Origin of the sequence: Streptomyces sp. NPDC090088, from assembly GCF_044747345.1 — a bacterium.
GTDB lineage: Bacteria > Actinomycetota > Actinomycetes > Streptomycetales > Streptomycetaceae > Streptomyces.
The window spans coordinates 616,179-672,173 of sequence record NZ_JBIVDZ010000002.1; the positions used below are offsets into that span (position 1 = coordinate 616,179).

Here is a 55,995-nt window from a genome sequence, read left to right on the forward strand (position 1 = left end):
GAGCGAGACCGACCCGGCCAAGCAGAACGTGGCCCAGTCCGGCGGCTACACCCCCTCGGAGGTGCTCGGGCTGATCCGCTGGGTACTGCTCGGAGTCCTCGTCGCGGGCGGAGCGGCGGCCCTTTCCGGGCCGGTGATGGTGCGGCTGTCGGTGCGCGGGGCGGCCTCGACGAATATCCCTGGAGGAAAACCCGAGTAACCGTCGGATTCCCGTTCCCGGGGCGTATCCGGGCCCCGGGAACGGGAATCCGCACACCGCCTGGTGAGTTCCCTTGGATTCACCTAGGTAAGAGATTCGTAACCTGAAGACCGGCTGGATTTTGTGGCCGCCGGTTCGAGTCTGCGGAATTGTTCTGCGTGGCCGGCCGACGGGCCGGTGGCGAAAACAGAATCCGGATTTGCTTGCACGTCCATTGCTCGATCCGTTTCAACGGAGGAGAAATCAAGTGAACGTCAAGTCCCGCGTGCGTATCGGTGCCGCCGTCGGTACGGTCGCCCTGGGCCTCGGTGCCCTGGCCGCTCCCGCCGCCTACGCCGACCCGAGCTCGGCCACCGACTACCGTCAGCTGGCCGGTGTCGGTTCCGACACGACCCAGGACGTGATGAACGCTCTGGGCAACGCGATCACGAACAGCAACGGCAAGGTCATCGCCTCGTGGAACGCCACCGGCTCTTCCACGATCACGACCAAGGCGACCGGCAGCTGCACGATCAACCGCCCCGACGGCTCCGGCGCCGGCATCACCGCGCTGAACACCGCTCTGGACGGCAGCACCGGCTGTGTGGACTTCGCCCGCTCCTCGCGTGGCCCGAACAACACCACCACCACGGACCTGACCTTCATCCCGTACGCCAAGGACGCCGTGTCCTGGGTGAAGCAGGACGGCAGCGCGCTGCCCGACAACCTGACGACCGCCCAGCTCCAGGCGATCTACACGTGCAGCCTGACCTCGCTCAACGGTGTCGCGCTCACCCCGATCCTGCCGCAGTCGGCCTCGGGCACCCGCGCCTTCTTCCTCAGCTCCATCGGCGTGACGACCCCCGGCTCCTGCGTCACCACGAACTCCTCCATCCAGGAGAACGACGGCTCGGTCATCGACAGCGCGGGCGACATCTTCCCGTACTCCGTGGCCCAGTACACCGCCCAGGAGACCGCTACCGTCGACGACCGTCGTGGTGACGCCGTGCTCGGCTCGGTGAACGGCGTGGGTCCGCGGAACGAGGACGACCTCTCGCTGAACCTCTCCTTCCCCTACCTCCGGAACGTCTACAACGTCGTCCCGACGGCCAAGCTGTCGGACGCGCTGATCGCGGACACCTTCGTGGGCACCGGCTCCAAGGTCTGCGCGAACACCAGCACCATCACCGACTACGGCTTCGGCACCCTCGGCAGTGACTGCGGCAGCACCACCCTCAAGGGCGAGAGCTGATCACCGTCCCATAGCCGCACAACGGCCGGGCACCCCATGGGTGTCCGGCCCTGTCGGCGTATTCATCCACAACCCGGACCAGACCCCGCGGGGGGACCACCACATGAATCACCGTCTCGCACCACTCAGATCACCGGTGGCGCTGCTCACCGGCATCGCCCTGCTGTGCGCCGCCCTGGCCGGGGTCCTCGCCTTCTCGGGCCGGGCCCATGCCGCCACCCAGCTCGGCAAGTTCACGATCACGCCCACCACGGGCAGCATCTCGACCTACCCCATGATCACGTCGGTGACGACGACCGCCGGCTGCCCGGACGACACCGCGGGCAAGGCGGCCGTCCTCAAGGTGTTCAACCCCACGAGCGACACCACGCAGGCCACCCTCGGCCAGGGCGCCACCAAGATCGTGGCCGGCTCCGGTCCGTTCACGATGGACGTGACCACCCTGGCCGCCGCGAAGAGCCTGGAGACACGGCTGCGCACCTGGATCCCCGACGGATCCCTCGACGGCACCTACACCCTGGGTCTGGGCTGCGGCGGCGGCACCGACGTCCCGGTCTTCCTCGCCAAGATCCGGGTCGCGGGCGACACCTGGACCCTGCTCGAACAGCAGGCCACGACGCTCGCGGTGAGCGCGGCCACCGGCGTCGCCGTGGGCGGCGACCTCAAGCTCACCGCCACGGTGCTGCCCGCCGCGGCGGCCGGCTCCGTGGAGTTCAAGAACGGCGACACCTCGCTCGGCACCGCGCAGGTCGCCGACGGCAAGGCCGAACTCACGGTCAAGGCACCGGCGATCGGCGGCCCGATGCCCTTCACCGCCTCGTTCACGCCCACCGACGCCGACTCCTACTCCAGCGCCGCGGCCAGTGGCACCGCGAACATCGACTACGTCGTCTCCGCCAAGGACGCCGACGGCACCGCCCTCGGCGACAAGCCGACCCTGTCCATCGGGCAGAAGGTGAAGGTCACCGCCAAGGGCTTCACGCCGGGATCCTCCGTGGCGGTGACGCTCAGCCTGGCCACCAACTCCGACCTGGGCAGTGTGACCGCGAACGCCGACGGTGCCGTGGCGGACTACGCGTTCACCGTGCCCAACGCCCTGACCAACGGCGACCACGCCCTGCGGTTCTCCGAGAAGTCGGGCATCTTCGCCGCGTTCGACTTCGTCAGCACCGACGAGGACACCTCCAGCCCCAGCCCCTCCGACAACCCCGACCTCACCGTCACCGACGAGGACGGCAACACCCTCGACACGAACCCGAGCCTCGAACCCGGCCAGAAGGTGAAGATCACCGCCCGCGGCTACACCGCGAGCGCCGCGGTCAAGGTCACCCTCGCCGACAGCGACGCGACGTTCGACGACGCCAAGGCGGACTCCGACGGCACCGTGAAGAACTACGCGTTCACGGTCCCCAAGGACATCGCGGACGGCGACCACACCCTGACCCTCGCCGAGGACAGGACCGACGGGCACAGCGTCGACTTCGCGTTCACCACCGGCTCCGACGACTCCAGCGAGTCCCCCGAGCCCAGCGCCTCCGCCTCGGACAGCGGCGGCACGGACACGGGCGGTACCGGCAGCGGCGGTTCGGACACCGGCGGTTCCACCGGCGGGGACACCGGCGGCTCCGGCGGCGGCGGCTCCATGGCCTCCACCGGCGCCCAGGTCGGCGCGATCGGCCTGGCCTCCCTCGCGTTCCTGTCCGCCGGTGGCGCCCTCGTGCTCCACATGCGCCGCAAGGGCCTGCTGACCTTCGGCGGCGACGCCCCGCAGCACCGCTGACCGGCCGATCGGCCGACGGATCGGCCCGGGGGCACCCGCCGACGTGCCCCCGGGCCCGCCCCGTCCCCGCAGGAACCCGTAGAGAACCCTCCGCTTCGAGGAGCGCACCCCGTGACCACCCTCGCCCCACCCTCGGCCGGCGCGTCGGCGCCCGCCGACGGACCGCCCGACCCGCCGCCCCCGCCGACCACCGAGCCGCGCCGGGAGACCCCGCGACCCCCCGCCCGCCCCGGGCTCGCACTCGCCGGGGCGGCCCTGTGCGTTCTCGCCGCCGTGCTCCTCGGCTTCGCCGCGAACCTCACGATCGTCGGCCACCTCCAGCACGCCCGCGACCAGCAGACCGCCTACGACGAACTCCGCAAGGAACTCGCCCTGGGCACCGCCCCCGTGGGCCAGCGCGACTACGAGGGCAAGCTGCTGAAGCCGGGCGCGCCCGTCGCCCTGCTGCGCATCCCCGCCCTCGGTCTCCAGGAGGTCGTCGCGGAGGGGACCACCTCCGAGGTGCTGATGGCGGGGCCCGGGCACCGCAGGGACACCCCGCTGCCCGGCCAGGCGGGCACCGCGGTGATCATGGGCCGCCAGTGGGGATACGGCAGCCCCTTCCACGACCTGCGCCAGCTGCCCGTCGGCAGCCGTGTCGAGATCACCACCGGGCAGGACAAGTCGGTCTACGAGGTCACCGGCGTCCGCCGGGCCGGCGACGAACTGCCCGCTCCGGTCGCCGAGGGGCAGGGCCGGCTCACCCTCATCACCGCGACCGGGGCGCCGTACACCCCGAGCGGGGTGCTCCGGGTCGACGCCAAACTGGTCACGGCCGTGCAGCCCAACCCGCCGCGGGACCTGCGGGCGGGCTGGATCGCCGATTCCGAACAGGCCCTCGGCACCGACTCCGGTGCCTGGCTCGGCGTCTTCCTGTGGACCCAGGGCCTGCTGCTCGCCTCGCTGCTCGCGGTGGTCGCCTTCCGCGTCTGGGGCCGCTGGCAGACCTGGATCTGCGCGGGCCCGCTGCTGCTCGCGCTGGGCCTCGCCGACTCCCAGTCCCTCACGGCACTGCTGCCCAACCTGCTCTGAACCCGCTCCGAACCACCGGCCACCGCACGGAAGTTGACCAACCCAATGTCCGAGAACACCGATCTCGTCGACACCGTCGTCCAGCCGCCCGTCGAGAGCATCGGCGGCGGACCCCGCTTCGGGGACGGCCCCGCCTCCCTGCGCGCCGACGCCGTCTCCGCCTGGTTCGGCGACCACAAGGTCCTCGACCGGGTCTCGCTCACCATGCCCGCACGCCAGGTCACCGCGCTCATCGGCCCCTCCGGCTGCGGCAAGTCGACCTTCCTGCGCATCCTCAACCGGATGCACGAACTGATCGGCTCGGCCTCGCTGGCCGGGCGGGTCCTCCTCGACGAGGTCGACGTCTACGACCGCGGCCGGCGCATCACCCACGCCCGCCGCGAGATCGGCATGGTCTTCCAGAAGCCGAACCCGTTCCCGGCGATGTCGATCTACGACAACGTCGTCGCCGGACTCAAGCTCAACGCCATCAAGGTCGGCCGCGACGGCAGGGACGACCTGGTCGAGGAGTGCCTCACCAAGGCCGGCCTGTGGAAGGAGGTCCGGGACCGGCTCCGCCAGCCCGGCGGCGCGCTCTCCGGCGGCCAGCAGCAGCGGCTGTGCATCGCCCGCTCGCTCGCCGTACGGCCCCGCGTGCTGCTGATGGACGAGCCGTGCTCGGCGCTCGACCCGACGTCCACCCGCCGGATCGAGGAGACCATCCACGACCTCAAGGACGAGGTGACCATCGTCATCGTCACCCACAACATGCAGCAGGCCGCCCGCGTCTCCGACAACTGCGCCTTCTTCCTCGCCTCGCACGGCACGCCCGGTGTGATCGTCGAGCACGGCGACACCCACGCGATGTTCAACTCGCCCCAGGACGAGAGGACCTCGGACTACGTGAACGGACGCTTCGGGTGACGGGGGCGGGAGGCGGACGGGTCACCGGGGCGCTGGCGGCGGTGCTGCTTCTCGCCGGGTGCGGGGCCGGGGCGGGTACGGGGGCAGGGGAAAGCAACAGGGGTGGGGCCGGGGGTGGGGCCGGGGGCGGGGCGCGGGTCCCGGACACCGCTGCCCGGGTGGCGACTCCCTCGGCGTCGACGACGCCGTCGCGGTCGGCTCCGTCCGTCTCCGCCTCCCTCGCGCCGCCGGTGCGCCGTGCCCCGCGGTCCGGTACGCCTCGTCCGCCGGCCAGCGCGGGAGGCCGGGTGCCCGGCCCGGACCTGTCCAGCCGGGTGCCCGTCACGTCGTCACGCCGTCCGTCCGCCAGCGCGCCGGCCTCGAAGGTGCCGGAGGTGCCGAAGACCCCGGAGGCCGCGACCGGCGCCACCATCCGGATCGGCACCTGGTCCGCGGGCGTGATCCGCGGCGGGCAGGACGAGGTCGACGCCTGCCAGGACGCCGTGCAGTGGGCGGGGCCCAACATCGGCACCGAGGACGGCTACGAGATGCGGACCGTCGTGATCGTCGGTCACGACTACTGCGGGTTCGACCTGTTCGCCACGTTGCGCGTCGGAACCCGGGTCACCATCGGCACCCCGCGCGGCACCTGGAGCTACACCGTCTACGCCCACTACGTCACCCCGGGCCGCGGCGCCCCGGCCGCCGGGCTCTACTGGGGCGACCTCACCCTCCAGTCGTGCGTGGGTCCCGACACCGGGTTCAGCTACCTCGTACGGGACTGACCGCTCACGGTGCGCTCGGCCACACCAGGAGCATGTACGCCCCGCAGTACGCCGAGCCCGCGATCGCCGCCGTCAGGGCGAGTACACGTACCCGCGTCGAGGCGCGGGCCAGATACCCGGCGAGCGGCAGCAGGAGGGGGAAGCCGGGGAGGAGGAAGCGGGCGCGGGGGAAGTAGACGCCGCCGCTGGCCGCCACGATCAGCAGCAGGACCGCGCTGAACACGAGCAGCGGGAGCGGTTGCCGGTCGGCCGCGGCCAGTCCGAACAGGACGACGGAGGCCAGCATGGTCAGGCTCACCACGACCAGGAACAGCTCCGGGCGCGAGACCTGCCCGAACAGGTGCCGCAGCCAGCGCAGCGTCTCCGCACCGCCGTCCAGCTCGTTGTGCCACATCCGCTGCACGGCGAAGTAGCCGTCCCAGCGGTGGAGTCTGACGCCCACCCAGCCCACGTACGCGCACCAGCCGAGGGGGGCCAGCAGGGCCGCCGTCAGGGCGCGGGGCGAGCGGCGGGTACGCAGGGAGAGCAGCGCGGTGACGGTGACCGCGGCGGCCACGGCGATGCCGGTCGGCCGGGTCAGACCGGCCAGGACCGAGCCGGCCGCCGCGTACAGCCAGCGCTCGGTCAGCACCGCGTACAGCGTCCACGCGGCGAACGCCGTGAAGAGGGACTCGGTGTAGCCCATCCACTGGACGAGTCCGACCGGGTACGCCGCCCACAGCACGGTGAGCAGGACACCGACCCGGCGGCCGGCCAGCCGGTCGCCCACCGCGAACACGCCCCAGGCCGCGAAGAGCGAGGCCAGCCAGGAGAGGACCAGTCCGGTACTGGCCCGGGTGCCCGGGGTCAGCGCCGCGACGGCCTTGACCAGGAGCGGGTACAGCGGGAAGAACGCCAGGTTGTTGTGGTCGTACGCGGTGCCGAGTACGTGGACGTACCCGTGGTCGGCGATGCCGAGGTACCAGCGGGAGTCCCACTGCGTCGCCAGCATCGGCCACACCCCGTGGTGCCGCCGGTGCGCCCACACGGTGAGGACCAGCAGCCCCGTGAGGCGTACGGCGAGGTACGCGGCGAGCGCCGGAGCCGCCCGGCGCAGGGCGTGGCGGGGGACGGTCGCGGTGGGGAGGTGGGGTCGTCGGGTGCCCGGGATGTGCCCGTGGGGGGCGGTGTCGGGGGCGGTCGGGGACACGGCGGCGGCTCCAGTACGACGGCTGTTTCGGCGGGGGTTACCCGTTCACCGTTTCCCGGCCGCCGGGGCCGTGCATGGAGCCCGCGTCAACTGCCGCCCGTAAATCACCCGATGGGGTGCTACGGACTCGTACATGGGTCAACGAAAAGGTTTAGTCCAGTCGGTATTCACCGGCCGCTGCCAGCCTCCGGGCCATGACGCCTCCCCTGAACACGCCCCGCATGGGCATCCCCGCCGAACTCGCCGACCGGCTCACCATGCCCGAGCGCCACGAATACCTGCGGCGCGCGCTGTCCCGGCGCGGCCTGCTGCGGTCCGGCGCGGTCGCCGCGGCGGCGAGCGCCGGGCTCGCCGCGGTCGCGGGTACCGCCGGTGCGGCCGGCTCCGCCGGTGCCGCCACACCTGATCTGATCACCCGTTCGGCCACGGAGACAGTGGACGGCGCGTTCGTCGCGCCGTTCGGCAGACATCTGACCTACGGCGCCGACCCGCGGACCCAGATGCGGGTCTCCTGGCAGGTTCCGCTGCCCGTCCGCAACCCCTATCTGCGCGTCGGACTCAGCCCGCTCGACCTCGGCCACCGGGTGCGCGCCGAGGTCCGCGACCTGTTCACGCCGGCCGGGGTCGGCAAGAGCGCCGACATCGACCAGTACTACGTGCACGCGGCGCTGGACGGGCTGCGGGCGGGGACGACGTACTACTACGGCGTCGGGCACGACGGGTTCGACCCCGCCGGTCCGGGGGCCGCGCACAGTGTGTACTCCTTCACGACGGCTCCCGCCGAGCGTGCCGTCCGGCCGTTCACCTTCACCGCGTTCGGCGACCAGAACCCGAGCTACACCTCCATCGGACTCAACGCCCTCGTCCAGGCCCAGGACCCGGCCTTCCACCTGCACGCCGGCGACATCTGCTACGCCGAGGAGACCGGGCACGGCCTGCCCGCCGACAGCAGCAGCTACGACGCCCGGCAGTGGGACCAGTTCCTCGCCCAGATCGAGCCGCTCTCCAGCCGGGTGCCGTGGATGGTCGCGTTCGGCAACCACGACATGGAAGCCTGGTACTCGCCCAACGGGTACGGCGGCAACGAGGCCCGGTTCACCCTGCCCGGCAACGGGTTCGACGCGGCCAACGCGCCGGGCGTCTACTCGTTCGTGCACGGCAACGTCGGGGTCGTCTCGGTGGACGCCAACGACGTGTCGTACGAGATCCCCGCCAACCTCGGCTACAGCGGCGGCCGGCAGGCCGCCTGGCTCGACCAGCGGCTCGGGGAGCTGCGCCGGGATCCCGGTGTCGACTTCATCGTGGTCTTCCACCACCACTGCGCCTACTCGACGACCAGCTCGCACGCCTCCGAGGGCGGGGTGCGGGAGCAGTGGGTGCCGCTGTACGAGAAGCACCAGGTGGATCTTGTCGTCAATGGGCACAACCACGTCTACGAGCGGACCGACCCGGTGGTGCGGGACCAGGCCGTGCGCGCGCTGCCCATCGGCGGGACGCACGAGCCGGTGCGCGGGGGTGTCGTGTACGTGACGGCCGGTGCGGGTGGTGAGAGCGTCTACAGCTTCCCGGTGGCCGACAGCTACGAGGGGAACGAGGACGAGGTCGGGTCCGTGCCGACCTACTACACCGGGTCCGGCGGCAAGGTCACCGAGAACGTCGACTGGTCGCGGGTGCGGTACACCGGGTACTCGTTCATCCGCGTCGACGTGAAGCCCGCGCACCGGGGCGGGACGGCCACGCTGACCGTGCGGGCGCTGGCCGCGACGGGGGCGGAGGTGGACCGGTTCACGGTCGCTCGTCGCGCGTAGGGCGGGCTGAGCATCGGGTGGGGTGCCCCGGGTCGGGGGCACCCCACGGTGCGTCAGATGCCGGCCGCGGCCGACAGGTCGTGCTTGAGCGACGTGAGGAGGGCGGTGGCCTGCTCGCGGGCCTTGGGCAGGGCGTCGTGGCCGGTCACGGGGACGACCACTTCCAGGTAGCACTTCAGCTTGGGCTCGGTGCCGCTGGGGCGGACGATGACCCGGGCGCCGGTGAGGGTGTAGCGGAGGCCGTCGGTGGGGGGCAGGGTGTCGGTGCCCTGGGTGAGATCCTCGGCCTTGGTGACGGGGAGGCCCGCCAGTGCGGTGGGAGGCTGCTCGCGGAGGCGGCGCATGGCGGCCGCGATGAGGGAGAGATCCTGGACGCGGACCGAGAGCTGGTCGGTGGCGTGCAGACCGTGCTCGACGGCGAGGTCGTCGAGGAGGTCGAGGAGGGTGCGCCCCTCCTCCTTGAGGACCGAGGCCAGTTCGGTGATCAGGAGGGCCGCGGTGATGCCGTCCTTGTCGCGGACGCCGTCGGGGTCGACGCAGTAGCCGAGGGCCTCCTCGTAGCCGTAGCGCAGGCCGTCGACGCGGGCGATCCACTTGAAGCCGGTGAGGGTCTCCTCGTAGGGGAGGCCCGCCTTCTCGGCGATACGGCCGAGGAGGGAGGAGGAGACGATCGACTCGGCGAACACGCCGGTCGCGCCGCGGCGGACCAGGTGGGCGGCGAGCAGGGAGCCGACCTCGTCGCCGCGGAGCATGCGCCACTCGCCGTCCTGCTTGACGGCGGCGGCGCAGCGGTCGGCGTCCGGGTCGTTGGCGATGATCAGGTCGGGGTCGCTCTCGCGGGCCTTCGCGAAGGAGAGGTCCATCGCGCCGGGCTCTTCCGGGTTGGGGAAGGCGACGGTGGGGAAGTCCGGGTCCGGGTCGGCCTGTTCGGCGACGAGGGCGGGGGCGGGGAAGCCGGCGCGGGCGAAGGCGGCGAGGAGGGTGTCCTTGCCGACGCCGTGCATGGCCGTGTAGACGGTGCGGGCGGTGCGGGGGGAGCCGGGGGACAGGACGGCGTCCGTGCGGGCCAGGTAGGCCTCCAGGACGGCGTCGTCGAGGGTTTCCCAGCCGGCGTCCGGGCGGGGGACGTCGTGGAGGCTCGCGATCGCCTGGATCTCGGCGGCGATCTCGGCGTCGGCGGGGGGCACGATCTGGGAGCCGTCGCCGAGGTAGACCTTGTAGCCGTTGTCGCGGGGCGGGTTGTGGCTGGCGGTGACCTCCACGCCGGCCACCGCGCCCAGGTGCCGTATGGCGAAGGCCAGGACCGGGGTGGGGAGGGGGCGGGGGAGGACGGCGGCGCGGAGGCCGGCGCCGGTCATGACCGCGGCGGTGTCGCGGGCGAAGTCGGCGGACTTGTGGCGGGCGTCGTAGCCGATCACGACGAGGCCGGTGCCCTGGCCCCGGGTCTTGAGGTAGGCGGCGAGACCGGCCGCGGCGCGGATCACTACGGCGCGGTTCATGCGCATCGGGCCGGCGCCGAGTTCGCCGCGGAGGCCGGCGGTGCCGAACTGGAGGGTGCCGCTGAAGCGGGCCGACAGTTCGGTGAGGTCGGCGGCGTCGATGAGCTTGGCCAGCTCGTCGCGGGTGTCCGGGTCGGGGTCCTCGGCGAGCCAGGTCCTGGCCCGGGCGATGAGATCGTCTTGCACGGTCGGGTCTCCAGGTCTCGTGTGGGTGCCTGCGGCGCCTGTGCGGCTTCGGTGGGGGCGGGCGTAGCGCCTACGGGGGGTGGGGAGTCGGGGCCGGGGCGGGGGGGGGGGGGGGGGGGGGGGGGGGGGGGGGGGGGGGGTGTCCGTCCTCGGGCCGGCGATGACGCATCTCGAATCGTGAACGACGATCGACGCCGACCGCTGCGGGCGGACACCCCCCCACCCCGTCCCCTTCCCGCCGCGTGCGCCCGCGCCGCGTCAGGGGGGACGACAGGGGGGACTTCAGCGCCCCGTCAGGGGCGCGCGACCAGCCACTACGGACCCGCAGACGCCTACGGCCGAACGTGGCACCCCCTACGGCGTCCTTCAGAGCCTGCCGAGTACCTGCGCCAGCAGCGAACCCATCCGCGCTGCGCTGTCCCGGCCCGCCTGGAGGACCTCCTCGTGGTTGAGGGGCTCGCCCGTCATGCCGGCGGCGAGGTTCGTGACGAGGGAGATGCCCAGGACCTCGGCGCCCGCCTCGCGCGCGGCGATCGCCTCGAGGACCGTCGACATGCCCACCAGGTCCGCGCCGATCACGCGGGCCATGCGGATCTCGGCCGGGGTCTCGTAGTGCGGGCCGGGGAACTGGGCGTAGACGCCCTCTTCGAGGGAGGGGTCGATCTCCTTGCACAGGGCGCGCAGGCGGGGGGAGTAGAGATCGGTGAGGTCGACGAAGTTGGCGCCGACGATGGGGGAGGTCGCCGTCAGGTTGATGTGGTCGCTGATCAGGACGGGCTGGCCGGGGCGCATGCCCTCGCGGAGGCCGCCGCAGCCGTTGGTGAGGACGATCGTCTTGCAGCCGGCGGCGACGGCGGTGCGCACGCCGTGTGCGACGGCGGCGACGCCCCGGCCCTCGTAGTAGTGCGTGCGGCCGAGGAAGACCAGCGCGCGCTTGTCACCGATGGCGTACGAGCGGATCGTGCCGCCGTGCCCCTCGACGGCCGGCGGCGGGAAGCCGGGCAGCTCGGTGACCTGGAACTCGGCGTCGGCGGCGCCCAGGGCGTCGACGGCCGGAGCCCAGCCGGAGCCCATCACGAGGGCGACGTCGTGGGTGTCGGCGCCCGTGAGCTCGCGCAGGCGAGCGGCGGCCGCGTCGGCGGCGGCGTGGGGGTCGCCCTGGATGTCGTCCGGAAGAAGAGATGCGTTCACGCGGATGAGAGTAGCCGGTCCGGGCCTACGCGCGTAGATGACGGAGCTCACGGGATGGCGATCGTTGTCTTGTCGTTTCCAACGAGCGGTGTGACGCAGGTGACCTTTGTGTCGGCTGTGGATGGTCTGTGCGGCTTCAGCAGGGGCGCTTGCGGAGTTCCATCACGTAGTCGTGGGGGGCGCCCGCGGACTCGGCCGCGTCGGCGATCTCGCCGAGGTAGCGGGCGGAGGGGAGGCCGCCCTCGTAGCCGTTGAGGACGTAGAGCCAGGCCGTCTCCTCGCCCTCCAGTGTGTGGACGCGTACGCGGGCGCGGCGGTAGATGCCCATGGCCACGCCCTCCCAGCGGTCCATGGACTCCTCGTCCGGCGGGGCGATGTCGTAGAGGCCGACGAAGATCTGGGACATCGGGTCCTCGACGATCGTCGCCAGCGCGCCTTCCCAGCCCATGTGCTCGCCGCCGAAGGTCAGCCGCCAACCGTTCAGCCATCCGGTGGCGCGCAGGGGGGAGTGCGGGGCGCGGCGGGACATCAGCCGCGCGTCGAGATTGCCGGCGTAGGCGGCGTAGAGCGACGACATGGGGAGAGAGTACGGCAGCCGTCCCATGGGTCACTCCCGTCCCAGGGCGCCCCCGGGCAGTAGCACCTTGAAGCGTGCGGGACAATGGAGTACGTGACTCGGATCGTGATCATCGGTGGCGGACCCGGCGGCTATGAAGCGGCGCTGGTGGCCGCGCAGCTCGGCGCGGAGGTGACCGTCGTCGACTGCGACGGTCTGGGCGGAGCGTCGGTGCTGACCGACTGTGTGCCGTCGAAGACCCTTATCGCTACGGCCGAGGTCATGACGACCTTCGATTCGTCGTACGAAGAGCTGGGGATCATCGTCGCCGATGACACTCCGCCGCTGGAGCAGGCCGCTCGGGTGGTGGGGGTCGACCTGGGGAAGGTCAACCGGCGGGTGAAGCGGCTGGCGCTGGCGCAGTCGCATGACATCACCGCCTCGGTGACGCGTGCGGGTGCGCGGGTCATGCGGGGGCGGGGGCGGCTGGAGGGCATGCAGGCCCTGGACGGGTCGCGGAAGATCGTCGTCAGCGCGGCGGACGGGAGCCAGGAGACCCTCGTCGCGGACGCGGTGCTGATCGCCACCGGTGGGCATCCGCGGGAGGTGCCCGACGCGCTGCCCGACGGCGAGCGGATCCTGAACTGGACGCAGGTGTACGACCTGACCGAGCTGCCCGAGGAACTCATCGTGGTCGGGTCCGGTGTGACCGGCGCCGAGTTCGCGGGTGCCTACCAGGCGCTGGGGTCGAAGGTCACGCTGGTGTCGTCGCGGGACCGCGTGCTGCCCGGTGAGGACCCGGACGCGGCCGCGGTGCTGGAGGACGTCTTCCGGCGGCGCGGGATGAACGTGATGGCCCGGTCGCGTGCGGCCGCGGCGAAGAGGGTGGGGGACCGGGTCGAGGTCACGCTCGCGGACGGGCGGGTCATCAGCGGCACGCACTGCCTGATGGCCGTCGGTGCCATTCCGAACAGTGCGGGGCTGGGGCTGGAGGAGGCGGGCGTCAAGCTGCGCGACTCCGGGCACATCTGGACCGACAAGGTGAGCCGGACGAGCGCGCCGGGCGTGTATGCGGCCGGTGACGTGACCGGTGTCTTCGCTCTCGCGTCGGTGGCCGCCATGCAGGGGCGGATCGCCATGTACCACTTCCTGGGTGACGCGGTGGCGCCGCTGAACCTGAAGACCGTCTCGTCGAACGTGTTCACCGACCCGGAGATCGCGACGGTGGGCTACACGCAGGCGGACGTGGACGCCGGGAAGATCGATGCCCGCGTGGTGAAGCTGCCGCTGCTGCGCAACCCGCGCGCGAAGATGCAGGGCATCCGGGACGGCTTCGTGAAGCTGTTCTGCCGGCCGGGGACGGGGATCATCGTGGGCGGTGTGGTCGTGTCGCCCCGGGCTTCGGAGCTGATCCATCCGATCTCGATCGCCGTCGACAACAATCTGACGGTCGAACAGATCGCGAACGCGTTCACCGTGTATCCGTCCCTTTCGGGGTCGATCGCGGAGGTCGCACGTCAGTTGCACACCCGGAAGACCGGCAGCGAACTCTGACGGCCGGAACCGACTCCCCGCTGGTCACGGGGAGTTGTCGAGCATGCGTACGGCATAGTCGGCCGGTCTGGGCTCTATACCACTTCTGACCCTGCTGTGCGAACAACTTCTGCTATTCGGCGCAAACTGCTGAAAGCAGACGGTCGTTGGGGTTACTGTCAGTTTCGTGTTCGCTGCAGAACGTCGCCAATTGATCCTCGAAATGGTGCGAGCGAACGGGGCCGTGTCGCTCCGTGAGCTCGCCCGCGTCGTCCAGACCTCAGAAGTGACCGTACGGCGGGACGTGCGCGCACTGGAGGCAGAAGGACTCCTCGACCGCCGGCACGGCGGTGCGGTACTGCCGGGCGGGTTCACGCGGGAGTCCGGCTTTCCGCAAAAATCTCATCTCGCGACCGCCGAGAAGACGGCCATCGCCGATCTCGCCGCGGGTCTCGTCGAAGAGGGCGAGGCCATCGTGGTCGGAGCGGGGACCACCACACAGGAGCTCGCGCGCCGGCTGGCGAGAGTTCCCGGACTCACCGTCGTCACCAACTCGCTGCTGGTGGCGCAGGCGCTGGCCCATGCCAACCGGGTCGAGGTCGTGATGACCGGCGGAACGCTCCGCGGGTCCAACTACGCCCTCGTGGGCTCCGGCGCGGAGCAGTCCCTGCAGGGGCTGCGCGTGTCGAAGGCCTTCCTGTCGGGCAGCGGCCTGACCGCCGAGCGGGGGCTCTCCACGTCCAACATGCTGTCCGCCTCGGTGGACAGGGCGCTGGTGCAGGCCGCCGCGGAGGTGGTCGTCCTCGCCGACCACACCAAGCTCGGTACGGACACGATGTTCCAGACCGTGCCGACCGATCTCATCACCCGGCTGGTCACGGACGAGCCGCCGGCTCATGACGACCGTGCCGCCACCGAGCTTCAGGCCCTCGCCGACCAGGGGGTGCAGATCGCCGTGGCCGGGGCGTCCGGAAACCCGGGGGGTGATCAGGTCCCGACGCGCCAGCAACAGCATCAACAGCGTCGGGACGTGTCCCTGCCGGGGCCGCGGCGGGGCCAGGTGCCGGGGAACGGGCTGCGCTCGGCCTCGGTGCTCGGAGAGCCGCCTACGGGGGCCGAGCGGGCGCGGGTCGCCGATCTCCGGCGGCGCTGAGGGCGCGCGCCCCTCAGGTCAGTCCTCGCAGCGTCAGCTGTAGCAGTCTGTCCGCCAGATCCGGGTCTCCGGGTGACTCCTCCACTGCCAGGGCGATGGCGTGGGTGAGTCGGAGGAGGTCACCGATCCGCACGTCCGGCCGTACCGTCCCCGCCTCCTGAGCGCGGGTCAGCAGAGCCGTACCCGCCTCCGTCATCGGGGTGCCGCAGCGGGACAGGGCCGAGTCCGAGGACGCCGACATCAGGGCCTTCGACAGGCCCCGGTACTCGGCCGCGTGGACGACCACCTCGTGCAGCCAGGTCAGCAGGGCCTGGCAGGGGTGGGAAGCCGACTCCAACTCCCGCGCCCGGTCCAGAAGTTCGTTCACCGCGCCCTCGAAGACCGCGCTCATCAGGGCGTGCCGGTTGGGGAAGTGGCGGTAGAGGGTGCCGATGCCCACGCCCGCCCGGCGGGCCACGTCCTCCAGCGAGGCGTCGGTGCCGTGTTCGGCGAACACGGTGCGGGCCTCGGCGAGCAGCCGGTCGTGGTTGCGGCGGGCGTCGGCGCGCATGGGCCGTTCCGGAGAACTCGGCGCCCGGCGAACGGTCGGATGCCGTTCGCCGGGCGATGCGGTGCGGGGCGTCGTCAGTCCTTGATCTCGCAGATCACGGCGCCGGAGGTGAGGGAGGCACCGACCTCGGCGGCGAGGCCCTTGACGGTGCCGGCCTTGTGCGCGTTGAGCGGCTGTTCCATCTTCATCGCTTCGAGGACGACGATCAGGTCGCCCTCCTTGACCTCCTGGCCCTCCTCGACGGCGACCTTGACGATCGTGCCCTGCATGGGCGAGGCGAGGGTGTCGCCGGAGGCGACCGGGCCGGACTTCTTCGCGGCCCGGCGCTTCGGCTTGGCGCCGGCGGCCAGGCCGGTGCGGGCCAGGGTCATGCCCAGGGACGCGGGGAGGGAGACCTCCAGGCGCTTGCCGCCGACCTCGACGACGACCGTCTCACGGCCGTTGTCCTCCTCGGCCTCGGCGTCGGCCGGGGCGGCGAAGGGCTTGATCTCGTTGACGAACTCGGTCTCGATCCAGCGGGTGTGGACCGTGAACGGGTCCTCGGAGCCGGTGAGCTCGGGCGCGAACGCCGGGTCGCGGACGACGACGCGGTGGAAGGGGATGGCGGTGGCCATGCCCTCGACCTGGAACTCGTCCAGCGCGCGGGCGGCCCGCTGGAGGGCCTCGGCGCGGGTGCGGCCGGTCACGATCAGCTTGGCGAGGAGGGAGTCCCAGGCCGGGCCGATCACGCTGCCGGCCTCGACGCCCGCGTCCAGGCGGACACCGGGCCCCGAGGGCGCGTCGAAGCGGGTGACGGTGCCGGGGGCGGGGAGGAAGTTGCGGCCGGGGTCCTCGCCGTTGATCCGGAACTCGAAGGAGTGCCCGCGCAGGGCCGGGTCGTCGTAGCCGAGTGGTTCGCCGTCGGCGATCCGGAACATCTCGCGGACCAGGTCGATGCCCGCGACCTCCTCGGTCACCGGGTGCTCGACCTGGAGGCGGGTGTTGACCTCCAGGAAGGAGATCGTGCCGTCCTGCCCGACCAGGAACTCACACGTACCGGCGCCCTCGTAGGCGGCCTCCTTGAGGATGGCCTTGGACGCCCGGTACAGCTCGTCGACCTGCGCCTCGGACAGGAACGGCGCGGGCGCCTCCTCCACCAGCTTCTGGTGACGGCGCTGTAGCGAGCAGTCGCGGGTGGAGACGACGACCACGTTGCCGTGCTTGTCGGCCAGGCACTGGGTCTCCACGTGCCGGGGGCGGTCCAGGTAGCGCTCGACGAAGCACTCGCCACGCCCGAACGCGGCCACCGCCTCACGCACCGCGGACTCGTACAGCTCGGGGACCTCTTCGAGGGTCCGGGCGACCTTCAGGCCGCGCCCGCCGCCGCCGAAGGCCGCCTTGATGGCGATCGGCAGACCGTGCTCGGCGGCGAACGCGACGACCTCGTCGGCGCCGGAGACCGGATCGGGGGTACCGGCCACCAGCGGGGCACCGGCCCGCTGGGCGATATGACGGGCCGCCACCTTGTCACCCAGATCACGGATGGCCTGCGGCGGCGGGCCGATCCACGTCAGACCCGCGTCCAGGACCGCCTGCGCGAACTCGGCGTTCTCCGAGAGGAAGCCGTAGCCCGGGTGAACGGCGTCCGCCCCCGCCTCACGCGCCGCGTTCAGGACCTTGTCGATGTCCAGATAGCTGGTGGCCGGGGTGTCACCGCCCAGGGCGAACGCCTCATCCGCGGCGCGGACATGCAGAGCGTCACGGTCCGGATCCGCATAGACGGCCACGCTCGCGATTCCAGCGTCCCGGCAGGCCCGGGCCACGCGGACAGCGATTTCGCCACGGTTGGCGATGAGCACCTTGCGCACGATTGAGGCTCCCTCCTTGAAACAAGCCGAGTTTAGGGACTGCCGACACGGCACTTCGACCCGTCCCCAATGGTGAGCTTGCCCACACGGAGCGTGATGCGAGGCTCGCCCGACCCGCGAAAGCCCTTGTCGCACCGAGGTACGCAGGACTCCTTCGGAAAACCCTAGCCCCGCGATGTGCTCAAGGTCTCTGTGAGAGCGTGCCGCGCCCCACAGCGTTTCTTTGTTGAGTCCCTACGAATGGCCCAACGAATCTTTGCTGCCGCCCGGACCCTTGTCCCCCGGTTTACCCGTTAGTAGCGTTCGCGATGTCTTGAACGAACTTCAAGTAACACCGGCTCGCAGCGGGTCGGGGACGAAAGTGGGTGGGGACCGGTGGTGCGCAGACCGGTGGCGTGGATCGTGGCGGTCGTACTCCTCGCCGAGGCGCTCGGGATCGCGGCACTCAACTGGTTCATGGGGGTGGTCGTCGACCGGCAGAACATGTCGATGGCCGGCCTCGACCCGGACAAGATGTCGATGTCCGCGAAGATCGGCGGCGTGGTCTTCGGCCTCTACTTCGCGCTGTGCGCGCTGGTGGCCCTGCTGGTCGCCATCCGCAACCGCGCGCCCGCCGGCCTCGGCCGGGTCCTGCTGATCAGCGTGGCGGTCGTCCACGGCCTGCTGGGCGCGGTGGCCTGGGGCCTGGTCGGCTGGAAGGCCTTCCTGTACATGGTCGTCGTCCTCGCGCTCGTCGTGCTGCTGCTGATGACGTACGACCGTGAGAACGGGGCGGTGGCGGCCGCCGGGGGCGACGCGGGCGGGGGCGACACCGGTGAGGGCGCGGACGCCCCGGACTCGGGCTCGGGCTCGGAGGACGGCGGCCCGGCACCGGCACCAGAGCCGGAGCCGGTGCCGAAGGACGCGCCGCCCGCCGCGCCGGTCACTCCGCCGGCGCCCACAACTCCGTGATGCCGATGCCCAGGTCGGCCAGCAGCCGGCGGACCAGGGGCAGGCTGATGCCGATCACGTTGCCGTGGTCGCCGTCGATGCCGTCGATGAACGGCGCGCTGCGGCCGTCCAGGGTGAACGCCCCCGCCACGTAGAGGGGTTCGCCCGAGGCGACGTACGCGGCGATCTCCTCGTCGGAGGGCTCGCCGAACCGGACGACGGTGGACGCGGTCGCCGACACGTACCGCTTGGCCGTCGTGTCCCAGACGCAGTGCCCGGTCTGCAGGGTGCCCGCGCGGCCCCGCATGGCCTTCCAGCGGGCGGTCGCCTCCTCGGCGTCCGCCGGCTTGCCGAGGGCCTGGCCGTCGAGGTCGAGCACGGAGTCGCAGCCGATGACGATCGCGCCCTGGACGTCCGGACGGGCGGCGACGACGGAGGCCTTGGCCTCGGCGAGGGCGAGGGCCAGGTCGGCCGGGGTGGGGGCGGTGACGGCGTCCTCGTCGACACCGCTGACGATCACCTCGGGGGCGAGGCCTGCCTGGCGCAGGAGGTTCAGCCGGGCGGGGGACTGGGAAGCGAGGACGAGTCTGCGCATGGCGCCAGCGTATCGGTGGGGGCCGGCAGGGGGGTTCTCACCTCACGCCGAGCACGATCATCGCCAGCAGCATGGCCAGGGCCAGGAGGACGCCGAGCCGCCGGAGGGTGTTCTGCATGTCTCGCAGTTCCTTCGGCGGCTCGTCATCAGGGTCCGACCACAGCATGTCACCAGCGTGCGGCTCGGCCGGGGGTGGGCGCCTGAGTAGGGGTACTCAAATTGGTGGACGGGGTTCCTCTTCTGTGCGCCCACGCGGCGGAGCCGCACATTGATACAGCCCCGCGCCCCTGGGTGTCTGGCAGCTAGGCCGGCCAGTAGGTGCGGGTCCATGCGCTGGTGCCCGGGCGCGGTACCCGGTGCTGGGCGATGCGGCTCGGGTCGGACCAGGCGTCCCTTGTTGTCGCGGGGCCGGTGGGGGTGGCGGCCATGGCGGCTGCCCGGGCCCTTACGACCGCGAGTGCGGCGGCCAGCTCCTCGGGGGTGGGGTTGCCCCGTATGACTTTGATCGTCACAGCGGCTCCTTACAGGGGGATGTTGCCGTGCTTCTTGGGCGGGAGGGACTCGCGCTTGGTGCGGAGCTGGCGCAGGCCCTTGACGATGTGGCGGCGGGTGTCGGAGGGCATGATGACGGCGTCGACGTAGCCGCGTTCGGCCGCCGTGTAGGGGTTGAGGAGGGTGTCCTCGTACTCCTGGATCAGGCGGGCCCGGACGGCCTCGACGTCCTCGCCGTTCGCCTCCGCCTCGGCGATCGTGCGGCGGTGCAGGATGTTGACGGCGCCCTGGGCGCCCATGACGGCGATCTGGGCGGTGGGCCAGGCGAGGTTGAGGTCGGCGCCCAGGTGCTTGGAGCCCATGACGTCGTAGGCGCCGCCGAAGGCCTTGCGGGTGATGACGGTGATCAGGGGGACGGTGGCCTCGGCGTAGGCGTAGATGAGCTTGGCGCCGCGGCGGATGATGCCGTCGTGCTCCTGGTCGACGCCGGGGAGGAAGCCCGGGACGTCGACGAAGGTGAGGACCGGGACGTTGAAGGCGTCGCAGGTGCGGACGAAGCGGGCCGCCTTCTCGGACGCCTTGATGTCCAGGCAGCCGGCGAACTGCATCGGCTGGTTGGCGACGATGCCCACCGGGTGGCCCTCGACGCGGCCGAAGCCGGTGACGATGTTCGGGGCGAACAGCGACTGCGTCTCGAAGAACTCGGCGTCGTCGAGGACGTGTTCGAGCACCGTGTGGATGTCGTACGGCTGGTTCGCGCTGTCCGGGACCAGGGTGTCCAGCTCCAGGTCCTCGGCGGTGACCGCGAGGTCGGCCTCCTCGGGGAAGACCGGGGCCTCGGAGAGGTTGTTGGACGGCAGGTAGGACAGCAGCTGCTTGATGTACTCGACGGCGTCCTTCTCGTCGCCCGCCATGTGGTGGGCGACGCCGGAGACCGAGTTGTGGGTGCGGGCGCCGCCGAGTTCCTCGAAGCCGACGTCCTCGCCGGTGACGGTCTTGATGACGTCGGGGCCGGTGATGAACATGTGGGACGTCTGGTCGACCATGACCGTGAAGTCGGTGATGGCGGGGGAGTACACCGCACCGCCGGCGCAGGGGCCGACGACCAGGCTGATCTGCGGGATCACGCCGGAGGCGTGGGTGTTGCGGCGGAAGATCTCGCCGTAGGCGCCCAGCGAGGCGACGCCTTCCTGGATGCGGGCGCCGCCGGAGTCGTTGATGCCGATGACCGGGCAGCCGGTCTTCAGGGCGAAGTCCATCACCTTGACGATCTTCTGGCCGTAGACCTCGCCGAGGGCGCCGCCGAAGACGGTGAAGTCCTGGGAGAAGACGGCGACGGGGCGGCCGTCGACGGTGCCGTACCCGGTGACGACGCCGTCGCCGTAGGGGCGGTTCTTGTCCAGGCCGAAGTTGCTGGAGCGGTGCTGGGCGAACTCGTCCAACTCCACGAAGGAGTCCTCGTCGAGGAGCAGCTCGATCCGCTCACGGGCCGTCAGTTTGCCCTTGGCGTGCTGCTTTTCGACGGCGCGCTCCGAACCGGCGTGTGTCGCCTCGTGGACACGACGCTGGAGATCCGCGAGCTTCCCCGCGGTCGTGTGAATGTCGATCTCTTCCGGCTCGGACATCGGGATGCGGCTCCCTGCCTGCTCAAAAGGGGGGACGGTTACTCATTCGTAGAGTAGTGGGGTGCCTACCAAACGGCGGTGCGGCGTACACCACACCTAGGGTGGCTTGCATGACGCCGCGAGATGCAGCAGACGAGAACAACAATCGCTGGTCCGACCTGGACCGTCCACCGCTCAACGGTGCCGGGCTGCGCCGGGCCCTGGTGCGGGACGGCGGGCACGAGGGGCTCTACTGCGACGTCGAGGTCGTGCAGCGCACCGGCTCCACCAACTCCGACCTCGTGGCGCGGGCACTCGCGGGCGGCGCGGACGAGGGGGCGGTGCTGGTCGCCGAGGAGCAGACGGCGGGGCGCGGCCGCCTGGACCGGCAGTGGACGGCGCCGGCCCGCTCGGGCCTGTTCTTCTCGGTGCTGCTCAAGCCGGCCGAGGTGCCGGTGGCCCGGTGGGGGTGGCTGCCGCTGCTGACCGGGGTGGCCGTGGCGACGGGGCTGGCGCGGGCGGCGGGCGTCGACACGGCACTCAAGTGGCCGAACGACCTCCTGGTCACCGTGGGTGACGAGGAACGCAAGACCGGCGGCATCCTCGCGGAGCGGGCCGGCGAGGACGGTGTGGTCGTCGGCGTCGGCATCAACGTCTCGCTCCGCGCCGAGGAACTGCCCGTCCCGCAGGCGGGGTCACTGGCCCTGGCCGACGCGGTCAGCACCGACCGCGAGACCCTGCTGCGAGCCGTCCTGCGCTCCCTGGAGGACTGGTACGGGCGCTGGCGCGCGGCAGGCGGCGACCCGGCCGCCAGCGGCCTCCAGGCGGCCTACGCGGCAGGCTGCGCGACCTTGGGCCGCACGGTCCGGGCCGAGCTGCCCGGCGACCGGTCGGTGGTCGGGGAGGCGGTGGCGATCGACGGCGACGGAAGACTGGTGATCGCGACGGGCACCGGCGTCCGGGAACCGGTGGGGGCGGGCGACATCGTCCACTTGCGGAGTGCCCCGTAAGGGGCGCGGGGCTGTATGCATGTGCGGCTCCGCCGCGTGGGCGCGACCAGCCCCCACCCACCCGCACCCCGAAACTCCACCCCCACCACCCCAATGTCGGCTTACCTCACGAAGTGAGCTACCGCACAGCTGCCGTAGAGTTGAGGCCGGTCGGTATGCGACCGCGGTAGATCGGAAGGGCAGCAGGCGTGACCGTCGACGACACGGGCTCCGGCGAGGGCGCGGACGCCGCCGACTCCGGCGAGGACCCGCTCGCGCTGCGCCTCGAAGGCCTGATCCTCGGGGCCGACCGCCGTTACACCCCTTTCCAGGCCGCCCGCAGCGCCGGCGTCTCCATGGAGCTGGCGTCGAGGTTCTGGCGGGCGATGGGCTTCGCCGACATCGGGCAGGCCAAGGCGCTGACCGAGGCCGACGTACTGGCGCTGCGCCGGCTCGCCGGTCTCGTCGAGGCGGGCCTGCTCAGCGAGGCCATGGCCGTGCAGGTGGCGCGGTCGACCGGGCAGACCACCGCCCGTCTGGCCGAGTGGCAGATGGATTCCTTCCTGGAGGGCCTGACCGAGCCGCCCGAGCCGGGCATGACCCGTACCGAGGTCACGTACCCGATCGTCGAACTGCTCCTGCCCGAGCTGGAGGAGTTCCTCGTCTACGTGTGGCGCCGCCAGCTCGCCGCCTCGGCCGGCCGGGTCGTGCAGGCCACCGACGACGAGGAGATGGTCGACCGCCGGCTGGCCGTCGGCTTCGCCGACCTCGTCGGGTTCACGCGGCTGACCCGCCGGATGGAGGAGGAGGAGCTCGGCGAACTGGTCGAGGCCTTCGAGACCACCGCAGCCGACCTGGTCGCGGCCCGCGGCGGCCGGCTCATCAAGACCCTGGGCGACGAGGTCCTCTACGCCGCCGACGACGCCGGTATCGCCGCCGACATCGCGCTGCGCCTCGTCGAGACCATGGCGCACGACGAGACGATGCCGGAGCTCCGCGTCGGCATGGCCTTCGGCACGGTGACCACCCGAATGGGCGATGTCTTCGGTACGACGGTGAACCTCGCCTCCCGGCTGACCTCCATAGCCCCCCGGGACGCCGTCCTGGTCGACTCCGCCTTCGCCGAGGAACTGATCCGCAGCGGTGAGGCGCCCGCCTCGGAGGCGGAGGCCGCCGAGGCCGCGGCCGCCGCCGAGAAGGAGGGCGAGGAGCCCCCGACGTACCGCTTCGCCCTCCAGCCGATGTGGCAGCGCCCGGTCCGTGGCCTGGGCGTCGTGGAGCCCTGGCTCCTCACCCGCCGCGACGGCGAGCCGTAGCCCTCGTGGGCCGCCCCGGGCCCTAGCCGTGGCCGGCGGACTGCGGCAGCGGGTTCACGCACAGGCCGACGATCGGCAGGCAGACGCCGTCGCCGGGCTGCTGGGTGCTCGGGGCCGGGGCCGGAGTGGGTGTGGCCGGCGGGGTGGTGGTGGCCGGTGCCGACGGTGGGCTCGTCGGGCGGGCCGGGCCCGTCGGGATGGTGGTCGGGACCGTGGTCGCGCCGGGCAGGGCGGTCGGGGAGGCCGTCGGTGACGGTGCGGTGCGGGGCGTGGCCGTCGGGGTGGGGCGCTCGCTGTCCAGGAGGGTGGTCGCCGAGGGCGGGGCCGTGGGGGCCGCGCCGAGGGTCGCCGCCGTGTTCACCGGACGGTCCGTGGCGTGCGCGGTCGGATCGAGCCGGGGTTCGGCCTCCGCGGCGCCGGGCCCCCCGACGACGCCGCCGTCCGGTGTCATCCGTACGAGGCTCAGCACACCGGCGGCCAGCGCCAGCCCGCCGGCGGCGAGCATCACCTTGCGCGGCCGGGGCTTGCGATGACGTCCCCGGCGGCCGACTGCGGACATTCCCGTCATGACGCTTCCCTCCCCGCACCTTCGCTCCCGGCGCGCGCCTCCGACGCGCTGTGGCGAGCGCACGTTATGCGCTGCTGTGGGGCCTGCGCCGGGAGTCTCCCGGGATGTCACCCGAACGAGGGGACGCGAGGGGCACGGGACCGGCCGGTGCCCCTTTCCCCGGGGCCGCCCCGGCTGCGATGATCGGGGAGTTAACAAGCGTTAACTGGTGGATGCGTCGAGCGGAGGGTGACATGAGCGAGGAGCGGTACGGGGAGTTCGTGCTGGTACGGCGGCACGGTCACGTCGCGGAGCTCGTACTGGACCGGCCCAAGGCCATGAACGCGGTGTCGATGGCGATGGCCCGCTCGGTCATCGCCGCGTGCGCCGCGCTCGGCGCCGACCGGGACGCGCGCGTGGTGGTGGTGACGTCCTCGCACGAGCGGGCGTTCTGCGTCGGCGCGGACCTGAAGGAGCGCAACGGGATGACCGACGCGGAGCTGCTCCGGTCCCGGCCGCTGTCGCGCGGGACGTACACCGGCGTCCTGGAGCTGCCCATGCCGACGATCGCCGCCGTGCACGGCTACGCGCTCGGCGGCGGCTTCGAACTGGCCCTGTCCTGCGATGTGATCGTGGCCGACGACACCGCCGTGGTGGGCCTGCCCGAGGTGTCGGTCGGCGTGATCCCGGGCGGCGGCGGCACACAGCTGCTGCCCCGCCGCGTCGGCGCGGCCCGCGCGGCCGAGCTGATCTTCTCCGCCCGCCGGGTGGAGGCCGCCGAGGCACACGAGCTGGGCCTGGTCGACCAGCTGGTGGAGGCGGGCCGCGACCGCGAGGAGGCCCTGGCGCTGGCCGCGCGGATGGCCGCCAACTCCCCGGTCGGCCTCCGCGCGGCGAAGCGGGCCCTGCGCCTCGGCCACGGCCTTGACCTGCGCACCGGCCTGGAGGTCGAGGACGCGGCCTGGCGAGCCGTCGCCTTCTCCGGCGACCGCGCGGAGGGCGTCGCCGCCTTCAACGAGAAGCGGCGCCCGGAGTGGCCGGGTGAGTGAAGCGCCCCGTAAGGGGCGCGGGGAACTGCGCGACCAGCCCCCACCGGCCCGCAGCCGCAACACCTGTTCGCCGCACCCACGCCCCAAATCATCCAAACCATCCCTAACCTGGAGTAATGGGTGATGACAACCGGCTCGCCGCCGTAGTGACGCTGGCGCAGGGCATGGCCGCCGCTCACACCCCACGTGAGTGCTGGCGCGCCGCCGCCGCCGGCGCCTGCCGCGCCCTCGACGGCAGCTTCGCCGCGCTCTCCGTCTGGGAGCGCGAGCTCGGCCGGCTCCGGGTCCTGGTGAACGTCGGCGAGCGCGCCCCGGGCGAGGAGGAGTTCCCGGAGGCCGAGGCCTATCCGGTGCATCAGTTCCCGGAGATCACCGAGTTTCTGCACGAACGCTGGGCGGGCGGCGGCGGTCCCAACGCCTGGGTCGAGACGGCCGAGGGTCCCGCCGCCGGCCGCCCCGGCTACTCGCACCAGCGCGTCGCCGCCCTGCGCCGCAGGGGCCGCGGCTGCTGTCTGGTCGCCCCGATCGTGCTGCACGGCAGGGCCTGGGGCGAGCTGTATGTGGCCCGCGCCGTCCGCGCCCCCGTCTTCGGCCGCGGCGACGCCGACTTCGCCACCGTGCTCGCCTCCGTCGTCGCCGCCGGGATCGCGCAGACCGAGCAGCTGGAGGAGGCCCGCCGGCTCGCGTACACCGACGCGCTGACCGGGCTCGCCAACCGCCGGGCGGTCGACGTCCGTCTCGACGAGGCGGTCGAACGGCACCGCGCCGAAGGGGCCGTGGTCAGTCTCGTGGTCTGTGACCTCAACGGGCTGAAGAGGGTGAACGACAGTCAGGGGCACGCCGTCGGCGACCGTCTGCTGGAGCGGTTCGGCTCGGTGCTGTCCCTGTGCGGGGCGATGCTCCCGGGCGCGCTCGCGGCGCGGCTCGGCGGGGACGAGTTCTGTCTGCTGGCGGTCGGCCCGCCGGCCGACGACGTGGTCAAGGCGGCCGACGAACTCTGCCGCCGGGCCGGGGAGCTGGAGTTCGGCGAGGGGGTCGCCTGCGGGGTCGCCTCGACCGCGGACCCGATCGGGCCGGTGCGCTCCGCCCGCCGTCTGTTCCGGCTCGCGGACGCGGCCCAGTACCGGGCGAAGGCGCTGCGCGCGGACCGGCCGGTGGTGGCGGGCCGGGAGGGCCCGGACGATCCGGTCGTACGGCTGGCCGACGCGCCTCCGCCGGAGCGGGCCGAGCGGCGCAGCTTCCGCGGGCGCCGGGGGCTGTGACGTAGACGTCAGGGAGAAGTAAGGGGCAACCCCGTACCCCACTAGTGACAGCAGCTGCATTCAATGCGTACGCTCCTGAATATGGATATGCACACTGTGGTGGTGGGGACGTCCGGTGTCACCGCGTCCGACGTTCTCGCCGTGGCGCGCGGCGGCGCCCGGATCGAACTGTCCGCGGAGGCGGTCGCGGCGCTCGCGGCGGCCCGCGAGATCGTGGACGCGCTGGCGGCCAAGCCGGAACCGGTCTACGGCGTCAGCACCGGCTTCGGCGCCCTCGCGACCCGGCACATCAGTCCGGAACTGAGGGCCCAGCTGCAGCGCAACATCGTCCGCTCGCACGCCGCCGGCATGGGGCCGCGGGTCGAGCGCGAGGTCGTCCGGGCCCTGATGTTCCTGCGCCTGAAGACCGTCTGCTCCGGCCACACCGGTGTGCGCCCCGAGGTCGCCCGGACCATGGCCGACGTGCTGAACGCCGGGATCACCCCGGTCGTCCACGAGTACGGCTCGCTGGGCTGCTCCGGCGACCTGGCCCCGCTGTCGCACTGTGCGCTGACACTCATGGGCGAGGGGGAGGCCGAGGGCCCGGACGGGGTCGTACGGCCCGCGGGCGAGCTGCTGGCCGAGCACGGGATCGCGCCCGTCGAGCTGCGCGAGAAGGAAGGCCTCGCCCTCCTCAACGGCACCGACGGCATGCTCGGCATGCTGGTGATGGCCCTCGCCGACCTGGACATGCTGTACAAGTCCGCCGACATCACCGCCGCGTTGAGCCTGGAGGCGCTGCTCGGCACGGACAAGGTGCTCGCGCCCGAGCTGCACGCGATCCGCCCGCACCCGGGGCAGGGCGACAGCGCCGCCAACATGCTGGCCGTACTCAAGGGTTCGCAGCTCACCGGGCACCACCAGGACGACGCGCCGCGCGTCCAGGACGCGTACTCGGTGCGGTGTGCTCCGCAGGTCGCCGGGGCCGGGCGGGACACGCTCGCGCACGCCCGGCTGGTCGCCGAGCGGGAGCTGGCCTCCGCCGTCGACAACCCGGTCGTCCTGCCCGACGGGCGGGTCGAGTCCAACGGCAACTTCCATGGCGCGCCGGTCGCCTACGTCCTCGACTTCCTCGCCATCGCGGCGGCCGACCTCGGGTCCATCGCCGAGCGGCGCACGGACCGGCTGCTGGACAAGAACCGCAGCCATGGGCTGCCGCCGTTCCTCGCGGACGACGCGGGTGTCGACTCCGGGCTGATGATCGCCCAGTACACGCAGGCGGCGCTGGTGAGCGAGATGAAGCGGCTCGCCGTTCCGGCGTCGGCCGACTCGATCCCCTCCTCGGCGATGCAGGAGGACCACGTGTCCATGGGGTGGTCGGCGGCGCGCAAGCTGCGGACCACCGTGGGGAATCTGGCGCGGATCGTCGCGGTCGAGCTGTACGCGGCGACCCGCGCGATCGAGCTGCGGGAAGGGCTGACGCCGGCACCGGCGTCCCAGGCGGTGATCGAGGCGGCGCGCTCCGCGGGGGTACGGGGGGCTGGGCCGGACCGGTACCTGGCGCCGGACCTCGCCGCGGCGGAGGAGTTCGTGCGGGGCGGCGACCTCGTGGCGGCGGCGGAGACGGTCACCGGGCCGTTGCGGTAGTTCGTCGGGCGCGGGGGCGCGGGGGCTGGTCGCGCCCACGCGGCGGCAGCCGCATATCGATACAGCCCCGCGCCCCTGCGGGGCGCTCAGCCCAGCTTCGCCGACTGCGCCTTGATCACTGCCGTCGGCACCGTGTAGGTCTTGTCGGCCATCATCGCGCCGATGTTCATCGTGAAGTACGTCGCGAGGGTGTTGCCGTGGCGGACCACCTCGGCGTGGAGCGGGGCCTTGTCGCCGTCCATGTCGGTGATCGCGGTGAAGGCGACCGACTCGTCGCCGGTGCCGGACGGCTTCGTCGCCGTCACCTTCGTGACCTTCTGCTCGTCGTCGGAGGTGCCGCCGGTGAAGCCGGTCGCGCAGGATTCGACCGCTGTGGAGAGGGCCTTGAGGGCCTGTTCGGCGCCGTCTCCGTCGTACGACGAGAGGTCGAGGGACGTGATGTCCAGGTTCATCGAGTCCTTGAGGGAGGACTCGAACGTGCCGTCGGCCAGGTCGTCGAGGGAGGTCGCGTCGTCGGTCGGGTCCTTCTTGTCCTCGCGTACCGTGCGGCCGATCTCCGTGACCGGGGCGGCCGGGGCGAGGCCGGTGAGGACGTAGGCGAGCGGGCGGCACTTCGCGTCGCTGCTCCTGATGCCGTTCCTGCCCGGCGCGGCCTCGCCGACGGCGTTGACCTTGTAGCCGTCCACCTCGTCCTGCGTGAGGATCCGCTGCTTCAGCTGCGCGGTGCTCAGCGCCCGCACCGAGGGGGCGGAGCCCGCGGAGTCCGTGTCCTTCGAACTCCCTTCGGAGCAGCCCGCGATGAGGGCGAGGGACAGCGTGCCGCCGACGGCGAGGGCGCGGATCCGCACGCCCGATGATCTCTTCATGAGAGGACTGTGAGTCCGCGGTCAAAGGAAGGTCAAGTTATTTAAAATTCCAGCCGTTCCCGGCGGACCGAATAGACCACGAAGCCCGCGCCGACGGCGAGGAAAAGGGTGCCGCCGACGACGTACGGGGTGGTGTCCGGGCTGCCGGTGTCGGCGAGCCGGGTGGCGTCCCCGGTCGCCTCGGTGGTGGCCTCGGACAGCGCCTTGGCCTGCTGGGTGACCGTGGCCGCCGTACTCTCCGACGTGCCGGTTCTCGCCGTGGAGTCCTGGGACGCGTTGGCGGACGGGACGAACCACAGCGCGCACAGCAGGGTGCCTGCGGCGGTGGCGGTCAGCAACGAGCGGCGAGCGGATGACACGGAATATCGATCCCCTTGTGACGCTGGCGAATTGGCCGTGTGAGGCGATGTTAGTGAAAGTCGCGGGTCACGGGAAAGTCACGGGAGGTTTCAGTCGTACGCTCCGGGCATGAGCACTCCAGAGACATCACGTTTTGTACGGCTTCGGGTGGAGCTGGTCGTCGAGGTGGAGGACATCGACGCGGTCACCAAGGCGGCGCTGCTGCGGATCGCCGACGACCCCGACCTGCCGGGCGAGGAGCGGGCCCACGCCGAGGCGGCTGTGACGGAAGACACCGCCGAGGCCCTCGCCTATCTCGTCGATCCGTTCGACCTGGTCAGCGAGGTGCCGGGAGTCGATCTCCAGCAGGCCTCCTGGTCCAGCGAGCGGATTTCCTACGATCCGGATTCGCCGGACTGGGATCTCGACGAGGATGATGGCGAGCGCGACGACGAAGAAGAGGTCGGCATCGGCTGAGCGATCCGGGGAACCTGTGGCCCCGGACGGCAACCGCCGTCCGGGGTTTCGTCGTCTCGGAGGACGCGCGGACCGGTCCCTGCCGCACCAGCCGCCCCGGCGGACGTGGTGTGCCCCACAGATCCGAAGAATGTGGAACGGGACGGCACGGTCGTGGCGTTGAAGGTTCTTGACGGGGATTTCCGGTGTGTTCGCGGACTCGGCAACGATGGAGAAGCGTGTGATGACGGACAGTAAGCGGCGCAAGGGCCTGGTGGCCGCGTCCGCACTGCTCGGCGGTGTTCTGGTGCTCACGGCGTGTTCCGGCAGCGACGACAAGGCGTCCGGCAGCGGTGAGACCTCGCAGACCCAGGCGGACGAGGCCGCGGCCAAGAAGTCCTCCCAGGCGCAGATCACCATCACACCCAAGGACGGTTCCAGCGGCGCGTCCATCAACAACTCCGCCGCGGTCACGGTCAGCAAGGGCACCCTCACCGGTGTCACCATGACCGCCGCCGACGGCAAGACGGTCGCCGGCGCGCTGTCCGCCGACAAGACGAGCTGGAAGCCCTCCGCCCAGCTGGAGCGGTCCACCACCTACAAGGTCGCCGCCGAGGCCAAGGACTCCGCCGGCCTGGTCGCCCACGAGAACGCCTCGTTCACCACGGTCTCGCCGTCCAACAGCTTCATAGGCTATTTCACCCCGGACGACGGCTCCACGGTCGGCGTCGGCATGCCCGTGTCGATCAACTTCGACAAGGCGATCACCAACAAGGCCGCCGTCCAGAAGGCCGTCACCGTCACCTCCAGCAGCGGCCAGGAGGTCGCCTGCCACTGGTTCTCCACCCAGCGCATGGACTGCCGCCCCGAGGACTACTGGAAGGCGAACTCCACCGTCACGCTGAAGCTGGCGCTCGACGGTGTCGAGGGCGCCTCCGGTGTCTACGGTGTGCAGCAGAAGACGGTCACCTTCCACATCGGCCGCAACCAGATCTCCTACGTCGACGCCAAGACCAAGCAGATGAAGGTCACCCAGGACGGCAAGGTCGTCAAGACCATCCCGATCTCGGCCGGCTCCCCGGAGAACAAGACCTACCAGGGCATCATGGTGATGTCGGAGAAGTACAAGGAGACGCGCATGAACGGCGCGACCGTGGGCTTCACCGACAGCGACGGCAAGGGCGAGTACGACATCAAGGACGTGCCGCACGCCATCCGCCTCACCAGCTCCGGCACCTTCCTGCACGGCAACTACTGGGGCGCCAAGTCCGTCTTCGGCGCGGTGAACACCAGTCACGGCTGTGTCGGCCTGTCCGACACCAAGGGCGCCAACGACACCAGCACGCCCGCCTACTGGATGTACACCCACTCGATCGTCGGTGACGTCGTGGTCGTCTCCAACACCGGCGACAAGACCGTCTCCCCCGACAACGGTCTCAACGGCTGGAACATGAACTGGGCCGACTGGAAGGCCGGTTCGGCCGTCTGACGCACAGTCGACCCACAGTTCTCCGGTGCCGCCCCCAGGGGCGGCACCGCTGTTTCTGGGGTTCGGCACAGCCTTCTCATGCATCTCTTATTTGGGCCTTATCGAGCCATCACGGTGCGTCCCTAACTTGCGGTCATGTTCTTCACCTACCTGAGGCGCGAACTGCGCCGCCGCAGAAAGGCGGCTCTCGTCGTCGCCTCCGGCCTCGCGCTGGGAATCGCGCTGGTCATCGTGGTCAACTCCGTGTCCAACGGCATGGGGAAGGCACAGGACAAGGTTCTCCAGTCGCTGTACGGCCTGGGTACGGACATGACGGTCACCAAGGCCGCGTCGGCGTCCACGAGTGCGTCCCAGCGGCCCCGCTTCAACTTCGACGCGCAGAACAACGGCTCGTCGAGCACGCAGAGCAGTGACCGCGTCATGGTGCAGGGTTTCACCACCCTCGCCTCCTCCACCGTCACCAAGGTCGGCTCCCAGAAGGGCGTCGCGACCGCGGTCGGCGGGCTGAACCTCAACGTCGTCAAGATCAGCGGCCAGTTCACCCGTGGTCAGTTCCAGCAGAACGGGAACGGGAACTCCGGCGGCGGCCAGGGCGGACCCGAGAGCGGTGGCAACGGCCAGCCGCAGGGTGAGGTCCAGGGCGGCGGCGCCAACTTCGACGTCAACTCGTACTCGGTCTACGGAACCGACGTCACCCAGACCGGAATCGGCCCGCTGACCTCCTCGAAGATCACCAGTGGCCGTACCTTCAAGACCACCGAGACCGACGGCAAGGTGCTGGTGGCCGACTCGGCGTACGCCAAGGAGAAGAAGTACAAGGTCGGTTCGACCGTCACCATCAACAAGGTCAAGTTCAAGATCGTCGGCATCGCGACGGCCGACAGCGGTGACGCGGCGGCCAACCTGTACATGCCGCTGAAGCAGGCGCAGACGCTCGCCGACGAGAAGAACAAGGTCACCACGATCTACGTCAAGGCGACCGACTCCAAGCAGATCTCCTCGGTCAAGAAGACCATCCAGAGCAACGTCTCGGGTACGACGGTCACCACCTCCGCCGACCTCGCGGACACCGTCTCCGGCTCGCTGTCCACGGCGTCCTCGCTCGCCACCAACGTCGGCAAGTGGCTGTCCATCGCGGTGCTCGTGGCCGCGTTCCTGGTCGCCGGTCTGCTGACCTCCTCGGCGGTCTCCCGCCGGGTCCGCGAGTTCGGCACGCTGAAGGCGCTGGGCTGGAAGTCCGGCCGGGTCACCCGGCAGGTCGTCGGCGAGGCCATGGTCAACGGCCTGGTCGGCGGTGCGCTCGGGATCGCGCTCGGCCTGGCGGGCGCGTACGTCGTCACCGAGATCAGCCCCACCCTGGAGGCCTCCCTCGGCAGCGGCGGCGGTGGCGGCAACACGGGCGGCGGCCCGGGTGGCGGTGGCGGCTTCGGTGGCCCCGGCCGGCAGGCCGCCAAGACCCTGGAGGTCGCCCTCACGGCTCCGGTCAGCGTCACCACCATCGGAGTGGCGGTGGGCCTGGCCGTGGCCGGCGGCCTGATCGCCGGCGCCTTCGGCGGCTGGCGTGCGTCCAGGTTGCGGCCGGCGGATGCACTTCGGCGCGTCGAGTAGCCGACGTCCGGTGGGGGCGGGGGTGGGGACGCTTACCGGCGCTGGCCGGGTGCCTCCCCCAGCCTTCGGCCGGGGGACCCCCAGCGCGGGGAACTGCGCGACCAACCCCCGCCCGCCCGCCCGCGGCCGACGACGTAACCGCCCCACCCCCATAACCCTCCAGGAGCCACCATGTACGAACTCAGAAACGTCACCAAGCTCTACTCACGGGGCAAGGACACGATCCGTGCCCTCGACGGAATCGATCTCACCATCGCCGACGGCGACCGTCTGGTCATCCAGGGCCCGACCGGCGGCGGCAAGTCCACCCTCCTGCAGATGCTGGGCGGGCTCGACCGCCCCACCTCCGGCGAAGTCGTGCTCGACGGCACCGACATGGCCAAGCTCTCCGAGGCGAAGCTCACGTCGGTCCGCAGCGAGAACATCGGCTTCGTCTTCCAGTCCTTCAACCTGATCCCGACGCTCACCGCCCAGGAGAACGTCGAGACCGCCCTCGTCCCGCTCGGCGTCAAGACCAAGGAACGCCGGGAACGCGCCGCCGAGGCGCTGACGTCGGTCGGTCTCGGCGAGCGCCTCGGCCACCTCCCCGGCGAGATGTCCGGCGGCCAGCAGCAGCGCGTCGCCATCGCCCGGGCCCTGGTCAAGCAGCCCAAGGTGCTGCTCGCCGACGAGCCCACCGGCAACCTCGACGAGGGCATGCGCGACGAGATCATGGACGTACTGGAGCGCATGTGGAAGGAGCACGGGCTGACCTTCATCATGGTCACCCACGACTCCGCGATCGCGAAGAAGGCCCCGCGTCTGGCGACCATCCGCAAGGGCAAGATCACCGTCAAGGAGAACGCCGGCGCATAGCATCGAACCCCCGCGCACAACCGCGCGGTTGTGTAACGGTGTTCACCCCGGCGCGTAACAGTTCTCACGCACTCTTCTTACCGGCCTCTCATCTATTGAGCCCGCTGATCACCCCCCGGCATACTCCGTATTCCGGGGGGTTGACGCATGCGCGTACGAGACTGCCCCCGGCCGGGTGAACGGGGAATTCGCCCGGCACACCGTCTCCAGGGGGAGTCTTGCGCAGACAAGTGAAAAGGGCTGCCGCGGCCACGGTGGCCACGGCGGCAGCCGTCGCCCTCGCCGCGGGCATGACCAGCCCGGCCTCGGCGAAGCCGGAACAGCGCGCCGCCGCGACCGCCGCGGCCGCCTCTTCGCTCACCGCCAAGCACCACGTCACCCTCATCACCGGCGACCGGGTCGCCCTCGACGCCAAGGGCCGGGTCGTCGGCCTGGACCGGGCCAAGGGGCGCGAGGACATCCCGTTCCGGATCAGCAAGGTCGACGGGCACACCCTCGTCGTCCCCGGTGACGCCGTCCAGCTGGTCGCCTCCGGCAAGCTGGACCAACGCCTCTTCGACGTCACGGAGTTGAACAAGTCCGCGACCCGCAAGGCACAGCAGAACGGCCTGAAGGTCATCGTCGGCTACACCGGCGCCGCCGCGGCCGCCAAGGCCGACGTCCGGGACGCGGGCACCCTGCGGCACAGCCTCAGGACGCTCAACGCCGACGCCGTGCAGACCCCGGTCAAGGACGCGCCCGAGCTGTGGGACGCGGTCACCAACGGGGACAAGGCCGCCTCCGGCATCGCGCACGTCTGGCTCGACGGCGTCCGCAAGGCCAGCCTCGACAAGTCCGTGCCGCAGATCGGCGCGCCCACCGCGTGGGCGGCCGGCTACAACGGCAAGGGCGTGAAGATCGCCGTCCTGGACACCGGTGTGGACGCCACCCACCCGGACCTCAAGGACCAGGTGATCGAGTCCAAGAACTTCACCTCGGCCGCCGACGCCACGGACCACTTCGGCCACGGCACGCACGTCGCGTCCATCGCGGCGGGCACCGGCGCCAAGTCGCACGGCAAGTACACGGGTGTCGCGCCCGGCGCGAAGATCCTCAACGGCAAGGTCCTGGACGACACCGGCTCCGGTGACGACTCCGGGATCCTCGCCGGCATGGAGTGGGCGGCCGCCCAGGGCGCCGACATCGTCAACCTGAGCCTCGGCGGTTACGACACCCCGGAGATCGACCCGCTGGAAGCCGAGGTCAACAAGCTCTCCAAGGACAAGGGCATCCTGTTCGCGATCGCCGCGGGCAACGAGGGCCCCCAGTCGATCGGTTCGCCGGGCAGCGCGGAGTCCGCGCTCACCGTCGGCGCCGTCGACGGCAACGACAAGCTGGCGGACTTCTCCTCCACGGGCCCGGCCGCCGACGGCTCCATCAAGCCGGACGTCACCGCGCCCGGCGTCGACATCACCGCGGCCGCGGCCAAGGGCAGCGTCATCGACCAGGAGGTCGGCGAGAACCCGGACGGCTACCTGACCATCTCCGGTACGTCGATGGCGACCCCGCACGTGGCGGGCGCGGCGGCGATCCTGAAGCAGGAGCACCCGGACTGGGGCTACCAGGAGCTGAAGTCGGCCCTGACGGGCTCCGCGAAGGGCGGCAAGTACACGCCGTTCGAGCAGGGTTCGGGCCGGATCGCCGTCGACAAGGCCATCAAGCAGACCGTGCTCGCCGACCCTTCGTCGGTGAACTTCGGTGTGCAGCAGTGGCCGCACACCGACGACACCCCGGTCACCAAGCAGCTGACCTACCGCAACCTCGGCACCTCCGACGTGACGCTCACCCTGAAGTCGACCGCCACCGACCCCAAGGGCGCGGCGGCCCCGGCCGGCTTCTTCACGCTGGGCGCGAGCACGGTGACGGTCCCGGCGGGCGGCACGGCCTCCGTCGACGTCACCGTCAACACCAAGCTGGGCGGCACCCTCGACGGCGCCTACTCGGCGTACGTGACGGCGACCGGCGGCGGCCAGACCGTCCGCACCGCCGCCGCCGTGCAGCGTGAGGTGCAGTCGTACAGCGTCACCGTCAAGCACATCGGGCGCGACGGCAACCCGACGGGCGTCTACAACACCGCCCTGATGGGGTACTCGGGCATCGGCAACGGACAGGCCATCAACGTCCCGCCGACCGACTCCGGGACCACCACGATCCGGGTGCCGAAGGGCACGTACCTGCTCGACGCCTGGATCGCGAAGGACTTCACCACCTTCGACGGCGGTCTCGACTGGCTGGTCCAGCCGAAGCTGAGCGTCACCAGGGACCTCACGGTCACGATCGACGCCCGCACCACCAAGGCGGCCGACATCACCGTGCCGGACGCCCAGGCGAAGCCGCGCACCGCGGTGATCGACTACATGTACGACCCGGCCGGCATCGGCTTCGGGATCGGCTTCGACTCCTTCGAGAAGATCCGGGTCGCGGGTCTGGGCGGCGAGGTCGCGAGCGGTCTGACCCAGACCTGGAGCGGCCAGTTCACCAAGGGCGACAAGGAGGAGTACGACGTCGCCACCAGCGCCCAGGTCAAGAAGCTCCAGGGCGGCAAGGTCCGGCACTTCAAGACCTCCGAGCTCGCCACGGTGAAGAACACCGTCGGCGCCTCCGCCTCCAACAAGACCGGCGCGGTCAGCCCGTGGGGCATCGTCGGCGAGGACTTCGTCGTGGGCGACGCGGTGGAGCAGAAGCTGCCCGGCACCCGCACCTTCCACGTCTCCACCGTCGACGGCGCCCAGTGGGCCTTCGACGTCGCCCAGTACTCCGGCCACGACGCCCAGGGCTTCCCGGTCGCCGACGCCTTCTACACGCTGGGCGACCCGAAGATATACAAGGCGGGCCAGAGCTACAGGAACACGTTCAACGAGGCGGTCTTCGGCCCGCACCTGTCGTCCGAGTACGGCCTGTTCCGCGACGGCAACCAGATCTACGGTGTGGTCCCGCTGTTCTCCGACAGCGCCAAGCACGCCGGGTCCTCCGACTTCCTGTCGGTGAACACGACCCTGTACCGCAACGGCACCAAGGTGGGCTCCAACAAGGACCCGCTGTTCGGCGGCGAGGCGTTCACCGTGCCGTCCGCCGACGCCGAGTACAAGCTGACCACCTCGGTCATCCGCTCGGTCAAGGTCGCCGCCGCCTCCACCCGGATCGACGCCAGCTGGACCTTCCACTCCAAGAAGGCCGGCGGAGTGATCCCGGCCCAGCTCCCGGCCTCCACCGTCCACTTCGGCGCCAAGACCGGCCTGGACAGCCGCGTCGAGGCGGGCAAGAAGGTCACGTTCCCGGTCACCGTCGAGGGCGCGGCCGCCGGCCGCAACCTGAAGTCCCTCTCGGTGTACGTGTCGTACGACTACGGCAAGACCTGGAAGAAGCTGACCGTCAGCCACGGCAAGATCACCGTCAAGAACCCGGCCAAGGGCAAGGCCATCTCCTTCCACGCCAAGATCGCCGACAAGAAGGGCAACAAGTCGACGATCTCGATCTACAACGCGTACTACGCCAAGTGAGCGCGTCGACCGCTGAGTAGACCCACAGCGAGCGGCCCGTCGGAAGCGCGGCTTCCGGCGGGCCGTTCCCCATGTCCGCGGGTTAGGGGCGTGGTGCGGAGCGTGGCTCAGGGCCTGGAGGCGACCCGGGTCGCGTCCGTGCCCCAGCTGGCCAGCAGCCGCAGCGCGTCCGCCGACGCCGAACCCGGCTCCGCGTGGTACGTGACCAGGGCCTGGTCAGCGTCGTCCGGCATCCGGAACGACTCGAAGTTCAGCGACAGCTCACCCACCAGCGGGTGCCGCATCCGCTTCAGCCCGTGGCTCTTCTCCTTGACGTCGTGCGTCGCCCACAGCCGGCGGAACTCCTCGCTCTTCACGGAGAGCTCGCCGACCAGCGCGGACAGCCGGGGATCGTCGGGATAGCAGCCCGCGTCCATCCGCAGCTGGCAGACGATGTCGATCGCCTTCTGCTCCCAGTCCACGAAGAGCTCCCGGTAGTCGGGGCGCAGGAACGTCAGCCGCGCCCAGTTGCGCTCCGCGGCCGGCAGCTCCCCCCAGTCACCGAAGACCGCCGCCGCCATCGGGTTCCACGCCAGGATCTCCGAGCGGCGCCCCACGATGTACGCCGGTACGCCGTCCATCGCCTCCAGCAGCTGCGCCAGCGAAGGCCGCACCTGCTGCGGCCGCGCCGACCCCTTCTTCTTGTGCTGCTTGCCCTTGGCGAGGTGCATGAGGTGCGCGTGCTCGGCGTCGGTGAGCCGCAGCGCACGGGCGATCGCGTCCAGTACCTCCGCCGACACGTTCCGCCCGTTGCCCTGCTCCAGGCGCGTGTAGTACGCCACCGACACCCCGGCCAGCTGCGCCAGCTCCTCGCGCCGGAGCCCGGGCACCCTGCGGTGCCGCCCGAAGTCCGGCAGCCCCACGTCCGAGGGGAGCAGCCGGGCCCGGCGGGTGCGCAGGAACTCGCTGAGCTCGGCACGCCGGTCCAGGGACGCCGGTTCGGAGGAGGGCAGGGGATGGTCTTCCATACATCCAGTATTCACGGTCGTACGTACAGGTACCTGACCCCGCCAGTGGTAGGAACGGCGGACGTACGCAGAGGCGAGGGCTGGGTGACGGACGTAGCGTGGAGGAGTCTGTAGACGTGCCCGGGGCGGAAGAAGGCGACCGGGCGCGAAGACACCTCTAGGAGAACCCCCCTCATGACCACTGTTGCTGCTTACGCCGCGCCCGCCGCCAAGGCCCCGCTGGAGCGGACCACGATCGAGCGGCGCGCGGTCGGCGAACACGATGTCCTCATCGACATCCAGTTCGCCGGAATCTGCCACTCCGACATCCACCAGGCCCGCGAGGGCTGGGGTACGGCGATCTTCCCGATGGTGCCCGGTCACGAGATCGCGGGCGTCGTCTCCGAGGTCGGCCCGGGTGTCACCCAGTACGCGGTGGGGGACCGGGTGGGCGTCGGCTGCATGGTCGACTCCTGCCGCGAGTGCGACAACTGCAAGGCCGGCCTCCAGCAGTACTGCACCGGCGGCGGCCCCACCTGGACGTACAACGCCGTCGGCAAGGACGGGCAGCCGACCTACGGCGGCTACTCGCAGAAGATCGTCGTCGACGAGGGCTTCGTCGTCCGCATCCCGGACGGCCTCTCCCTCGACGTGGCGGCCCCCCTCCTCTGCGCCGGCATCACCACGTACTCCCCGCTCAAGCACTGGAACGCCGGCCCCGGCAAGAAGGTCGCGGTCGTCGGCCTCGGCGGCCTGGGCCACATGGGCGTGAAGATCGCGGCTGCCCTCGGCGCCGAGGTCACCGTGCTCTCCCAGTCCCTGCGCAAGAAGGACGACGGTCTGAAGCTGGGCGCCACCGACTACCGCGCGACCAGTGACCCGAAGACCTTCGAAGACCTCAAGGGCACGTTCGACATCATCCTCAACACGGTCTCGGCCCCCCTCGACTTCGACGCCTACCTGTCGCTGCTGCGCACCGACGGCGCCATGGTGAACGTCGGCATCCCCGAGGAGCCGGTCCACATCCTCCTGTCCTCCGTGTTCGGCAACCGCCGCACGCTGAGCAGCTCCGGCATCGGCGGTATCCCGGAGACCCAGGAGATGCTCGACTTCTGCGCCGAGCACCAGCTGGGCGCCGAGATCGAGCTCATCGGCGCCGACCAGATCAACGAGGCCTACGAGCGGGTCGTGCACAGCGACGTCCGCTACCGGTTCGTGATCGACACGGCGACCATCTGAGTCACCTCCGTCTGCCCAGCAGATACAGCAGATAGGGACCGCCGACCAGGGAGGTCAGCGCACCCACCGGGATCTCCAGCGGAGGCACCAGGGTGCGGGCCACCAGGTCGGCGGTCACCAGCACGACCGCGCCCGTCAGCGCCGAGCAGACCAGTGGCAGCTGAGGGGTGCGGGTGAGGCGCCGGGCCAGCTGGGGCGCGGTCAGCGCGACGAACCCGATCGGCCCGGCGGCGCCGGTCGCGGTGGCGGCGAGCACCACGCCGAGGGCGGTGAGGCCGAGGCGGACGCGGTCGACGCGGACCCCGAGACCGGCGGCGGTCTCGGGGTCGAGCCCGAGCGGCCGCGCCGCCCGGCCCGCCCACACCAGCCCCGGCAGGGCCAGGACGAGGACGACGGCGAGCGGGCCGGCCTGCGCCCAGCCCCGCCCGTTCAGACTCCCGGTCAGCCACAGCTTGACCTGCTCGGCCGCGTCCAGCTCGCTGTCCGTGAGATACAGCTGGACGACGGCGGACAGCGCGACGCCGATCCCCACCCCCGTGAGCACGAAGCGGGCGGGCCGCATGCCGTGGCGCCACGCGAGGGCGTAGACGAGGGCGGCGGCCGCCAGTCCGCCGCCGACGGAGACGAGGGGCATCGCGGAGGGCGAGGCGACCGCTCCCGTGGCCAGCGCGAGCACGGTCGCGGCGGCGGCGCCGTGCCCGACGCCGATGACGTCCGGGCTGGCGAGCGGGTTCCGGGTGACGGTCTGCACGAGGGCTCCGCCGAGACCGAGACACACACCGACGAGGGCACCCACGGCGATGCGGGGTGCGCGGAGTTCGTTGACGATCAGGGTGTACGGGGTGTCGTCGCCGCGGAGGGTGCGCCAGACGGTGACGGGGGAGAGGGAGGTCTGGCCCAGGCAGGCGGAGGCGGTCATCGCGAGGGCGAGGAGGGCGAGCAGGGCGAGGGCGACGATCATCGACCGCTTGTGGAGGAGGAGCGAAAAGCGGGGGTGGGGCCGTAGTGCCATGGCCGCGGGCCGGTGGGGGCTGGCCGCGCAGTTCCCCGCGCCCCTTACGGGGCACTTCGTCCTAGCTGCGGGCATGCGTGCCTCCCCCAGTGCCTTAAGGGCCTGGGAGGTGCCCCCATGGGGCGGCACGGGTGGGCGCAGCGGCACCCGGCCAGCGCCGGTGAGCGAAACGCCCCTACGCCGGGTACGCCTCACGTCACGGCCCCTTTCCTGCGTACCAGTGCCACCAGCACCGGCACCCCCACCAACGCCGTCATCACGCCTGCCGGCACCTCCGCAGGAGCCCGCACCACCCGTCCCAGGACGTCGGCCGCGAGCAGCAGGCCCGCTCCCAGCAGCGCGGACAGCGGCAGTACCCGGCCGTAGCCGCCGCCCCGCACCACCCGCCGGGCCAGGTGGGGGACGACCAGTCCGACGAAGGCGATCGGCCCGGCGGCCGCCACGGCCGCGGCGGTGAGGAGGGTCGCGCCGAGTGCGGCGCAGGCCCGGACGACATGGACCCGGTGGCCGAGCGCGCGGGCCGTCTCGTCGCCGAGGGCGAGTGCGTCGAGGCCCCGGGCGCAGGACAGGACCAGGACCGCGCCGGCCGCGAGGAACGGCAGCATCCGTACGACCGTCCCGGCGTCGCGCCCGCCGAGCGCACCCACCTGCCAGAACCGGAACTGGTCGAGGGTGGCGGAGCTGGAGGTGAGGACGACGGTCGTGGCGCCCGCGGTCATCGCGGACAGGGCCGTGCCGGCGAGGGCCAGCTTGACGGGGGACGCCCCGCCCCGGCCGCGCGCCGCGATCCCGTAGACGAGGCACGCGGCGAGGACGGCCCCGGTGAAGGCGTACCAGACGTAGGCTCCGAAGCCGTACGCGGAGCCGCCGAGGGCGACGGCGAGGACCACGCCCGCCGCCGCGCCCTGGCTCAGCCCGAGGATGCCGGGGTCGGCGAGCGGGTTGCGGGTGACCGCCTGGAGGGTGGCCCCGGCGAGGCCGAGCGCGGCGCCCGCGGTGAGGCCGATCTCGGTGCGGGGCAGCCGCAGGGACCGTACGACCAGGGCGTCCGGTGACGACCCGCCGTGCAGCAGGGCGTCGAGCACGGTGGCCGGCGGTACGGCACGGGTGCCGACGGCGAGGCTGAGCACGGCGACGACGGCCACCACGAGGGCGGCCGTCGGCCAGACGAGGACGCGGCGCACTTACCGGAGGCGCTCGGCGAGCTGTCGTACGACGAGCCGGGCGGCGGTGGGACCGGCGTTGAGGTACCAGGGGTCGTCGTCGACCTGGACGGCGTGCCCGGCCTCGACCGCCTTCAGGGACTTCCACAGCGGCCCGGCGAGCACGGTCGCCGCGTCCGTCTTCGCCGCGTCGCCCTGCACGGAGTAGAAGATCCAGTCACCGTCGGCGGTGTCCACCTTCTCCGCGCTGATGTCCTGCGAGATGGCATTGAACCGCTGGGACGCGGGGCGGGAGAGGCCCATGTCGACGGCGATCGAGCCGGTGAAGGAGGAGACGCCGAACATCCGCGTCCGGTCGGGGGTGAAGCGGACCATGGACACCGTGGTCCGCCCGTCCAGCGCGGACCCGCTGGCCTCGGCGTTGCCGACGATGCCGTCGAGCAGCTCCTGGGCCTTCTGCCCCTCGCCGACGGCGTCCCCGACCAGCAGCAGGTCACGCTTCCAGTTGATGCCCTGGCCGGCGGTGACCACGGTGGGCGCGATCTTCGACAGCTGGGGATAGAGGTCGCCGAGCGAGTCGTTGACCAGGATCAGGTCGGGCTCGGCGGCGGCCAGCGACTCCAGGTTGGGCGCGGTGCGGGTGCCCGCGTCGGTCATCGCGGCGAGCTTCTTCTTGTCCTTCGGGAAGGCGTCGGCGAGGTAGTCGGGGACGAGCCCGGCGTTCTCGGCGCGGGTGGAGGCGGTCGGGACGATGCCGAGGGTGAGCAGGTCGTCGAGCTGCCCGGTGCTGAGCACGGCGATCCTCTCGGGCCGGGCCTTGATGGTGGTCGTGCCCTCGAAGTGGGTGACCGTGCGCGGGAAGACGCCGTCGGCCGCGGTGTCGGAGCCCATGCCGTCGGCGAGGGCGCTCGGCGCGGCGGAGGGGCCCTCGGAGGCACCGGCGACCTTGTTCACGGTCCCGTCGCCGTGGGTGGCACCGGCATCGTTGTCACCGCCGGACGAGGAGCAGCCGGCCAGCAGACCGCCCGTCACGGACAGGGCGGACACTGCCAGGACGGCCCTCAACCTGAATGCGCGCACGACTAGCTCTCCCGATCGGCAACTAAGGCAAGGCTTACCTTAACCGGTCCCGGGAGTACGTTGGACAGGAGGAGGTCCCACGATGACCGTGAACCTGAACCACACCATCGTCGCCGCCCACGACAAGCACGCGTCGGCCAGGTTCCTCGCCGACGTCCTCGGGCTGCAAGTCGGCGCGGACTACGGCCCGTTCGCCCCGGTCGCACTGCCCAACGGCGTCACCCTCGACTACATGGACACCCCCGGGAACATCCCGCCCCAGCACTACGCCTTCCTCGTCTCCGAGGACGACTTCGACGAGATCTTCACCCGCATCCGCGACTCCGGCCTCGCCTACTGGGCCGACCCGTCCCACAGCCGCCCCGGCGAGATCAACACCAACGACGGCGGCCGCGGCACCTACTTCGACGACCCCGACGGCCACCGCCTGGAGATCCTCACCAGGCCCTACGGCAGCGGCGGCTGACCCAGCGGCACGGACTCGCCGGGCGCGTAGGACCGTACGACCGCACCCGCCGCGCGACCGTCGTGGCCGTCGTCCGACGGTTCGGTGGTCGGTCGTACGACGTGCACCGGCCGTACGAGGTGGACCTGTCCGCGCCCGCCGACCCGGCCCGTCCCGCCGTCCACCTCCAGCACGGTGTTCTCGTCGAGCGCGACCCCGTACGGCACCGAGCCGCGCGACACGGCCGCGACCAGCCGGCCCAGCGTGCCCCACTGCGCCGCGTGCACGTCCACCGCGAAGGGGACGAGCCCGAGCCCCGGCCGTACCTCGACCTCCTCGAGATCCTCGGCGGTGTCCGGCGGGCAGACCGGGACGCCGTCCACCAGCCAGCCGCCCAGCACGGCCCGCCGGGCGGCGAGGGCGGCACCGGCGGAGAAACCGGCGTACGGGATGCCACGTTCGGCGAGCACCTCGGGCAGCCGCTCCAGGCACCCGGCGAACACGTCCTGGTAGGCGGGCGTCAGACCGCCGCACACCAGGATCCCGTCCCAGCCGTCCGTCACGAGGACATCCGCCTCGAACCGCCCGCCCACCGGGACCGGCAACGCCACCGGCTCACACTCCCCGGCCCGCCGCAACGCCCCCGCGTACCGCGCGAACTGCTCCTCCCCGTCGCCCTCGTCGACGAGCACACAGCCGATCCGCCCGCCGCCCGCGGCCCGCAGCAACGGCCCGTACACCTCGGGCGCGTCCCAGCCCCCGCCGATGAGAGAGACCCCACCGCTCATTTCCGTTCCCTCTCCCCGCGAAGTCCTCGGCCCGTTCAGGCGCGCAGGCCCTTGAGGCCGTCCTGTGCGGCCATGACCAGCTCGACACCCCGGTTGTCGGCGGCGGGTTCGCGCATCTGGTTCGTGACGTACGCGAGCGTCATCCGCTCCTCCGGGTCCACCCAGACGAGGGCGCCGCCCCAGCCGCCCCAGCCGAGGGCGTTGCCGAACAGGCCGTAGCCGAGGCCGTACCGGGCCGGCATGCCCAGCACGCGGTCCTCGCCCTCGAACTGCACCTCCCGCGCCCGCGCGCACCCCTCCGGCGACAGCACGCGCACCCCGCCGACGGTTCCGCCGCAGGCGAGCAGCGACTGGACGAGGGCGACCGAGCGGGCGTTGCCGTAGCCGCTCGCCGCCGGGATCTGCGCGCGCCGCCAGGCGAGGCTGTTGCCGTCCCGGAGACGGAGGGTGGTGGCGGTGCGGGCGGGGGCGCCGGTGCCTTTCTCGTCGGCCGCTTCGTCGGTCGCCGAGCCGGTGGATTCTCCGTTCGCCGCGCCGGCCGCTTCCCCGTTCGCCGCGTCGGCGGCTTCGCTGCTCGCCGCGCCGGCCGCGTAGTTCTCGTCCTTGCCGGGCGGCGGCACGGTGAGCGCCACCCGTCCGTCGTGCTCGGCGCCCAGTCCGATGTGGAAGTCCGCGCCCAGCGGCCCGGCCACCTCGGCGGCGAAGAACTCGCCCAGGCCGCGGCCGGTGATCCGCCGCACCACCTCGCCCACGAGGAACCCCTGGGTGACCGAGTGGTACCCGGCGGCGGTCCCCGGCTCCCAGCGCGGCGCCTGACCGGCGAGCCGCGCCGTGGCGGCGGCCCAGTCGTACAGCTCCGCCACGGGGCCCTCCCAGTCGGGCAGCCCCGCGGTGTGCGCGAGCAGATGCCGTACGAGCACCCGCTCCTTCCCGGCTGCGGCGAACTCCGGCCAGTACCGCGAGACCGGAGCCTCCGGATCCAGCTCTCCCCGGTCGACGAGCACCAGCGCGCACAGCGCGGTCATCGTCTTCGTCACGCTGTACACACCGACGAGCGTGTCCCGCTCCCACGGCACACTCCGCCCGGCGTCGACGAACCCGCCCCACACGTCGACCACCGGCTCGCCGTCCACGAAGACGGCGACGGCACCGCCCGCGTCCCCCTCGTCGAGCAGCGTGGAGAGCAGGGCGGGCACGGCGGTGAAGAGTTCGTCATAGGACCCGTGAATGTCGGCCATGGGGGCCATTGAGCCCGTCGGCACCGGCGGACGCAACCGAATTCCCGTCACGCGGACCGTCGGCGCCCCCCACGCGCCGAGCGCCCTCGCGAGCGGAATTGCGGGGGGCCCTCGCGCGTTGAGCTGGGCAGGTGACTGACCGAACTGACCGAGCTGACAGATATGGGAGGAGCCGGAATGACTGCGCAGACGCAGCGGGCCGTGCTGGCGGGCGGATGCTTCTGGGGGATGCAGGACCTGATCCGCCGGCTCCCCGGGGTGACGGCGACCAGGGTCGGCTACACCGGGGGTGACGTGCCGAACGCCACGTACCGTAACCACGGCACGCACGCGGAGGCCATCGAGATCCTCTTCGACCCCGAGAAGACGGACTACCGCGCGATCCTCGAGTTCTTCTTCCAGATCCACGACCCGAGCACCAGGAACCGCCAGGGCAACGACATCGGCCTCAGCTACCGCTCGGCGATCTACTACGTGGACGACGAGCAGAAGCGGATCGCCGAGGACACCATCGCGGACGTGGACGCCTCCGGACTGTGGCCGGGCAAGGTCGTCACCGAGGTGGAGCCGGTCGGCCCCTTCTGGGAGGCCGAGCCGGAGCACCAGGACTACCTGGAGCGCTACCCGGAGGGCTACACCTGCCACTTCCCGCGCCCGGGCTGGCGCCTGCCCGCCCGCGCGGAGGGCTGACACCGCGTTTCCGGAGCGGGGCGCGAGGGAGGACGCGGGTGTCAGGAGTCGGGGGACTCGCGTACGGGGGTCGCGGTGACCCAGCGCCGATAGGCGTCCGGGTCGACGTTGCCGCCGCACACGATGGTGACCACGTGCCGGCCGGCGAAGCGGTCACGGTCCTCCAGGACCGCCGCGACGCCGAGCGCGGCCGACGGCTCGACTACCAGGCCGGCGTGGTCCAGGAGGATCCGCATCCCGGCGACGATCGATGACTCCCGGACCAGGACGGCGTCGTCGGCGACCAGGAGAAGGTCGTCCAGGACGGCCGGGATGGGATACCGGCCGGCGACGCCGTCGGCGATGGTGTCGGCCGAGTCGGTGGTGACGACGCGCCGCCGGCGCCACGAGTGCGTCATCGCCGGCGCGCCCAGCGGCTGGACGCAGATCACCTCGGCGTGCGGCGCGCGGGCCTTCACCACATGCCCCACCCCGGTGGCCAGCGCCCCGCCGCCCAGGGCGATCAGCACGGCGTCGAAGGACGGCGCGGCGTCCACCAGCTCCAGGCCGATGGTCGCCGCGCCCTCGCAGGTCTCGATGTCCAGGCTGTCCTCGACCAGCCGGATGCCGTCGTACCGCGCGATCGCCGCCGCCCGCTCCCGAGCCGCCTCGTGATCGCCGTCCACCAGCTCAAGGCGCGCCCCCAGCGCGCGGATGCGCTCCAGCTTGGCCGCGGTCGCGAACCGCGAGGCCACCACGGTCACGTCCAGCCCCCGGCCGCGGCCGGACCAGGCGAGCGCCTGGCCGAGGTTGCCCGCGCTGGCACACACCACGGCCGGCCCGCCCTGCCCGGCGAGCAGGCTCGCGACCACCTCGGTGCCGCGCCCCTTGAAACTGCGGACCGGGTTCGCCGTCTCGAGCTTGATACTCACCGCGCACCCGAGGACGGGTTCCAGCGCCTCGCAGCGGTACAGCGGGGTATCGAGAAAAACCGGGTCGATCACCTGCCGGGCCGCCCGGATCCGGGCGGTGTCGAGGCGCGTCTTCTGCATGACGGAGCAGCGTAGCGCCGCCGGGGCGGCCTCCTCGGGCGGGAGGGCGTGGGCCTCGTGGGCGGGTGCGGGCCGCACCTTCACCCTGTGCATCGTGTGCTTCGTGCGTATCGGGGAATGCCGGTAGCGTCAGCCCGTTTCCCAGAGCCTCACCGTCGTGTCGACGCCGCAGCCGGCGAGCATCCGTCCGTCCGGGCTGAACGCCAGACCTCGCACGGCCTTGCGGTGGCCGGTGAGGTGGGCGGTCGCTGTGAGGTGCGTGGGGTCGGTGACGTCCCACAGGGTGACGGCCGCGTTCTCGCATCCGGACGCCAGCAGCCGTCCGTCCGGGCTGAACGCGACCGCGTACATCTGTCCCGTGTCCCCACCACCGGACAGGGGGAGGCTGCCGGTGCCCGTTCTCACCGGATGCGCCGGGTCACTGACGTCCCAGACCATGACGGCTCCGTTCCGCCACGACCCGTAGGTGCCGGAGACTACGCCCACATCCCCGCTGGCGGTGGCCAGTAACAGCCCGTCCTGACTGAATCCCACCGCATGGACGGCAGGCGCCCCGCCCGACAGGAACGCCTTGGGCCATTCACGGGCCTGCGGCCGGACGACGCCGGTGCGGACCGGACGCATCGGCTCGCCGGCATCCCACAGCACCCCGGTGTTCTTGTCGCCGTCGGAACCCGTGGCCAGCAACCGTCCGTCCGGACTGAACATCACCGCCCTGACGGGACCTGACCGCCAGACATGCCGATGGTGGGTGACAGGGGTGCCCCGGCTGGGCCGTGCCGGGTCGGAGATGTCCCAGACGATCACGGTACGGTCGCTGGCGCAGGCGATGAACCGTCCGTCCGGGCTGAATCCCACCGCGTGGACACCGCCCTGCCGCCAGCCGTCGCGGAACAGCCAGCCGGGGCGTTCATGGACGAGGATCGCCGACCGGGTCGGGTGCGCTTGGTCAGTGACGTCCCACAGGATCACGCTCCAGTCGGTGCTTCCGGAGGCCAGCAGCCCTCCGTCCGGGCTGAACGCCACCGCGTTCACCGCCCTGCGATGGCTGGTGAGGCCGACGGCCCGGGTCGGGTGGGATGCGTCCGTGACATCCCAGAGAACCACGGTCCTGTCGGTGCTTCCGGAGGCCAGCAGCCGTCCGTCCGGGCTGAACGCCACCGCGTTCACCGCCCTGCTGTGCCCGCTGAGGGTGGCGGCCGGTCCCCATGTCGGAGGCGGCGACGGACGTCCCAGGAATGCCATGGTGCAGTCTCGCGCGATCTGCAATCGCGGGGAAGGCGGAGCACCGCCTTCCGCCTTTGACCGCGTCTTTGACGGCCCTTCGACGGTCCTTCGGCGGCGCCTTGACGGCCCTTCCTCCTGTCTGATTCGCGGCGAGTTGTCTTGTTCTCCCGGTGAGTCATTGCTAAGCCTTTTGGGCATTTTGCGCACTCGACCCAAGGGAGCAAGCCGTGCATCAAGAGCCCCCTCTTCCCGTTCCTGCCGTTCCTCCCGTTCCTCCTGCTCCGCCGCGTTCACGTGTCCGGGGATTCGTCAGCGCCGCCGCGGCCATCGCCCTCGTGACGCTCGCCGCCGCGACAAGTCCCGCCGACGCGCACCCCCGGACCGCGGCGGACCCGGCAGCCGTGGTCCGTGAGTGGAACGCCATCGCCACCGACACGATCAAGGCCGGCCTCGGTCCACGCCCCTCCGGGCAGGCGGCGATCTGGGAGGGGTTCGCCTCCGTCGCCGTGTACAACGCCGTGGTCGGGATCGAGGGCGGTTACGCCCTGTACAAGTGGCACGAGCGCGGTCCGGCCAAGGCGTCCTCCGCCGCGGCAGCCGCCACCGCGGCCCACGACGTGCTGCTCACCTTCTTCCCCGCCGCCAAGACGCGGCTCGACACCGCCTACGCGGACTCGCTCGCCGCGCTCCCGGCCGGTCACGTCAGAGATCAGGGCGTTACCTACGGAAAGCGCGCCGCCGCCCGCGTCGTCGAACTCCGGGAAGGGGACGGACGGTTCGCGGACGTTCCCTTCACCGCTTCCCCGGCACCGGGGGTCTGGCGGCCCACCCCACCCGCGTTCCAGCCCTTCATCGACACCTGGCTCGCCAGGCTCCGCCCTCTCCTGCTCACCTCCCCGCAGCAGTTCCGCCCCGGCGCACCCCCCGCCCTCTCCTCGGCCGCCTACGCCGAGGACATCCAGGAGCTGAAGGCCATGGGCGCGAAGACCGGTTCGGGCCGGAGCGCGCAGCAGACCGAGACCGCCCTCTTCTTCAGCGGCAACCTGGTCGAACAGGTCCAGGCGGCCGTACGGGACCACGCCGCCCGGCACCGGCTCGGCATCACCGAGACGGCCCGGCTGTTCGCCGCGGTGAACGCGGCGGCGACCGACGCCGCCGTCACGGCATGGGACGCCAAGCTCCACTACGCCACCTGGCGGCCGATCACCGCGATCCGCCTCGCCGACACCGACGGCAACCCCGCGACGACGGCGGACCCCGCCTGGGAGCCGCTGCTCGTCACCCCGCCGCACCCGGACTACGTCGCCGGCCACACGACCGTCGCCGCCGCCGTGGCCCGCGCCCTGACCGGCGTCCTCGGCACCTCGCACATCGACCTCCACGTCTCCTCCGACGCCACCGGCACCACGCGGTTCTACGGATCCGCCGACGACTTCAACCGCGACGTCATCGACGCCCGCGTGTGGGGCGGCGTCCACTCCCGCACCGCGGACCTGGCCGGCTGCCGAGCCGGCGCCCACGTCGCCGCCTGGGCTCTGGACCACTACTTCCAGCCGACCCCGCCGAAACCGACGGCTCCGCACCACACCCTCGCCGAGCCGAAGTGCGGCGACCGCACCGACTGAACCACCGAGCCGAGGGGGCCCGGCATCGAGCCGGGCCCCCTCGGCTCGGCCCCCGACCCGGCCCTGCCCGCTGGACCAGCGGGCAGGACTCCCGGGCAAGGCCGGCCAGTTCCGACAGCGCCCGAGCGGGGACCACGACTCGAACCCGATCAGCGTGGCGCGACACCGGGGAGCTGCGGGACATGCGGCCGCGCCGCAGTACAGGGCCACCGACGAGCCGGCTCCCCGCCACCAGGCATCCGCACAGTCCCCGGCCTCCCGGCCGTACGCCGGCTATGCGGAGACGCGGTCGGGGCCGGTGAGCAGGGCGCGCAGCGGGGCGGTGTCGGGTGTGTCGGCGACGGCCGCGTCGATGGCGTCGTCCATGCCCTTCTCCCACGGCTCGGGCAGGAAGAGTCCCGGCTCCCCCGACCAGCCGATGTCCGGTCCGGCGTGTCCCGACTCGACGAGTCGCAGGTGGACCAGGCCCGCGAGCCCGTCGAAGAGCTTGGGCCGAATGAAGTTGCGGGCGGACGGTCCTGTCAGTCGTGACGCCTGGTACGGCTTGGGCATGCGGTCGGCGACATCCATCCACAGCAGGCCGTGGTCGATCGCGTCGAGTATCTCCTCCAAGCCTGGCAGCGGGTCGTTCACCGCATCCTCGGCCGCGGCATCCCGGCGCACCGGCACCGTTCCCTCAGCACCTTGCGCCGACGAGCGAAGCGCCCTGGCCACGGCGACCCGCAGCGGCCGGGACCAGCCGTCGGCGTCCTCGACCGCACGGGCCATGACGAGGTCGTCCCAACTCCGCCGCGGCAGGAGCGCCGCCTCCTGCGACAGCGTGCGTTCCTCCAGCGCGGCGAACACCCGGTCCGGGTCCCGCAGGAGGGTCAGCGCCGCCGGCCCGTCGGCCGACTCGCCGGACCGGTCGTCGGGCCGCTCGTCGGGCCGGTCGTCGGTGGGCAGCTTCTCGATCAGGGCGACCCGTTCGGCTGTCGGCGGGTGCGAATCGTACGGATGCGGGCGCGGCGGACGCCGCCCGGCGGAGAGTTCGGCGAGCCGCTCCCCGGTACGGGCGGCGAGCAGCCGTCGGAAACCGCCGTGCACCTCACCCACAGGCGGTAGCGCTCCCTGGGACCCGCCCATCCCGGCGTACGTCTCCAGGTAGTGGACGTACGCGCCGTCGAGCACCGGAATGACGCGCAGGGCGGCGGCCGTCGTGTCACGCCCCGCGTACCGGGCGGCCGTCCGGTCGGCGGCGAACTCCTGGTGGCGGGCGACGGACTGCGAGGTACGCAGGAACATCCGGGCGTAACCGACGTACAGGGAACCGATCACGAAGTGCAGCCTGGTGCCGCCCTGCTGGAAGGCCTCCACCGTGTGCGTCACCGCGGCCCGGCCGCGCATGGTGACACCGCCGAGCCGGGTGTCGAGGTTCGCGTAGTGGCCGAACTCGTGGGCGAGGACGGCACGCAACTGCGGGACGGTCAGTCCGGCGAGCAGCGGCAGACCGAGGTGCATACGGCGGCGTCCGGGCAGCAGCCCCAGCAGGCGACTGTGTTCGGCGACCCCCGCGTTGACCTCGACGGCCAGGTAGAGCTCGTCCGGCGGCCGCTGCCCCGTCGCCTCGGCGGCGGCTCGTATCTGTTCCCACAGCTCGGGCTGGTCCTCAGGAGCGACCGGAACCGCGTCCGGCACCGGGCCGAGCCGCCCGGCCCGCAGAAAGGCGACCATGCCCCGCACGATCGCCACCGCCAGCAGCACGGTGACGGTCACCACCATGCCTTCCAGCCAGGCCGCCCGCGCGGAGAACAGACGTGTCATCAGCAGCCAGTCGAGTACCGCCATGGCCGACAGCAGGACCGCGCCCATCAGAAAGAAGCCGACCAGCAAAGCGAACGCGCGGACAGCGCGCAGTCGAAACGACATCGAGGAATCTCCCACCCACCTGGTTCAGCAGCCTGGCGAGGCCAAGGCGCTCGCGGATACTACCTGCGGCTTTTCCGCCGGAGGAGGCCTGCCGGACGGCGACGGCAGCGATCGGTCGCAGCCGCGACGGATACGCGGCACCTGCCGAGTCCCGTCCCGGTGCGACACGTTCCGACGGCCGTGGAGTGCGTGGGTCGGCCGACGTCCCGCCGGGCCGGAGCTGTCGTGTGGCCCTTCATCCGTTGAGGTGGGCGAATCCCGCGTCTCCGACGGGATAGGGACGTTCCTGGGGCAGCAGGCGGGCGGCGGAGTCCAGGTCACCGCTGCGGACGAGGGAGTGCATCTCGTGGGCGAGCGGGGTCACGTCGCGGATGGCGACCGTCCACTCGTCCGCGTAGCGCCGTACGGCCTCACCGGAGAGCCCCAGCTGCAAGGACCGGTACGGCAGCGGCCGCAGGCGCAGATCCCGCTCCGGGTCCCACTGCACGCGAGCGGGCGCCCGCTTCAACTGACGCTGCCAGGTGGCTCGGTCGGGGTGCACCCCGCGGGCGTAGCTCGACAGGCACGCGTTGCGCAGCGCCCACTCGAAGCCGTCACGGCTGATCTCGACAGCCAGAACGGTCTCCTGCCCTTCCTTCGCGCCCCACCCGCACCGGTACATCATCCACAGGAACGACGGCTTGACCCACGTCATCCTGTCCCGCTTCCACGCGGCGGGGAAACGGCCCTCGTGGACGGCGGGCAGGCCCAGTGCCGGAGAGTAGGCCTGGTAGACGGTGATGGTGGATGCTTCGTAGGTTGCACGGATCTCGTGGTGCGGTCGTTCCATGAGGTACAGGGTCGGCCCGGTCCGTACGGACGGCCACCGGTTTTTGATGTGGGGATGCAGAGGGGGAAGCGTCGCTTGGTCAACGGTGGGCCGGACGGGCTGAGTCGAAGGGCCCGGTATTTCGTCGGTGTGCACGGCGTCAAGGTCGGTGTCCGGCCGGTGGCGGAGCACAGGCAGTGGTGGCTCGACCGGGAGGTTCCGCCGGCGGTGATCGACCGGATGGCGGCCTTTCAGGAGCGTTGGGGCGGCCTGTGTCTGCCGCCCGCTCCGGTGTACGAGGGGGGTCCCAAGTACTTCCATCCCGACGTGCCCGAAGGGTCGTCGGCCGAAGGGTGGTGCTTCGAGGCAGGCGATCAACGGACCGCCGTGCCCTACTCGTTCATGATCGGGCCGGGCGATGAGTTCGGCATCCAGGCCGAGCGGTGGACACCCCTGCACGCGACCGTCGAGGGATGGATCGAGTCGCTCGCACTGGCGCACCACGCGTCCATGTGGGCCAGGCAGATCACCAGGGTCACCGGCGACGACGTCGACGGCATCGCCCTGGACGGCTACGAGCCCGTGCACGAGGTGAGGGGGCTCGCGGACACCTGGTGGCGGGGACGGGACTCACTGGTGGCGATCTACTCCGGGGAGGCCGAGTGCCTGTCCTTCCCCCGGGGCCGGAGGGCGCTCGTCTACTCGGGCCTGGACGAGTGGGGACTGCGCGGGGGAGTCGAGCCGTGACAAAGCCGCGTACCGGTCCGCGACTTTCGGTCGGCAGGCAACCCGAGTCGGCTTCTCGCCCTTTTCACAGATGGCACACAAGAAACTCCCGCTGTGCCTGTGAAACGTGCACGACTCGTCCCGACCAGACGCGGAGAGAGCACCCATGACCAGACACCACCCCAATGCCTTACGGCGTTCGGCGTTCATCGCCGCTGCCGCCCTCACCGTCGGCGCCGCCGGAACCCTCGCCGCGCCCGGCGCGGGGGCGGCGACACCGGCGGGCACGCCGAAGCTCGCGCTGATCGCCGCCGCCCCCGCGGTGACCGTCGACCGATGGGAAGGGGAGCCGGGGGTCTACCTGGACCTCGGCACGTACATCACGGTCGACGGGGGACCGTTCGAGATGCGCGTGACGCGCAAGTCGTACAACGACCCCGTCGTCGCGTCGCAGGTGATCCGCTCCGGCGGCCGGACGGTGACCAAGACCCTGCCGAAGGGCCTGGTGAAGGACTTCTCGGGCCTGCCGGGCTTCCTCAAGGTCAGCATCAGCGACGCGTCGGGCGTGAAGAAGGTCGACACCACGCAGTCGTTCTGCCCGAACAACCGGGCGGGCCGGATCCGGCCGGACGCCCCGGCCACCTCGAAGTACCCGGACGGCTGCTCCGGCAACCCGTTCACGCTCGGCGGGGTGTGGGGTGTCGAGAAGGGCTGGGCGGCCGCCACGTCCCAGGGCTTCCGCGGGGACGACGCGATCGACCTGCCGGCCGGCGTCTACACCGCGAAGGTGTCGGTGGCGAAGAAGTACCGCACCCTGTTCGGAATACCGGACAAGACCCAGACCATCAAGGTGACGGTCCGCCAGCAGGACTCCGGCGGTGGCCAGGGCCTGGCCGGCGCCCAGCGCGGGCAGCAGAGCGCGTCGAAGAGCCCGAAGCCGGCCGCCCGCCGCCCGGCCGGCAGGGCGGCCGTCCCCGCCGACGTGCCCAAGCCCGACCTGCGTGCCCTCCCCGCGTACGGCATCGCGATCACCGACGGGGACGAGGGCGGCGAGGGTGCCGTAGCCGGCAAGGACTACCTCGCCTTCAGCGCCACCGTCTGGAACGGCGGCCCCTCGCCGCTGGTCGTCGACGGGTTCCGCAAGCCCGGCGCGGAGAAGATGGACGCCTACCAGTACTTCTACGACGCCAAGGGCAAGCAGGTCGGGTACACGCCCACCGGCACCATGGAGTGGGACCCGCGGGAGGGTCACCAGCACTGGCATTTCAGCGACTTCGCCAGCTACCGGCTGCTCGGCGCGGACAAGAAGGAGATCGTCCGCAGCGGCAAGGAGGCGTTCTGCCTGGCCAACACCGACGCCATCGACTACACGGTGAAGAACGCCAACTGGCACCCGTACAACACCGACCTCGCCACCGCCTGCGGTGAGGAGACCGCCATCTCGGTGCGCGAGGTGCTCGACGTCGGCAACGGCGACACCTACAGCCAGTACCGGCCCGGTCAGTCCTTCGACGTCACGAGCCTGCCGAACGGCACCTACTACATCCAGGTCATCGCCAACCCCGACAACCGGCTCAAGGAGCGGAGCACCGCCAACAACGTCACGTACCGCAAGGTCGTCCTCGGCGGCACGCCGGGCGCCCGCACGGTGACCGTGCCGAAGTACGGCCTGATCGACGCTCCCTGATCACCCGGCGGGCGGGGGCAAGTGCCTCCGCCCGCTCACCGGCGCCCCGGGCCTCCGAGCCCCCGAGCCTCCGAGCCCCCGAGTCCGAGCGCTCGCGAAGGCGGGGCGATCTGAGCGCGCGTCATGGAGGCGAACACCTCCTGTGCCGAATCGGGACGGCGAGGCCCCGCGAGGGGATCAGACGGTGAGGACGAGCTTGCCCTGGAGGTGACCGGCGTCGAGCAGTCGATGCGCGTCGGCGACGCGCTCGAACGGGAACGTCTCCTGCACGTGGACCCGGAGCCTGCCCTGTTCGACGAGTTCGACGAGACCTCGCAGAGCGACCGGATCGGGGTCGACCCCGATGCCGCTGAAGCGCATGCCGGCCGCCTCGTACCTGGCGATGAGCTCCGTATCCTCCTCGGCGACCGCCGTCACCAGGTGACCGCCCGGGCGGAGCACTTCGAGCGACCGCTCGACGGTGTCGCCGCCGATCGTGTCGAGCACGACGTCGACGTCGCGGACCGCCTCGGTGAAGTCGACCGCCGTGTAGTCGATCACCTCGTCGGCACCCAACCCCTCGACGAACTTCCGCTTGCTCCCGGCGGCGGTCGCGATCACGTGCGCGCCGCGTGCTTTCGCGATCTGGATCGCGACGTGGCCGACCCCGCCACCACCGCCGTGGACCAGGACGCGGTCGCCCTCCCGCACGCCGCCGAGGTCGACGAGGCCCTGCCACGCCGTCAGCCCGACGATCGGCAGCGCCGCCGCCTCGACGTGCGAGAGCGACGCCGGCTTCCGCACCACATGCAGCGCAGGCGCCGACACGACCTCGGCGTACGCGTTCGCCGCCTGCGGGAACCGCGGCATCCCGAACACCTCGTCGCCTGGCCTGAACCGCCACGACTGCGACGCCTCCTCGACCACACCGCTGATGTCCCAGCCGAGGACGAACGGCGGCCGGCCGAGCAGCGGGAACTCGCCGGCGCGCAGCCGCGCCTCCAGCGGGTTCAGCCCGATCGCCCTGACGCGGACGAGAACCTCGGTCGGAAGCGGCCGGGGTTCGGGCGCGTCCGCGATGGTGAGCACCTCGGGACCGCCGAGCGACTGCTGGGTGATGACGCGCATGACTCTCCTGGCTCTGGAAGGGAGGGGGAGAGCACCCAGGCTAGGTTTCCGACAGGAACCGGCAGGTACCTGTGGCGCGGGTACCTTGGGTGCCATGAGCGGTTTCGGTCCCGGCGATCCCTTTCTCGCCGACTGTCCGGCGCGTCTGGCGGTCGAGCTGATCGCCGACAAGTGGACGGTGGTCGTGCTCTACGGCCTCAGCAAGGGCCCGGT

51 protein-coding genes (2 of these 51 running past the window's edge) are annotated in these 55,995 nt (G+C 71.6%); 27 read left to right on the plus strand and 24 right to left on the minus strand.

Going from position 1 to position 55,995, the window contains the following annotated elements; genetic code table 11:
• The 6 genes from ACIPSJ_RS11545 to ACIPSJ_RS11570 form a co-directional block, all read left to right on the plus strand.
• Positions 1-199, plus strand: the 3' portion of a protein-coding gene (locus ACIPSJ_RS11545; RefSeq protein WP_401345235.1) for a hypothetical protein. It extends 2,312 nt beyond the left edge of the window; the window shows 199 of its 2,511 coding nt (coding positions 2,313-2,511); the start codon falls outside the window, past its left edge; its stop codon occupies positions 197-199.
• A 247-nt stretch (positions 200-446) separates the two neighbouring features.
• Positions 447-1,430: a substrate-binding domain-containing protein gene (locus ACIPSJ_RS11550; protein WP_401345236.1), complete on the plus strand. Its 984-nt coding sequence runs from the start codon at positions 447-449 to the stop codon at positions 1,428-1,430.
• A 103-nt stretch (positions 1,431-1,533) separates the two neighbouring features.
• Positions 1,534-3,210, plus strand: a complete 1,677-nt coding sequence (locus ACIPSJ_RS11555) for a hypothetical protein (protein ID WP_401345237.1) — start codon at positions 1,534-1,536, stop codon at positions 3,208-3,210.
• A gap of 111 nt (positions 3,211-3,321) precedes the next feature.
• Positions 3,322-4,281, plus strand: a complete 960-nt coding sequence (locus tag ACIPSJ_RS11560) for a sortase (RefSeq protein WP_401345238.1) — start codon at positions 3,322-3,324, stop codon at positions 4,279-4,281.
• Between the two features lie 45 nt (positions 4,282-4,326).
• Complete coding sequence (locus tag ACIPSJ_RS11565; protein ID WP_401345240.1) at positions 4,327-5,184, plus strand: phosphate ABC transporter ATP-binding protein; 858 nt, start codon at positions 4,327-4,329, stop codon at positions 5,182-5,184.
• A 374-nt stretch (positions 5,185-5,558) separates the two neighbouring features.
• Positions 5,559-5,948 carry a hypothetical protein gene (locus tag ACIPSJ_RS11570; RefSeq protein WP_401345242.1) on the plus strand — a complete coding sequence of 130 codons (390 nt, stop codon included), beginning with the start codon at positions 5,559-5,561 and terminating at the stop codon, positions 5,946-5,948.
• Between the two features lie 4 nt (positions 5,949-5,952).
• Here the strand turns inward: ACIPSJ_RS11570 and ACIPSJ_RS11575 are convergent, their stop codons facing one another.
• Entirely contained in the window at positions 5,953-7,137 is a 1,185-nt protein-coding gene (locus tag ACIPSJ_RS11575) for a hypothetical protein (RefSeq protein ID WP_401345244.1), read from the minus strand.
• A 221-nt stretch (positions 7,138-7,358) separates the two neighbouring features.
• On the opposite strand from ACIPSJ_RS11575, the gene ACIPSJ_RS11580 reads away from it, so the two are divergent.
• On the plus strand, positions 7,359-8,945 hold the full coding sequence (locus ACIPSJ_RS11580) for a purple acid phosphatase family protein (RefSeq protein WP_401346220.1): 1,587 nt from the start codon (positions 7,359-7,361) through the stop codon (positions 8,943-8,945).
• Positions 8,946-8,998: 53 nt separating this feature from the next.
• Here ACIPSJ_RS11580 and ACIPSJ_RS11585 read toward each other — a convergent pair whose 3' ends face one another.
• The 3 genes from ACIPSJ_RS11585 to ACIPSJ_RS11595 form a co-directional block, all read right to left on the minus strand.
• Positions 8,999-10,630 carry a phospho-sugar mutase gene (locus ACIPSJ_RS11585; RefSeq protein WP_401345246.1) on the minus strand — a complete coding sequence of 544 codons (1,632 nt, stop codon included), beginning with the start codon at positions 10,628-10,630 and terminating at the stop codon, positions 8,999-9,001.
• 366 nt (positions 10,631-10,996) lie between these two features.
• Positions 10,997-11,821, minus strand: a complete 825-nt coding sequence (locus ACIPSJ_RS11590; RefSeq protein WP_355715536.1) for a purine-nucleoside phosphorylase — start codon at positions 11,819-11,821, stop codon at positions 10,997-10,999.
• 136 nt (positions 11,822-11,957) lie between these two features.
• Complete coding sequence (locus ACIPSJ_RS11595; RefSeq protein WP_365694784.1) at positions 11,958-12,398, minus strand: gamma-glutamylcyclotransferase; 441 nt, start codon at positions 12,396-12,398, stop codon at positions 11,958-11,960.
• A gap of 84 nt (positions 12,399-12,482) precedes the next feature.
• On the opposite strand from ACIPSJ_RS11595, the gene ACIPSJ_RS11600 reads away from it, so the two are divergent.
• Positions 12,483-13,931 (plus strand): NAD(P)H-quinone dehydrogenase, encoded by a 1,449-nt coding sequence (locus ACIPSJ_RS11600; RefSeq protein WP_359218158.1) that lies wholly within the window; start codon positions 12,483-12,485, stop codon positions 13,929-13,931.
• A gap of 166 nt (positions 13,932-14,097) precedes the next feature.
• Positions 14,098-15,063 carry a DeoR/GlpR family DNA-binding transcription regulator gene (locus ACIPSJ_RS11605; RefSeq protein WP_355715527.1) on the plus strand — a complete coding sequence of 322 codons (966 nt, stop codon included), beginning with the start codon at positions 14,098-14,100 and terminating at the stop codon, positions 15,061-15,063.
• Between the two features lie 13 nt (positions 15,064-15,076).
• On the opposite strand, the gene ACIPSJ_RS11610 is transcribed toward ACIPSJ_RS11605, so the two are convergent.
• Both ACIPSJ_RS11610 and ACIPSJ_RS11615 read right to left on the minus strand, forming a co-directional pair.
• Entirely contained in the window at positions 15,077-15,613 is a 537-nt protein-coding gene (locus ACIPSJ_RS11610) for a TetR/AcrR family transcriptional regulator (RefSeq protein WP_401345249.1), read from the minus strand.
• Positions 15,614-15,687: 74 nt separating this feature from the next.
• Positions 15,688-17,460: an acetyl/propionyl/methylcrotonyl-CoA carboxylase subunit alpha gene (locus ACIPSJ_RS11615; protein ID WP_401345251.1), complete on the minus strand. Its 1,773-nt coding sequence runs from the start codon at positions 17,458-17,460 to the stop codon at positions 15,688-15,690.
• A 375-nt stretch (positions 17,461-17,835) separates the two neighbouring features.
• On the opposite strand from ACIPSJ_RS11615, the gene ACIPSJ_RS11620 reads away from it, so the two are divergent.
• Positions 17,836-18,411, plus strand: a complete 576-nt coding sequence (locus ACIPSJ_RS11620) for a hypothetical protein (protein ID WP_401345253.1) — start codon at positions 17,836-17,838, stop codon at positions 18,409-18,411.
• On the opposite strand, the gene ACIPSJ_RS11625 is transcribed toward ACIPSJ_RS11620, so the two are convergent.
• From ACIPSJ_RS11625 to ACIPSJ_RS11640, 4 genes are all read right to left on the minus strand, one after another.
• Positions 18,383-18,985: a nucleoside triphosphate pyrophosphatase gene (locus tag ACIPSJ_RS11625; protein ID WP_359222275.1), complete on the minus strand. Its 603-nt coding sequence runs from the start codon at positions 18,983-18,985 to the stop codon at positions 18,383-18,385. The genes ACIPSJ_RS11620 and ACIPSJ_RS11625 overlap by 29 nt on opposite strands.
• Positions 18,986-19,022: 37 nt before the next feature.
• Positions 19,023-19,151, minus strand: a complete 129-nt coding sequence (gene mmpB, locus ACIPSJ_RS11630) for a morphogenic membrane protein MmpB (RefSeq protein WP_355728804.1) — start codon at positions 19,149-19,151, stop codon at positions 19,023-19,025.
• A 136-nt stretch (positions 19,152-19,287) separates the two neighbouring features.
• Positions 19,288-19,497, minus strand: coding sequence for an acyl-CoA carboxylase epsilon subunit (locus ACIPSJ_RS11635; RefSeq protein ID WP_401345254.1), 210 nt, complete (start codon positions 19,495-19,497; stop codon positions 19,288-19,290).
• Between the two features lie 9 nt (positions 19,498-19,506).
• Positions 19,507-21,102, minus strand: coding sequence for an acyl-CoA carboxylase subunit beta (locus ACIPSJ_RS11640; protein ID WP_359222272.1), 1,596 nt, complete (start codon positions 21,100-21,102; stop codon positions 19,507-19,509).
• A gap of 110 nt (positions 21,103-21,212) precedes the next feature.
• Here ACIPSJ_RS11640 and ACIPSJ_RS11645 point away from each other — a divergent pair, with 110 nt between their 5' ends.
• Complete coding sequence (locus tag ACIPSJ_RS11645; RefSeq protein ID WP_401345256.1) at positions 21,213-22,091, plus strand: biotin--[acetyl-CoA-carboxylase] ligase; 879 nt, start codon at positions 21,213-21,215, stop codon at positions 22,089-22,091.
• Positions 22,092-22,279: 188 nt separating this feature from the next.
• On the plus strand, positions 22,280-23,386 hold the full coding sequence (locus ACIPSJ_RS11650) for an adenylate/guanylate cyclase domain-containing protein (protein ID WP_355728792.1): 1,107 nt from the start codon (positions 22,280-22,282) through the stop codon (positions 23,384-23,386).
• A gap of 22 nt (positions 23,387-23,408) precedes the next feature.
• Here ACIPSJ_RS11650 and ACIPSJ_RS11655 read toward each other — a convergent pair whose 3' ends face one another.
• Complete coding sequence (locus tag ACIPSJ_RS11655) at positions 23,409-23,954, minus strand: hypothetical protein (protein ID WP_401345258.1); 546 nt, start codon at positions 23,952-23,954, stop codon at positions 23,409-23,411.
• A 233-nt stretch (positions 23,955-24,187) separates the two neighbouring features.
• On the opposite strand from ACIPSJ_RS11655, the gene ACIPSJ_RS11660 reads away from it, so the two are divergent.
• The 3 genes from ACIPSJ_RS11660 (at position 24,188) to hutH (ending at position 27,870) form a co-directional block, all read left to right on the plus strand.
• Entirely contained in the window at positions 24,188-24,982 is a 795-nt protein-coding gene (locus ACIPSJ_RS11660) for an enoyl-CoA hydratase/isomerase family protein (protein ID WP_401345260.1), read from the plus strand.
• A gap of 116 nt (positions 24,983-25,098) precedes the next feature.
• Complete coding sequence (locus tag ACIPSJ_RS11665; RefSeq protein WP_401345262.1) at positions 25,099-26,244, plus strand: diguanylate cyclase domain-containing protein; 1,146 nt, start codon at positions 25,099-25,101, stop codon at positions 26,242-26,244.
• A gap of 87 nt (positions 26,245-26,331) precedes the next feature.
• Positions 26,332-27,870, plus strand: coding sequence for a histidine ammonia-lyase (hutH, locus tag ACIPSJ_RS11670; RefSeq protein WP_401346222.1), 1,539 nt, complete (start codon positions 26,332-26,334; stop codon positions 27,868-27,870).
• 86 nt (positions 27,871-27,956) lie between these two features.
• Here the strand turns inward: hutH and ACIPSJ_RS11675 are convergent, their stop codons facing one another.
• Both ACIPSJ_RS11675 and ACIPSJ_RS11680 read right to left on the minus strand, forming a co-directional pair.
• Positions 27,957-28,736 (minus strand): hypothetical protein, encoded by a 780-nt coding sequence (locus tag ACIPSJ_RS11675; RefSeq protein WP_359222268.1) that lies wholly within the window; start codon positions 28,734-28,736, stop codon positions 27,957-27,959.
• A 41-nt stretch (positions 28,737-28,777) separates the two neighbouring features.
• Positions 28,778-29,095 (minus strand): LAETG motif-containing sortase-dependent surface protein, encoded by a 318-nt coding sequence (locus ACIPSJ_RS11680; protein ID WP_401345264.1) that lies wholly within the window; start codon positions 29,093-29,095, stop codon positions 28,778-28,780.
• A gap of 109 nt (positions 29,096-29,204) precedes the next feature.
• Here ACIPSJ_RS11680 and ACIPSJ_RS11685 point away from each other — a divergent pair, with 109 nt between their 5' ends.
• The 5 genes from ACIPSJ_RS11685 to ACIPSJ_RS11705 all read left to right on the plus strand — a co-directional run bounded on the left by ACIPSJ_RS11685 (position 29,205) and on the right by ACIPSJ_RS11705 (position 37,022).
• Positions 29,205-29,552 (plus strand): hypothetical protein, encoded by a 348-nt coding sequence (locus tag ACIPSJ_RS11685; RefSeq protein WP_359222265.1) that lies wholly within the window; start codon positions 29,205-29,207, stop codon positions 29,550-29,552.
• Between the two features lie 223 nt (positions 29,553-29,775).
• Positions 29,776-31,020, plus strand: a complete 1,245-nt coding sequence (locus ACIPSJ_RS11690; protein ID WP_401345266.1) for an Ig-like domain-containing protein — start codon at positions 29,776-29,778, stop codon at positions 31,018-31,020.
• 135 nt (positions 31,021-31,155) lie between these two features.
• Positions 31,156-32,628 (plus strand): ABC transporter permease, encoded by a 1,473-nt coding sequence (locus tag ACIPSJ_RS11695; RefSeq protein WP_359222261.1) that lies wholly within the window; start codon positions 31,156-31,158, stop codon positions 32,626-32,628.
• Between the two features lie 171 nt (positions 32,629-32,799).
• Complete coding sequence (locus ACIPSJ_RS11700) at positions 32,800-33,483, plus strand: ABC transporter ATP-binding protein (protein ID WP_401345268.1); 684 nt, start codon at positions 32,800-32,802, stop codon at positions 33,481-33,483.
• 230 nt (positions 33,484-33,713) lie between these two features.
• Positions 33,714-37,022: a S8 family peptidase gene (locus ACIPSJ_RS11705; RefSeq protein ID WP_401345270.1), complete on the plus strand. Its 3,309-nt coding sequence runs from the start codon at positions 33,714-33,716 to the stop codon at positions 37,020-37,022.
• A gap of 107 nt (positions 37,023-37,129) precedes the next feature.
• On the opposite strand, the gene ACIPSJ_RS11710 is transcribed toward ACIPSJ_RS11705, so the two are convergent.
• On the minus strand, positions 37,130-38,029 hold the full coding sequence (locus tag ACIPSJ_RS11710; RefSeq protein WP_359222255.1) for a helix-turn-helix transcriptional regulator: 900 nt from the start codon (positions 38,027-38,029) through the stop codon (positions 37,130-37,132).
• A gap of 174 nt (positions 38,030-38,203) precedes the next feature.
• Here ACIPSJ_RS11710 and ACIPSJ_RS11715 point away from each other — a divergent pair, with 174 nt between their 5' ends.
• Positions 38,204-39,247, plus strand: a complete 1,044-nt coding sequence (locus tag ACIPSJ_RS11715) for an NAD(P)-dependent alcohol dehydrogenase (RefSeq protein ID WP_401345272.1) — start codon at positions 38,204-38,206, stop codon at positions 39,245-39,247.
• A 1-nt stretch (position 39,248) separates the two neighbouring features.
• On the opposite strand, the gene ACIPSJ_RS11720 is transcribed toward ACIPSJ_RS11715, so the two are convergent.
• From ACIPSJ_RS11720 to ACIPSJ_RS11730, 3 genes are all read right to left on the minus strand, one after another.
• A complete protein-coding gene (locus ACIPSJ_RS11720) occupies positions 39,249-40,259 on the minus strand; it encodes an iron ABC transporter permease (RefSeq protein ID WP_359222251.1) in 1,011 nt (336 codons plus the stop codon).
• A 191-nt stretch (positions 40,260-40,450) separates the two neighbouring features.
• The gene (locus tag ACIPSJ_RS11725; RefSeq protein ID WP_401345274.1) at positions 40,451-41,443 is read right to left on the minus strand and encodes a FecCD family ABC transporter permease; all 993 of its coding nucleotides are present in this window, start codon (positions 41,441-41,443) and stop codon (positions 40,451-40,453) included.
• The gene (locus ACIPSJ_RS11730) at positions 41,444-42,502 is read right to left on the minus strand and encodes an iron-siderophore ABC transporter substrate-binding protein (protein WP_359222247.1); all 1,059 of its coding nucleotides are present in this window, start codon (positions 42,500-42,502) and stop codon (positions 41,444-41,446) included.
• Between the two features lie 82 nt (positions 42,503-42,584).
• Here ACIPSJ_RS11730 and ACIPSJ_RS11735 point away from each other — a divergent pair, with 82 nt between their 5' ends.
• Positions 42,585-42,968: a VOC family protein gene (locus ACIPSJ_RS11735; RefSeq protein WP_359222245.1), complete on the plus strand. Its 384-nt coding sequence runs from the start codon at positions 42,585-42,587 to the stop codon at positions 42,966-42,968.
• Here ACIPSJ_RS11735 and ACIPSJ_RS11740 read toward each other — a convergent pair.
• Both ACIPSJ_RS11740 and ACIPSJ_RS11745 read right to left on the minus strand, forming a co-directional pair.
• Positions 42,950-43,735 (minus strand): hypothetical protein, encoded by a 786-nt coding sequence (locus ACIPSJ_RS11740; RefSeq protein ID WP_401345276.1) that lies wholly within the window; start codon positions 43,733-43,735, stop codon positions 42,950-42,952. The genes ACIPSJ_RS11735 and ACIPSJ_RS11740 overlap by 19 nt on opposite strands.
• A 35-nt stretch (positions 43,736-43,770) precedes the next feature.
• Complete coding sequence (locus ACIPSJ_RS11745) at positions 43,771-44,973, minus strand: serine hydrolase domain-containing protein (RefSeq protein WP_401345277.1); 1,203 nt, start codon at positions 44,971-44,973, stop codon at positions 43,771-43,773.
• A gap of 177 nt (positions 44,974-45,150) precedes the next feature.
• On the opposite strand from ACIPSJ_RS11745, the gene msrA reads away from it, so the two are divergent.
• Positions 45,151-45,663, plus strand: a complete 513-nt coding sequence (gene msrA, locus ACIPSJ_RS11750; protein WP_359222239.1) for a peptide-methionine (S)-S-oxide reductase MsrA — start codon at positions 45,151-45,153, stop codon at positions 45,661-45,663.
• Positions 45,664-45,704: 41 nt separating this feature from the next.
• Here the strand turns inward: msrA and ACIPSJ_RS11755 are convergent, their stop codons facing one another.
• Together ACIPSJ_RS11755 and ACIPSJ_RS11760 are read right to left on the minus strand one after the other, a co-directional pair.
• Complete coding sequence (locus ACIPSJ_RS11755; RefSeq protein WP_401346224.1) at positions 45,705-46,694, minus strand: threonine/serine dehydratase; 990 nt, start codon at positions 46,692-46,694, stop codon at positions 45,705-45,707.
• A gap of 129 nt (positions 46,695-46,823) precedes the next feature.
• Positions 46,824-48,119 (minus strand): WD40 repeat domain-containing protein, encoded by a 1,296-nt coding sequence (locus tag ACIPSJ_RS11760; protein ID WP_401346226.1) that lies wholly within the window; start codon positions 48,117-48,119, stop codon positions 46,824-46,826.
• 137 nt (positions 48,120-48,256) lie between these two features.
• Between ACIPSJ_RS11760 and ACIPSJ_RS11765 the strand changes: the two genes are divergently transcribed.
• The gene (locus tag ACIPSJ_RS11765; RefSeq protein ID WP_401345279.1) at positions 48,257-49,546 is read left to right on the plus strand and encodes a vanadium-dependent haloperoxidase; all 1,290 of its coding nucleotides are present in this window, start codon (positions 48,257-48,259) and stop codon (positions 49,544-49,546) included.
• A gap of 273 nt (positions 49,547-49,819) precedes the next feature.
• Here ACIPSJ_RS11765 and ACIPSJ_RS11770 read toward each other — a convergent pair whose 3' ends face one another.
• Both ACIPSJ_RS11770 and ACIPSJ_RS11775 read right to left on the minus strand, forming a co-directional pair.
• Positions 49,820-51,454, minus strand: coding sequence for a M48 family metallopeptidase (locus tag ACIPSJ_RS11770; RefSeq protein ID WP_401345281.1), 1,635 nt, complete (start codon positions 51,452-51,454; stop codon positions 49,820-49,822).
• A 235-nt stretch (positions 51,455-51,689) separates the two neighbouring features.
• Positions 51,690-52,283 carry a DUF4291 domain-containing protein gene (locus ACIPSJ_RS11775; RefSeq protein ID WP_401345282.1) on the minus strand — a complete coding sequence of 198 codons (594 nt, stop codon included), beginning with the start codon at positions 52,281-52,283 and terminating at the stop codon, positions 51,690-51,692.
• Positions 52,284-52,442: 159 nt separating this feature from the next.
• Here ACIPSJ_RS11775 and ACIPSJ_RS11780 point away from each other — a divergent pair, with 159 nt between their 5' ends.
• Positions 52,443-53,009, plus strand: coding sequence for a hypothetical protein (locus ACIPSJ_RS11780; protein ID WP_401345284.1), 567 nt, complete (start codon positions 52,443-52,445; stop codon positions 53,007-53,009).
• Positions 53,010-53,154: 145 nt separating this feature from the next.
• On the plus strand, positions 53,155-54,675 hold the full coding sequence (locus tag ACIPSJ_RS11785) for a lysyl oxidase family protein (RefSeq protein WP_401345286.1): 1,521 nt from the start codon (positions 53,155-53,157) through the stop codon (positions 54,673-54,675).
• 177 nt (positions 54,676-54,852) lie between these two features.
• Here the strand turns inward: ACIPSJ_RS11785 and ACIPSJ_RS11790 are convergent, their stop codons facing one another.
• The gene (locus ACIPSJ_RS11790; RefSeq protein WP_359222219.1) at positions 54,853-55,782 is read right to left on the minus strand and encodes an NADP-dependent oxidoreductase; all 930 of its coding nucleotides are present in this window, start codon (positions 55,780-55,782) and stop codon (positions 54,853-54,855) included.
• A gap of 94 nt (positions 55,783-55,876) precedes the next feature.
• Between ACIPSJ_RS11790 and ACIPSJ_RS11795 the strand changes: the two genes are divergently transcribed.
• Positions 55,877-55,995, plus strand: the start of a protein-coding gene (locus ACIPSJ_RS11795; RefSeq protein ID WP_401345288.1) for a winged helix-turn-helix transcriptional regulator. The gene runs 316 nt beyond the window's last position; 119 of the gene's 435 nt are visible here — the first part of the coding sequence; its start codon is at positions 55,877-55,879; its stop codon lies off the right edge, out of view.

What these genes read in the sequence shown, in the direction of transcription:
- ACIPSJ_RS11700 (WP_401345268.1), top strand. Translation starts at nt 32,800, where the DNA reads ATGTACGAACTCAGAAACGTCACCAAGCTCTACTCACGGGGCAAGGAC.
- ACIPSJ_RS11690 (WP_401345266.1), top strand. Translation starts at nt 29,776, where the DNA reads ATGACGGACAGTAAGCGGCGCAAGGGCCTGGTGGCCGCGTCCGCACTG.
- ACIPSJ_RS11715 (WP_401345272.1), top strand. Translation starts at nt 38,204, where the DNA reads ATGACCACTGTTGCTGCTTACGCCGCGCCCGCCGCCAAGGCCCCGCTG.
- ACIPSJ_RS11685 (WP_359222265.1), top strand. Translation starts at nt 29,205, where the DNA reads ATGAGCACTCCAGAGACATCACGTTTTGTACGGCTTCGGGTGGAGCTG.
- hutH (WP_401346222.1), top strand. Translation starts at nt 26,332, where the DNA reads ATGCACACTGTGGTGGTGGGGACGTCCGGTGTCACCGCGTCCGACGTT.
- ACIPSJ_RS11660 (WP_401345260.1), top strand. Translation starts at nt 24,188, where the DNA reads ATGAGCGAGGAGCGGTACGGGGAGTTCGTGCTGGTACGGCGGCACGGT.
- ACIPSJ_RS11625 (WP_359222275.1), bottom strand. Translation starts at nt 18,985, where the DNA reads ATGCGCAGACTCGTCCTCGCTTCCCAGTCCCCCGCCCGGCTGAACCTC.
- mmpB (WP_355728804.1), bottom strand. Translation starts at nt 19,151, where the DNA reads ATGCTGTGGTCGGACCCTGATGACGAGCCGCCGAAGGAACTGCGAGAC.
- ACIPSJ_RS11565 (WP_401345240.1), top strand. Translation starts at nt 4,327, where the DNA reads ATGTCCGAGAACACCGATCTCGTCGACACCGTCGTCCAGCCGCCCGTC.
- ACIPSJ_RS11640 (WP_359222272.1), bottom strand. Translation starts at nt 21,102, where the DNA reads ATGTCCGAGCCGGAAGAGATCGACATTCACACGACCGCGGGGAAGCTC.
- ACIPSJ_RS11775 (WP_401345282.1), bottom strand. Translation starts at nt 52,283, where the DNA reads ATGGAACGACCGCACCACGAGATCCGTGCAACCTACGAAGCATCCACC.
- ACIPSJ_RS11610 (WP_401345249.1), bottom strand. Translation starts at nt 15,613, where the DNA reads ATGCGCGCCGACGCCCGCCGCAACCACGACCGGCTGCTCGCCGAGGCC.
- ACIPSJ_RS11665 (WP_401345262.1), top strand. Translation starts at nt 25,099, where the DNA reads ATGGGTGATGACAACCGGCTCGCCGCCGTAGTGACGCTGGCGCAGGGC.
- ACIPSJ_RS11695 (WP_359222261.1), top strand. Translation starts at nt 31,156, where the DNA reads ATGTTCTTCACCTACCTGAGGCGCGAACTGCGCCGCCGCAGAAAGGCG.
- ACIPSJ_RS11580 (WP_401346220.1), top strand. Translation starts at nt 7,359, where the DNA reads ATGGGCATCCCCGCCGAACTCGCCGACCGGCTCACCATGCCCGAGCGC.
- ACIPSJ_RS11555 (WP_401345237.1), top strand. Translation starts at nt 1,534, where the DNA reads ATGAATCACCGTCTCGCACCACTCAGATCACCGGTGGCGCTGCTCACC.
- ACIPSJ_RS11740 (WP_401345276.1), bottom strand. Translation starts at nt 43,735, where the DNA reads ATGAGCGGTGGGGTCTCTCTCATCGGCGGGGGCTGGGACGCGCCCGAG.
- ACIPSJ_RS11720 (WP_359222251.1), bottom strand. Translation starts at nt 40,259, where the DNA reads ATGGCACTACGGCCCCACCCCCGCTTTTCGCTCCTCCTCCACAAGCGG.
- ACIPSJ_RS11745 (WP_401345277.1), bottom strand. Translation starts at nt 44,973, where the DNA reads ATGGCCGACATTCACGGGTCCTATGACGAACTCTTCACCGCCGTGCCC.
- ACIPSJ_RS11735 (WP_359222245.1), top strand. Translation starts at nt 42,585, where the DNA reads ATGACCGTGAACCTGAACCACACCATCGTCGCCGCCCACGACAAGCAC.
- ACIPSJ_RS11785 (WP_401345286.1), top strand. Translation starts at nt 53,155, where the DNA reads ATGACCAGACACCACCCCAATGCCTTACGGCGTTCGGCGTTCATCGCC.
- ACIPSJ_RS11655 (WP_401345258.1), bottom strand. Translation starts at nt 23,954, where the DNA reads ATGACGGGAATGTCCGCAGTCGGCCGCCGGGGACGTCATCGCAAGCCC.
- ACIPSJ_RS11600 (WP_359218158.1), top strand. Translation starts at nt 12,483, where the DNA reads ATGGAGTACGTGACTCGGATCGTGATCATCGGTGGCGGACCCGGCGGC.
- ACIPSJ_RS11675 (WP_359222268.1), bottom strand. Translation starts at nt 28,736, where the DNA reads ATGAAGAGATCATCGGGCGTGCGGATCCGCGCCCTCGCCGTCGGCGGC.
- ACIPSJ_RS11770 (WP_401345281.1), bottom strand. Translation starts at nt 51,454, where the DNA reads ATGTCGTTTCGACTGCGCGCTGTCCGCGCGTTCGCTTTGCTGGTCGGC.
- msrA (WP_359222239.1), top strand. Translation starts at nt 45,151, where the DNA reads ATGACTGCGCAGACGCAGCGGGCCGTGCTGGCGGGCGGATGCTTCTGG.
- ACIPSJ_RS11710 (WP_359222255.1), bottom strand. Translation starts at nt 38,029, where the DNA reads ATGGAAGACCATCCCCTGCCCTCCTCCGAACCGGCGTCCCTGGACCGG.
- ACIPSJ_RS11760 (WP_401346226.1), bottom strand. Translation starts at nt 48,119, where the DNA reads ATGCCCAAAAGGCTTAGCAATGACTCACCGGGAGAACAAGACAACTCG.
- ACIPSJ_RS11645 (WP_401345256.1), top strand. Translation starts at nt 21,213, where the DNA reads ATGACGCCGCGAGATGCAGCAGACGAGAACAACAATCGCTGGTCCGAC.
- ACIPSJ_RS11790 (WP_359222219.1), bottom strand. Translation starts at nt 55,782, where the DNA reads ATGCGCGTCATCACCCAGCAGTCGCTCGGCGGTCCCGAGGTGCTCACC.
- ACIPSJ_RS11755 (WP_401346224.1), bottom strand. Translation starts at nt 46,694, where the DNA reads ATGCAGAAGACGCGCCTCGACACCGCCCGGATCCGGGCGGCCCGGCAG.
- ACIPSJ_RS11595 (WP_365694784.1), bottom strand. Translation starts at nt 12,398, where the DNA reads ATGTCGTCGCTCTACGCCGCCTACGCCGGCAATCTCGACGCGCGGCTG.